Origin of the sequence: Rhizobium sp. BK251, from assembly GCF_004345245.1 — a bacterium.
Lineage (GTDB): Bacteria > Pseudomonadota > Alphaproteobacteria > Rhizobiales > Rhizobiaceae > Rhizobium.
This window is the reverse complement of record NZ_SLUQ01000005.1, coordinates 342,186-396,940: the sequence shown is the minus strand read 5'-3', so window position 1 is coordinate 396,940 and position 54,755 is coordinate 342,186. Positions and strand designations below refer to the sequence as shown.

The 54,755-nt window shown below is 62.2% G+C and carries 58 protein-coding genes and 1 pseudogene (2 of these 59 cut by a window edge); 35 read left to right on the top strand and 24 right to left on the bottom strand.

Annotated features, from left to right (window positions below):
* Positions 1–2,548, top strand: partial view of a type I restriction endonuclease subunit R gene (locus EV286_RS14750; protein WP_132957888.1) — the 3' portion only. 557 nt of this gene lie to the left of the window's left edge; only the last 2,548 of its 3,105 coding nucleotides appear in the window; the start codon falls outside the window, past its left edge; the stop codon is at positions 2,546–2,548.
* Between the two features lie 233 nt (positions 2,549–2,781).
* On the opposite strand, the pseudogene EV286_RS14740 reads toward EV286_RS14750, so the two are convergent.
* The 11 genes and pseudogenes from EV286_RS14740 to EV286_RS32760 all read right to left on the bottom strand — a co-directional run.
* Positions 2,782–3,423, bottom strand: a pseudogene (locus tag EV286_RS14740) (magnesium chelatase domain-containing protein); the annotation flags it as partial.
* Positions 3,424–3,606: 183 nt separating this feature from the next.
* Positions 3,607–4,554, bottom strand: coding sequence for a glutathione synthase (gene gshB / locus EV286_RS14735; RefSeq protein ID WP_132957886.1), 948 nt, complete (start codon positions 4,552–4,554; stop codon positions 3,607–3,609).
* A 95-nt stretch (positions 4,555–4,649) separates the two neighbouring features.
* Positions 4,650–5,153, bottom strand: coding sequence for a cupin domain-containing protein (locus tag EV286_RS14730; protein WP_132957885.1), 504 nt, complete (start codon positions 5,151–5,153; stop codon positions 4,650–4,652).
* Positions 5,154–5,262: 109 nt separating this feature from the next.
* Positions 5,263–6,255, bottom strand: coding sequence for an endonuclease (locus EV286_RS14725; RefSeq protein WP_132957884.1), 993 nt, complete (start codon positions 6,253–6,255; stop codon positions 5,263–5,265).
* Complete coding sequence (locus EV286_RS14720) at positions 6,252–7,358, bottom strand: sn-glycerol-3-phosphate import ATP-binding protein UgpC (protein WP_132957883.1); 1,107 nt, start codon at positions 7,356–7,358, stop codon at positions 6,252–6,254. Before EV286_RS14720 ends, EV286_RS14725 begins: the two co-directional genes overlap by 4 nt.
* 2 nt (positions 7,359–7,360) lie before the next feature.
* A complete protein-coding gene (gene ugpE / locus EV286_RS14715) occupies positions 7,361–8,209 on the bottom strand; it encodes a sn-glycerol-3-phosphate ABC transporter permease UgpE (protein ID WP_132957882.1) in 849 nt (282 codons plus the stop codon).
* Positions 8,210–8,219: 10 nt separating this feature from the next.
* Positions 8,220–9,104, bottom strand: coding sequence for a sn-glycerol-3-phosphate ABC transporter permease UgpA (gene ugpA, locus EV286_RS14710; RefSeq protein ID WP_132957881.1), 885 nt, complete (start codon positions 9,102–9,104; stop codon positions 8,220–8,222).
* 62 nt (positions 9,105–9,166) lie between these two features.
* On the bottom strand, positions 9,167–10,486 hold the full coding sequence (gene ugpB, locus EV286_RS14705) for a sn-glycerol-3-phosphate ABC transporter substrate-binding protein UgpB (RefSeq protein ID WP_132957880.1): 1,320 nt from the start codon (positions 10,484–10,486) through the stop codon (positions 9,167–9,169).
* A 139-nt stretch (positions 10,487–10,625) separates the two neighbouring features.
* Positions 10,626–10,994 carry a YraN family protein gene (locus EV286_RS14700; protein ID WP_132957879.1) on the bottom strand — a complete coding sequence of 123 codons (369 nt, stop codon included), beginning with the start codon at positions 10,992–10,994 and terminating at the stop codon, positions 10,626–10,628.
* Positions 10,984–11,904 carry a 16S rRNA (cytidine(1402)-2'-O)-methyltransferase gene (gene rsmI, locus EV286_RS14695; RefSeq protein WP_132957878.1) on the bottom strand — a complete coding sequence of 307 codons (921 nt, stop codon included), beginning with the start codon at positions 11,902–11,904 and terminating at the stop codon, positions 10,984–10,986. The genes EV286_RS14700 and rsmI overlap by 11 nt, the downstream gene beginning before the upstream one ends.
* A 21-nt stretch (positions 11,905–11,925) precedes the next feature.
* Positions 11,926–12,060 (bottom strand): hypothetical protein, encoded by a 135-nt coding sequence (locus EV286_RS32760; RefSeq protein WP_281041088.1) that lies wholly within the window; start codon positions 12,058–12,060, stop codon positions 11,926–11,928.
* 93 nt (positions 12,061–12,153) lie between these two features.
* Between EV286_RS32760 and dnaN the strand changes: the two genes are divergently transcribed.
* The 7 genes from dnaN (at position 12,154) to EV286_RS31965 (ending at position 17,091) form a co-directional block, all read left to right on the top strand.
* Positions 12,154–13,272: a DNA polymerase III subunit beta gene (gene dnaN, locus EV286_RS14690; protein ID WP_132957877.1), complete on the top strand. Its 1,119-nt coding sequence runs from the start codon at positions 12,154–12,156 to the stop codon at positions 13,270–13,272.
* A 129-nt stretch (positions 13,273–13,401) separates the two neighbouring features.
* Positions 13,402–13,995, top strand: a complete 594-nt coding sequence (gene pmtA, locus EV286_RS14685; RefSeq protein ID WP_132957876.1) for a phospholipid N-methyltransferase PmtA — start codon at positions 13,402–13,404, stop codon at positions 13,993–13,995.
* A gap of 1 nt (position 13,996) precedes the next feature.
* Positions 13,997–14,605, top strand: coding sequence for a histidine phosphatase family protein (locus EV286_RS14680; RefSeq protein ID WP_132957875.1), 609 nt, complete (start codon positions 13,997–13,999; stop codon positions 14,603–14,605).
* Positions 14,584–15,276 carry an orotidine-5'-phosphate decarboxylase gene (gene pyrF, locus EV286_RS14675; protein WP_132957874.1) on the top strand — a complete coding sequence of 231 codons (693 nt, stop codon included), beginning with the start codon at positions 14,584–14,586 and terminating at the stop codon, positions 15,274–15,276. The genes EV286_RS14680 and pyrF overlap by 22 nt, the downstream gene beginning before the upstream one ends.
* 27 nt (positions 15,277–15,303) lie before the next feature.
* Positions 15,304–15,591 carry a DUF1330 domain-containing protein gene (locus EV286_RS14670; RefSeq protein WP_132957873.1) on the top strand — a complete coding sequence of 96 codons (288 nt, stop codon included), beginning with the start codon at positions 15,304–15,306 and terminating at the stop codon, positions 15,589–15,591.
* Positions 15,592–15,699: 108 nt separating this feature from the next.
* Positions 15,700–16,671 carry a complex I NDUFA9 subunit family protein gene (locus tag EV286_RS14665; protein WP_132957872.1) on the top strand — a complete coding sequence of 324 codons (972 nt, stop codon included), beginning with the start codon at positions 15,700–15,702 and terminating at the stop codon, positions 16,669–16,671.
* Positions 16,672–16,938: 267 nt separating this feature from the next.
* The gene (locus EV286_RS31965; protein WP_165932848.1) at positions 16,939–17,091 is read left to right on the top strand and encodes a hypothetical protein; all 153 of its coding nucleotides are present in this window, start codon (positions 16,939–16,941) and stop codon (positions 17,089–17,091) included.
* A gap of 179 nt (positions 17,092–17,270) precedes the next feature.
* On the opposite strand, the gene EV286_RS14660 is transcribed toward EV286_RS31965, so the two are convergent.
* Positions 17,271–18,068, bottom strand: a complete 798-nt coding sequence (locus tag EV286_RS14660; RefSeq protein ID WP_132957871.1) for an undecaprenyl-diphosphate phosphatase — start codon at positions 18,066–18,068, stop codon at positions 17,271–17,273.
* 277 nt (positions 18,069–18,345) lie between these two features.
* Here EV286_RS14660 and EV286_RS14655 point away from each other — a divergent pair, with 277 nt between their 5' ends.
* The 5 genes from EV286_RS14655 to EV286_RS14635 all read left to right on the top strand — a co-directional run bounded on the left by EV286_RS14655 (position 18,346) and on the right by EV286_RS14635 (position 23,414).
* The gene (locus EV286_RS14655; protein WP_132957870.1) at positions 18,346–19,038 is read left to right on the top strand and encodes a glutathione S-transferase family protein; all 693 of its coding nucleotides are present in this window, start codon (positions 18,346–18,348) and stop codon (positions 19,036–19,038) included.
* Between the two features lie 12 nt (positions 19,039–19,050).
* The gene (gene queG / locus EV286_RS14650; RefSeq protein WP_132957869.1) at positions 19,051–20,208 is read left to right on the top strand and encodes a tRNA epoxyqueuosine(34) reductase QueG; all 1,158 of its coding nucleotides are present in this window, start codon (positions 19,051–19,053) and stop codon (positions 20,206–20,208) included.
* Positions 20,208–21,080, top strand: coding sequence for an SDR family oxidoreductase (locus EV286_RS14645; protein ID WP_132957868.1), 873 nt, complete (start codon positions 20,208–20,210; stop codon positions 21,078–21,080). The genes queG and EV286_RS14645 overlap by 1 nt, the downstream gene beginning before the upstream one ends.
* Before the next feature lie 549 nt (positions 21,081–21,629).
* Positions 21,630–21,992: a septal ring lytic transglycosylase RlpA family protein gene (locus EV286_RS14640; protein ID WP_132957867.1), complete on the top strand. Its 363-nt coding sequence runs from the start codon at positions 21,630–21,632 to the stop codon at positions 21,990–21,992.
* A 132-nt stretch (positions 21,993–22,124) separates the two neighbouring features.
* Positions 22,125–23,414, top strand: a complete 1,290-nt coding sequence (locus EV286_RS14635) for an RsmB/NOP family class I SAM-dependent RNA methyltransferase (RefSeq protein WP_132957866.1) — start codon at positions 22,125–22,127, stop codon at positions 23,412–23,414.
* Between the two features lie 126 nt (positions 23,415–23,540).
* Here EV286_RS14635 and EV286_RS14630 read toward each other — a convergent pair whose 3' ends face one another.
* Positions 23,541–24,734, bottom strand: a complete 1,194-nt coding sequence (locus EV286_RS14630) for a TCR/Tet family MFS transporter (protein WP_132957865.1) — start codon at positions 24,732–24,734, stop codon at positions 23,541–23,543.
* A gap of 332 nt (positions 24,735–25,066) precedes the next feature.
* The gene (locus tag EV286_RS14625; protein ID WP_132958068.1) at positions 25,067–25,570 is read right to left on the bottom strand and encodes an HPP family protein; all 504 of its coding nucleotides are present in this window, start codon (positions 25,568–25,570) and stop codon (positions 25,067–25,069) included.
* Between the two features lie 214 nt (positions 25,571–25,784).
* Here EV286_RS14625 and EV286_RS14620 point away from each other — a divergent pair, with 214 nt between their 5' ends.
* The 4 genes from EV286_RS14620 to EV286_RS14605 are packed head-to-tail and all read left to right on the top strand — an operon-like array spanning position 25,785 to position 30,844.
* The gene (locus tag EV286_RS14620; protein ID WP_132957864.1) at positions 25,785–27,065 is read left to right on the top strand and encodes an imelysin family protein; all 1,281 of its coding nucleotides are present in this window, start codon (positions 25,785–25,787) and stop codon (positions 27,063–27,065) included.
* 40 nt (positions 27,066–27,105) lie between these two features.
* Positions 27,106–28,647: a di-heme oxidoredictase family protein gene (locus EV286_RS14615; RefSeq protein WP_132957863.1), complete on the top strand. Its 1,542-nt coding sequence runs from the start codon at positions 27,106–27,108 to the stop codon at positions 28,645–28,647.
* Complete coding sequence (locus EV286_RS14610) at positions 28,647–29,753, top strand: imelysin family protein (RefSeq protein ID WP_132957862.1); 1,107 nt, start codon at positions 28,647–28,649, stop codon at positions 29,751–29,753. Before EV286_RS14615 ends, EV286_RS14610 begins: the two co-directional genes overlap by 1 nt.
* Positions 29,754–29,755: 2 nt before the next feature.
* Positions 29,756–30,844, top strand: coding sequence for a DUF1513 domain-containing protein (locus EV286_RS14605; RefSeq protein WP_132957861.1), 1,089 nt, complete (start codon positions 29,756–29,758; stop codon positions 30,842–30,844).
* Between the two features lie 15 nt (positions 30,845–30,859).
* Here EV286_RS14605 and EV286_RS14600 read toward each other — a convergent pair whose 3' ends face one another.
* Positions 30,860–31,933 carry a DUF2252 family protein gene (locus EV286_RS14600; protein WP_132957860.1) on the bottom strand — a complete coding sequence of 358 codons (1,074 nt, stop codon included), beginning with the start codon at positions 31,931–31,933 and terminating at the stop codon, positions 30,860–30,862.
* A 254-nt stretch (positions 31,934–32,187) separates the two neighbouring features.
* Between EV286_RS14600 and EV286_RS14595 the strand changes: the two genes are divergently transcribed.
* The 4 genes from EV286_RS14595 (at position 32,188) to guaA (ending at position 35,439) form a co-directional block, all read left to right on the top strand.
* Complete coding sequence (locus tag EV286_RS14595) at positions 32,188–32,640, top strand: TspO/MBR family protein (RefSeq protein WP_132957859.1); 453 nt, start codon at positions 32,188–32,190, stop codon at positions 32,638–32,640.
* Between the two features lie 68 nt (positions 32,641–32,708).
* Positions 32,709–33,155 (top strand): PaaI family thioesterase, encoded by a 447-nt coding sequence (locus EV286_RS14590; protein ID WP_132957858.1) that lies wholly within the window; start codon positions 32,709–32,711, stop codon positions 33,153–33,155.
* The gene (locus tag EV286_RS14585) at positions 33,152–33,790 is read left to right on the top strand and encodes a 5'-methylthioadenosine/S-adenosylhomocysteine nucleosidase (protein ID WP_132957857.1); all 639 of its coding nucleotides are present in this window, start codon (positions 33,152–33,154) and stop codon (positions 33,788–33,790) included. Before EV286_RS14590 ends, EV286_RS14585 begins: the two co-directional genes overlap by 4 nt.
* 86 nt (positions 33,791–33,876) lie before the next feature.
* Positions 33,877–35,439, top strand: a complete 1,563-nt coding sequence (gene guaA, locus EV286_RS14580) for a glutamine-hydrolyzing GMP synthase (RefSeq protein WP_132957856.1) — start codon at positions 33,877–33,879, stop codon at positions 35,437–35,439.
* Positions 35,440–35,484: 45 nt separating this feature from the next.
* Here the strand turns inward: guaA and EV286_RS14575 are convergent, their stop codons facing one another.
* Positions 35,485–36,396 carry a LysR family transcriptional regulator gene (locus tag EV286_RS14575; RefSeq protein WP_132957855.1) on the bottom strand — a complete coding sequence of 304 codons (912 nt, stop codon included), beginning with the start codon at positions 36,394–36,396 and terminating at the stop codon, positions 35,485–35,487.
* A gap of 112 nt (positions 36,397–36,508) precedes the next feature.
* Between EV286_RS14575 and EV286_RS14570 the strand changes: the two genes are divergently transcribed.
* The 4 genes from EV286_RS14570 to EV286_RS14555 all read left to right on the top strand — a co-directional run bounded on the left by EV286_RS14570 (position 36,509) and on the right by EV286_RS14555 (position 39,538).
* Positions 36,509–37,660: an alkene reductase gene (locus EV286_RS14570; protein WP_132957854.1), complete on the top strand. Its 1,152-nt coding sequence runs from the start codon at positions 36,509–36,511 to the stop codon at positions 37,658–37,660.
* Between the two features lie 2 nt (positions 37,661–37,662).
* The gene (locus tag EV286_RS14565; RefSeq protein ID WP_132957853.1) at positions 37,663–38,313 is read left to right on the top strand and encodes an HD domain-containing protein; all 651 of its coding nucleotides are present in this window, start codon (positions 37,663–37,665) and stop codon (positions 38,311–38,313) included.
* Between the two features lie 61 nt (positions 38,314–38,374).
* A complete protein-coding gene (locus EV286_RS14560) occupies positions 38,375–38,929 on the top strand; it encodes an OsmC family protein (protein WP_132957852.1) in 555 nt (184 codons plus the stop codon).
* Between the two features lie 87 nt (positions 38,930–39,016).
* The gene (locus EV286_RS14555) at positions 39,017–39,538 is read left to right on the top strand and encodes an OsmC family protein (RefSeq protein ID WP_132957851.1); all 522 of its coding nucleotides are present in this window, start codon (positions 39,017–39,019) and stop codon (positions 39,536–39,538) included.
* 94 nt (positions 39,539–39,632) lie between these two features.
* Here the strand turns inward: EV286_RS14555 and EV286_RS14550 are convergent, their stop codons facing one another.
* On the bottom strand, positions 39,633–40,304 hold the full coding sequence (locus EV286_RS14550; protein ID WP_132957850.1) for a TetR/AcrR family transcriptional regulator: 672 nt from the start codon (positions 40,302–40,304) through the stop codon (positions 39,633–39,635).
* A gap of 81 nt (positions 40,305–40,385) precedes the next feature.
* Between EV286_RS14550 and EV286_RS14545 the strand changes: the two genes are divergently transcribed.
* Entirely contained in the window at positions 40,386–41,126 is a 741-nt protein-coding gene (locus tag EV286_RS14545) for a 3-oxoacyl-ACP reductase family protein (RefSeq protein ID WP_132957849.1), read from the top strand.
* Between the two features lie 222 nt (positions 41,127–41,348).
* Here EV286_RS14545 and EV286_RS14540 read toward each other — a convergent pair whose 3' ends face one another.
* Complete coding sequence (locus tag EV286_RS14540) at positions 41,349–41,912, bottom strand: methylated-DNA--[protein]-cysteine S-methyltransferase (protein ID WP_132957848.1); 564 nt, start codon at positions 41,910–41,912, stop codon at positions 41,349–41,351.
* Between the two features lie 224 nt (positions 41,913–42,136).
* On the opposite strand from EV286_RS14540, the gene EV286_RS14535 reads away from it, so the two are divergent.
* Both EV286_RS14535 and EV286_RS14530 read left to right on the top strand, forming a co-directional pair.
* Positions 42,137–42,724, top strand: coding sequence for a 2'-5' RNA ligase family protein (locus EV286_RS14535; RefSeq protein ID WP_165932847.1), 588 nt, complete (start codon positions 42,137–42,139; stop codon positions 42,722–42,724).
* Between the two features lie 91 nt (positions 42,725–42,815).
* Positions 42,816–43,877, top strand: coding sequence for a succinylglutamate desuccinylase/aspartoacylase family protein (locus EV286_RS14530; protein ID WP_132957846.1), 1,062 nt, complete (start codon positions 42,816–42,818; stop codon positions 43,875–43,877).
* Between the two features lie 12 nt (positions 43,878–43,889).
* Here the strand turns inward: EV286_RS14530 and EV286_RS31960 are convergent, their stop codons facing one another.
* Both EV286_RS31960 and EV286_RS14525 read right to left on the bottom strand, forming a co-directional pair.
* Positions 43,890–44,060: a hypothetical protein gene (locus EV286_RS31960; protein WP_165932846.1), complete on the bottom strand. Its 171-nt coding sequence runs from the start codon at positions 44,058–44,060 to the stop codon at positions 43,890–43,892.
* Positions 44,061–44,170: 110 nt separating this feature from the next.
* The gene (locus EV286_RS14525) at positions 44,171–44,701 is read right to left on the bottom strand and encodes a MarR family transcriptional regulator (protein ID WP_245500709.1); all 531 of its coding nucleotides are present in this window, start codon (positions 44,699–44,701) and stop codon (positions 44,171–44,173) included.
* A gap of 143 nt (positions 44,702–44,844) precedes the next feature.
* Here EV286_RS14525 and EV286_RS14520 point away from each other — a divergent pair, with 143 nt between their 5' ends.
* The 3 genes from EV286_RS14520 to EV286_RS14510 all read left to right on the top strand — a co-directional run bounded on the left by EV286_RS14520 (position 44,845) and on the right by EV286_RS14510 (position 47,023).
* Complete coding sequence (locus EV286_RS14520; protein ID WP_132957845.1) at positions 44,845–45,201, top strand: ArsC family reductase; 357 nt, start codon at positions 44,845–44,847, stop codon at positions 45,199–45,201.
* A 10-nt stretch (positions 45,202–45,211) separates the two neighbouring features.
* Positions 45,212–45,685 carry a Cys-tRNA(Pro) deacylase gene (gene ybaK, locus EV286_RS14515; RefSeq protein WP_132957844.1) on the top strand — a complete coding sequence of 158 codons (474 nt, stop codon included), beginning with the start codon at positions 45,212–45,214 and terminating at the stop codon, positions 45,683–45,685.
* Positions 45,686–45,769: 84 nt separating this feature from the next.
* Positions 45,770–47,023: an aminopeptidase gene (locus EV286_RS14510; RefSeq protein WP_132957843.1), complete on the top strand. Its 1,254-nt coding sequence runs from the start codon at positions 45,770–45,772 to the stop codon at positions 47,021–47,023.
* Positions 47,024–47,113: 90 nt separating this feature from the next.
* Here EV286_RS14510 and EV286_RS14505 read toward each other — a convergent pair whose 3' ends face one another.
* Together EV286_RS14505 and xseA are read right to left on the bottom strand one after the other, a co-directional pair.
* Positions 47,114–47,707, bottom strand: coding sequence for an NAD(P)H-dependent oxidoreductase (locus tag EV286_RS14505; protein WP_132957842.1), 594 nt, complete (start codon positions 47,705–47,707; stop codon positions 47,114–47,116).
* Positions 47,708–47,721: 14 nt separating this feature from the next.
* Positions 47,722–49,308: an exodeoxyribonuclease VII large subunit gene (gene xseA, locus EV286_RS14500; protein WP_132957841.1), complete on the bottom strand. Its 1,587-nt coding sequence runs from the start codon at positions 49,306–49,308 to the stop codon at positions 47,722–47,724.
* 383 nt (positions 49,309–49,691) lie between these two features.
* Here xseA and EV286_RS14495 point away from each other — a divergent pair, with 383 nt between their 5' ends.
* Positions 49,692–49,922, top strand: coding sequence for a hypothetical protein (locus EV286_RS14495; RefSeq protein WP_132957840.1), 231 nt, complete (start codon positions 49,692–49,694; stop codon positions 49,920–49,922).
* Positions 49,923–49,975: 53 nt separating this feature from the next.
* Here EV286_RS14495 and EV286_RS14490 read toward each other — a convergent pair whose 3' ends face one another.
* The gene (locus EV286_RS14490) at positions 49,976–51,820 is read right to left on the bottom strand and encodes a hypothetical protein (protein ID WP_132957839.1); all 1,845 of its coding nucleotides are present in this window, start codon (positions 51,818–51,820) and stop codon (positions 49,976–49,978) included.
* A gap of 171 nt (positions 51,821–51,991) precedes the next feature.
* Between EV286_RS14490 and EV286_RS14485 the strand changes: the two genes are divergently transcribed.
* Entirely contained in the window at positions 51,992–53,032 is a 1,041-nt protein-coding gene (locus tag EV286_RS14485) for a glycosyltransferase (RefSeq protein WP_132957838.1), read from the top strand.
* 121 nt (positions 53,033–53,153) lie between these two features.
* Positions 53,154–53,525 (top strand): GtrA family protein, encoded by a 372-nt coding sequence (locus EV286_RS14480; RefSeq protein WP_132957837.1) that lies wholly within the window; start codon positions 53,154–53,156, stop codon positions 53,523–53,525.
* 9 nt (positions 53,526–53,534) lie between these two features.
* On the opposite strand, the gene EV286_RS14475 is transcribed toward EV286_RS14480, so the two are convergent.
* Entirely contained in the window at positions 53,535–54,521 is a 987-nt protein-coding gene (locus tag EV286_RS14475) for a Gfo/Idh/MocA family oxidoreductase (RefSeq protein WP_132957836.1), read from the bottom strand.
* Between the two features lie 177 nt (positions 54,522–54,698).
* On the opposite strand from EV286_RS14475, the gene EV286_RS14470 reads away from it, so the two are divergent.
* On the top strand, positions 54,699–54,755 hold the 5' portion of the coding sequence (locus EV286_RS14470; protein WP_132957835.1) for an aldo/keto reductase. The gene runs 894 nt beyond the window's last position; only the first 57 of its 951 coding nucleotides appear in the window; its start codon is at positions 54,699–54,701; its stop codon lies off the right edge, out of view.

Here is a 54,755-nt window from a genome sequence, read left to right as displayed (position 1 = left end):
CACCAACCAAGTGTTGGTGATTAGTGACGGTAGCAACGCACGCATCGGTTCAATAACGGCGCAGTTGGATCGCTTTGCTCCGTGGCGGACTGTCGACGGCGCAGACCTAGATGACACGGGACGCTCGGAGCTCGAGGTTCTCATTCGTGGCGTATTCGCGCCCGAACGGTTTCTCGACCTGATCACGGACTTCATTGCCTTCGAGATCAAGGACGGTACCGTCAAGTCCAAGAAACTTGCCGCCTACCATCAATTTCATGCTGTCAAGAAGGCATTGGCCTCGACCCTCGCCGCTGCACAGTCCGGAAGCCGAAAGGGTGGGGTAGTCTGGCATACACAAGGGTCCGGCAAGTCACTGACCATGCTGTTCTTCGTACGCCAACTCCAGCTTGCCAAAGGTCTGAGAAACCCGACCATCGTCTTGGTGACTGACCGTAACGACCTCGACGACCAGCTTTTCGGCACCTTCGCGAATCACGGCTCGGCACTACGTGGTACCCCTCGGCAGGCAGGGACGTCCGAAGAGATGCGCAGCCTCCTTTCGGTTGATATCGGCGGATTGGTTTTCACGACGATACAACGCTTCAGAGGGGAGGATGGCTCGCATCCGCTGCTAACGGACCGTACCAACGTTATCGTCATTGCCGACGAGGCCCACCGCACACAGTATGGCTTCAAGAAGCGTTACGTGGAGCGAGACGGAGGCGTAAAGGAGGCCGTAGGTTTCGCCGATTATCTTCGGCAAGCCCTCCCTGGCGCAACAGTCGTCGGCTTTACCGGAACACCCATCGAAGAGCGGGATCGCGACACCTACGGCACTTTCGGGGATGTCATTGACACCTACGATATGACGCAGGCGGTTTTAGACAAGGCCACCGTACCCATTCACTACTCGGCTCGTCTCGCCCGTCTGCACCTCGCCCTTGATACCGAAGAGCGGGCCCAGCTTGATGCGCTCGCCGAAGAACTCGCAGAAGGGGATGATGCCGCGGTTGAACGTATCAAAGGCAAGCTCGCTCGGTTTGAAGAGATTGTCGGTGCGCCTGATCGGGTCGCTCAGATTGCCGCCGACATCGTTGAGCACTTCGATGCACGACGCGAAGCTATGGCTGGCGGCAAAGGTATGATTGTCACGGTCAGCCGTCGGGTCGCCGTGATGCTCTACGATGAAGTTGCCAAACTACGACCGACATGGGTCACAGCGGACGTTGGTGATGACAAATCTGGTCTCTTGAAGGTTGTCATCACTGGGAACCGTGCGGACGACCCTCAGCCCCTGCAGCCGCACCTGCGCACCAAATCTCGCCTGGAGGCGCTGGCGAATCGGTTCAAGGACCCGTCGTCTGGTTTCGATCTCGTCATCGTACGCGACATGTGGCTCACTGGATTCGATGCTCCTTCTTTGCACACACTTTATATCGACAAGCCTATGCGCGGTCATGGCCTCATGCAGGCGATCGCGCGGGTAAATAGAGTGTGGGGCGACAAACCCGGCGGACTGGTCGTCGACTACCTTGGGATTGGTACCGAGCTGAGGGCCGCCTTGGAGAGATACACTCAAGGTGATCGCGACCAGGTGCGCATGGACCCTGACGAAGCTGCCCGTCAGACCCTAACGCTTCTTGAGAGCGCTCTAGCACTGCTCGACGGCACCGAATGGAAGAACTTCTTCACATCGCCTCCGACAGGTCGTCTTACGATCCTAAAACAATGCCTTGAACAGCTTTTGGAAACGGGCCGACGTGATGCTTTCATTGAGACTGGCTATAAGCTGGAAGTCGCCTATGCGATCAGCGCGGGCGATGATCGAGTCAAGCAGCATGCGCACGAGATAGCAATGGTAGCGGCGCTGCGGGCTAATCTCGCGAAATACACTACGGGCAAAGGCCGGAGCCGCTCGACAGTTGAACGGGATATCCGCCAGTTGCTTTCGAAAGCCGTCATGGCAGATGGCATCCTCGACGTATTTACATCTGCGGGCCTTGATCAGCCAGACCTTTCCATCTTCTCCGATGAATTCCTCGCCGAAGTGCGCAGCACGAGTCAGAAGAATTTGGCTGTCGAGACGTTACGCCGGTTGTTGGCCGACGAGATCAGTGTTCATACGCGAACCAACATCGTACAGGCTCAGAAATTGAGCGAGCGATTGGACGAGACGCTTCGCAAATATCATAACCGCGCCGTCGACAGTGTGCAGGTCATCGAGGAGTTGATTGCACTCGCCAAGGAGATAAGAGCCAGTGGTGCGCGGGCGGCGGAGCTAGGTCTGACGAAAGAGGAAGTCGCCTTCTACGAGGCGCTCGCCGAGAATGGGTCTGCCCGCGAAATCATGGCCCATGAGACATTACGCACCTTGGCGAGATTGCTCGTACAGACAATCCGAGACTCGGCAACCGTGGACTGGACACGCAAAGAGGGTGTGAGGGCCAAGATGCGTATTGAGGTGCGCAAAATGCTTGCCCGATATGGTTATCCGCCGGACCTGCAAAAGGCCGCTGTGGACTTGATTGTCCGGCAGGCAGAAGCTATCGCTGCCGATTGGGGTTGAATAATGCGTACAGCCAATCGGTCAGCGTAAGAGTCTTCCCAAGATTTTCCTGATCCGATCTCGGTGAAAGGCACAGTCGCTGCTCTGAACGACAGCGCCGACGCCGCGACAACCAAGGTCATCGCCTTGTTGAGAATGATGGCCTCCGAGGTATCTTCAAATGCCAATCATTGTGACGCGTAGTCGCGATCATCTCCCGCCAAATTTCTGCGTGAATTAATGTAGCACAACGTTAGAAGATTGTGGCCTCCGGCGGCAGCGACCTCGAGCGCGCGCTTTGCGCTTTCCTGCCCCTTGATGTCGGCGAGATCAGGCAGGTTTGCCGGGTTTGAACGGATTGCCGGTTCGGGCCGGGAGAGCACCTGCGTGCCGCGAAAGTGATTGGCGAGCGCGATCAGGCTGCGCGGCGCCAGGATATCGACATCAGCGCCCGCCCAGGCCGCCTCCGCCCCGCTTTCGGCCGGGCATATCAGGCCCTTTCCGAGCGCATTGGCGCCGATCGCCGCCGGAAGCGCTCCCGCGACCGCCGCAATCGTGCCGTCGAGGTTAAGTTCGCCGATCACCACATAACTGGCAAGCGCATCGGCCGGTACCGCCCCGAGTGCCGCCATCAGACCGAGAGCGATAGGAAGATCGAAATGCGAGCCTTCTTTCGGCAGATCAGCCGGCGCCAGATTGACCGTCACGCGTTTCGGCGGAAGAGCAAGCCCCGAGGCATGCAGGGCGGCCTGGACCCGCTCCCGGCTCTCGGCCACCGCCTTGTCCGGCAGTCCGACGATCTGCATTCCCACCTTGCCCGGGGCGACCATGACCTGGACATCCACCGGTACTCCCTCGATGCCCTGAAACGCCACCGTGCTGATGCGCGCGACCATTCCTGCCCCCAGCCTCTGCAACCCTTTACGCCCCACCTTGCCCCGGGAGCGGGTTATGAATTGCAATCTGGCATAGAAAAAAGAATAAAACAAGAACGCTTTGTGAACAAATTCGCGTCCTCGCTGCATCCAGGTTGCAGCGGGTTGTGGGCGCGGAACAAAACGTCCGGAGTCGAGCTGGCGCTACGCGCGCTTGCGCTCGATTGCGTCCCAGAGCAGGCTTGCAATATCGACGCCGCCGAACTTCCTGACCTCGCGGATGCCGGTCGGCGACGTGACGTTGATTTCGGTCATGTAGTCGCCGATGACGTCGATGCCGACGAGCAGGAAGCCGCGCTCCTTCAAGGCGGGGCCGATGCGCTCGCAGATTTCTTTCTCGCGCGCCGTGAGTTCCGTCGGTTCCGCGCGACCGCCGACATGCATGTTCGAGCGGCTGTCGTGCTCTGCCGGTACGCGATTGATCGCGCCCGCGAATTCGCCGTCGACGAGGATGATGCGCTTGTCGCCCTTGCGCACGTCGGGCAGATATTGCTGCGCGATGAAGGGCTCGCGGAAGAGCTGGCCGAACATTTCGAGCAGCGAGGAGAGGTTGCGGTCGTCGCGCGTCGAGTGGAAGACGCCGGCGCCGCCATTTCCGTAGAGCGGCTTCAGGATGATGTCGCCCATCTCGTCGCGGAAGCGGCGGATCTCGGCGGCATCCTTGGTGATCAGCGTCTTCGGCATCAGGTCGGAGAACTCGGTGACGAAAATCTTCTCGGGCGAGTTGCGCACCCAGGCCGGATCGTTGACGACCAGCGTCTTGGGGTGGATGCGCTCGAGAAGATGCGTCGAGGTGATATAGGCCATGTCGAAGGGCGGGTCCTGACGCAACAGGATCACGTCCATCGTCGAGAGATCCACGCGCTCGGGCGCGCCCAGCTCGAAATGGTCGCCCTTGACGTCGCGCAGCACCATCGGCTCGACGGCGGCGAAGAGGTTGCCATCGCGGAAGCTCAGACGCTCGGGCGTGTAGTGGAAAAGCTTGTAGCCGCGGGCCTGCGCCTCGAGGCTCATGGCGAAGGTGGAATCGCCCGCAATGTTGATGCCGGCTACATGGTCCATCTGGACCGCTACGTTTTTGATCTTCGCCATCTTCATGTCCTTGCCTGAGTGCCGCACAGATTTAGGCTGCGCGGCATTCAAACGCAACGGTCAACAGGGCGCATCAGCCATGCGGGACGTACGCTTCAGGCAGCGATGCCAGACGTCGCACCGCCCCTCAACAGGTTGCGCAGGCGATAGGCAAGTGCCAACGGCTTGGGGAAGGGCTTGCGGCAGAAGGCGACCTTCTTGACATAGTGGTCGACGCGCCATGTCGCCCAGGTACCGCCCGAGAAATAAGCGACGTCGCCCTTCGCGAGCGTACGCTCGGTGCCGTCCTCGGCGGTTACATGAACCTCGCCTTCGAGGATGATCACCGTTTCGTCCCAGCCGAAGTGCCAGCGGAACTCGCCCGCCGTGCAATCCCAGACGGCGGTGACTGCCGCATCGTCGTCGCCGCGGGAGTGCTCTGCCAGACGAGCCTGTGGCTGACCGCTCAATACCCATGACGGCTCGATAGGCGCCGGCTTCAGCATCATGCTGCCGCTCGCACCCGCCACGAAGGTTTTCCCCTGAGACGAGGCCGCCACGAGCGGAACGGTGCGCGCGGCCATAGCCACCGCGCTTGCAAGCATCAACTTCCAGGCCATGAAACCCCCTTCATGCCGTTTCGCGTCCGCTTCAGCTGACACGAAAGGGGTAACCGTCCGGTTCAATTGATCGCTTGCATTTTAGCGATCCCGAAATCAGCAGGGATTGTCAGCCAAAACCTTCGATCGTGCAGACGAGGAGATCGTGATCGGAGAGTGGTTTGCCCTCGGTCGTCAGTGACGGCACGAGATGGCTTTCGGTGACGATCAGGCCGCGCGACAGGAACCAATCCAGCTTCTGGGCACGTTCCGGGTTGCGGCTGATCAGGCTCGGGCGCGTACTCATCTCATCGAGCGGACCGCCATGGCGGGTAAAGCCACGGGCCGTCGCCATAGCAAACAGGCCTTCGGCCTCGAAATCGCCGCCCGTCTGGTTACCGGTGTTGAGATCCCCTGCAATGAGGACCGGCAGCCCCGGCGCGAAGGCATCGAGCGCATCGATGAGCGCCGACGTCTGCCGCTCGCGATAGGGGCCGTCCGCCGCGCTTTCGAGATGAACGGAAACCGCGAGGAAGGGCCCCGCTTCCGTCTCGATCCGGGCGCCGATGGCGCAACGCTCGCCTATGCGCGGCTGTGCCGGGTCGTTGAGGAACCAGTGCGCGGTTCCCGGAAGGCGCAGCATGAAGGGCTCGCCAAGCGGCACGGATGCGAGGAGCGCATTACCGTGGAAGCCCTTGGCGTTGAAATCGTCCTCGCAGAATGAATGCTCGATCTCGGAGCCAAGGCCGAGCTCCAGAAACTCGACCCCATAGGCGTAGCTCATGCCGAGCAAGGCAGCGAGCTCCGCTGTCGGGTCACCCTGCCTGGTGCGGGCCATGCCCTCGTCCATCTCGGACAGCAGCACGAGGGGCGCACCCGTCGCGCGCAGCTTCTCCGCCGATTCCTGCGGAAACAGGCAGCGCTCCAGATTCCAGGTCGCGGCGGTAAACGGAAAGGCGAGCGCGGAGTTGCCTGCCGGCTTGCCGCCGGCTCGAACCGCATTCATGCAGGCAAGCGAGGCGATTGTCTGTTCGTGCACGGCAACGGTCTTTTCGAGCGCGACAAAGCCTCGTCTCTCCTCCGCTGAGGGCACGACGAAGGCGTCGACAATTGTACGGATCACTGCACTGCCTCGTGGTTCAACGCCATGGATGCGGTAGTGGCCGACGCACCGCCGCCGATGCGCTTGCCGGTATCATGGGCGAAGAAATGCAGCTTCTCGGCCGGAACGACGAGACGAATCTCGTTACCGACCTGGGCTTCGACCGGGACGACCGCGGTCAAGGGCTGATCGCCCAGCGTGCCGTGAACGAGGCGCTGCGAACCGAGCTCTTCGATATATTCGACAGCAAGCGGCATTGCATATTCCTCGCGGCCGGCGAGCCGCAGGTCTTCGGCGCGGATGCCGACCGTGACTGGGCCGGAGGCCGGGGCGTTGCCGCGCAGATCGACAAGACTCGGGCCGAGCGCCAGCTTGTCGCCATGCAGTTCGCCCTTGAGGAGGTTCATTGCGGGCGAGCCGATGAAGCTCGCGACAAATGTAGAGGCCGGCGTGTGATAGACGTCGAGCGGGGCGCCGATCTGCTCGATCTTGCCGCCGTTCAGCACAACGAGGCGGTCGGCGAGCGTCATCGCTTCCAGCTGATCGTGCGTGACATAGATGGAAGTCGTTCCGAGGCGTCGCTGCAGGCGCTTGATCTCGCCGCGCATCGAGACGCGCAGCTTCGCGTCCAGATTGGACAGCGGCTCGTCGAAAAGGAAGACGGCCGGCTTGCGGACGATGGCGCGGCCCATGGCAACGCGCTGGCGCTGGCCGCCCGAAAGCGCCTTCGGCTTGCGCTGCAGGTAGGGCTCGAGCTGCAGCATGCGCGCTGCCTCTGCCACACGGGTCTCGATCTCCGCCTTCGGCGTCTTGCGGTTCCGGAGGCCGTAGGCGAGGTTGTCGTAGACCGACATATGCGGATAGAGCGCATAGTTCTGGAAGACCATTGCGATATCGCGGTCGGCCGGCTCCACGTTGTTGACGACGCGGCTGCCGATCTTCACCTCACCCTCCGAGATTGTCTCGAGGCCGGCGAGCATCCGCAGCAGCGTGGACTTGCCGCAACCGGAGGGACCGACGAGGACGATGAACTCGCCATCGGCAATGTTGATGTTCACGTCGGAAACGGCCCGCACGCCGCCGGAATAGATCTTGCCGACGCCTTCGACATCGATTGAAGCCATTGTCATTTCTCCGTTTCGACCAGGCCTTTGACGAAGAGGCGCTGCATTACGATGATGATGAGGACGGGCGGCAGGGCTGCAAGGATGACGCCTGCCATGACCAGGTTCCACTGCGTGTTGCCGTCGAGCACGGCGGCGAGCCGCTTGATGCCCATGACGACCGTGTAGTATCCCGGATCGGTGGTGATCAGCAGCGGCCAGAGATACTGGTTCCATCCATAGATGAAGAGGATGATGAAGAGGGCCGCGATATTGGTGCGCGAAAGCGGCAGCAGGATATCGCGGAAGAACTTCATCGCGCCGGCGCCATCGACGCGGGCGGCTTCCATCAGTTCCTCGGGGATCGTCAGGAAGAACTGGCGGAAAAGGAACGTCGCGGTCGCGGACGCAATCAGCGGAATGACGAGGCCCGGATAGGAATTCAGCATGCCGAGGTCGGCGACGACCTTGTAGGTCGGCAGGATGCGCACTTCGACCGGCAGCATCAATGTCAGGAAGATGACCCAGAACGCTGTCATGCGCAGCGGAAAGCGGAAATAGACGATCGCGAAGGCCGAGGTGATCGAGATCGCGATCTTGCCGACGGCGATCAGGACCGCCATCAGCAGGCTGTTTACCATCATCAACGCAAAGGGCGGCGCACCTGCAACGGAATTGCCGGCGCTGAGCAGCTGGCCGAAATTGCTCACCATCTGATCGCCGGGCAGGAGCGGCACGAGGCCGGTCATGAAATCGGTCGGGCCATGCGTCGCCGCGATGAAGGCGAGATAGACCGGGAAAACGACGGTGACAACCCCGAGAATGAGGATGACATGCGTCAGGATATTGAGAAGGGGGCGGTTTTCGACCATCGGGCGAGCCTCAATACTGCACTTTTTTCTCGATCCAGCGGAACTGGACGATGGTCAAGACGATGACGATCAGCATCAAGATCACCGATTGCGCCGCCGATGGGCCAAGGTTCAGACCGACGAAGCCGTCGGCATAGACCTTGTAGACGAGGGTGTTCGTCGACTGTGACGGACCACCCGACGTAGTCGCGTCGACGATCGGGAACGTGTCGAAAAGCGCGTAGGTGACGTTGATGACGGCAAGGAAGAAGGTCGTCGGCGAAAGCAGCGGGAAGACGACGGTCCAGAAGCGCTTGATCGGTCCCGCGCCATCGATTGCGGCCGCTTCGGTCACCGAATGCGGGATCGACTGGAGACCCGCCACGAAGAACAGGAAGTTATAGGAAATCTGCTTCCAGGCCGAGGCGACGACGATCAGGATCATTGCGTCGCTACCGTTCAGGCGGTGGTTCCAGTCGTAGCCGAAATGGCGCAGAACGTAGGGAAGGATGCCGATGCTGGGGTTGAACAGGAACCACCAGAGGAGGCCCGCTGCCGCCGGTGCTACGGCGTAGGGCCAGACCAAGAGCGTCGTGTAGATGCGCCCCGTGCGCAGCACGCGGTTGACGCAGACCGCAAAGAGCAGCGAAAGCCCCATGGAGAGCACGGTGACGCTGATCGAGAAGATGGCCGTCACGACAAGCGAATTGAGGTAGTCGGCGCTGCCGAGCAGCCTCGTATAGTTGGCGAACCAGACGAAGGTCGTCTTCATGCCGAACGGGTCTTCGCGCAGGAATGACTGCCAGACCGCCTGTGCGGCGGGCCAGATAAAGAAGATGAGGGTGATCGCGAGCTGCGGCGCAAGAAGGAAATAGGGCAGGACGCGGTTGGAAAAGATAGTGCGCTTTGTCTGCATGGCTCGCTCAAACGGAATTGCCCTCCCCTGTTCGGGGAGGGCGTGATGGAAAGACGCAAGCCTTAGTTGGCGGCTTCGAATTCGCGCAGGATCGAGTTGCCCTGCTTGACGGCCTCGTCGAGGGCCTGCTGGCCGGTCTGCTTGCCGGAAAGCACGGTCTCGAACTGCTGGTCGACGACGTCGCGGATCTGCGTCAGGTTGCCGAAGCGAACGCCCTTGGAGTTGTCAGAGGGCGTGCCGCGCAGGATCTGCTTCAGGCCGACGTCGGAGCCCGGGTTCTTTTCATAGTAACCCTGAGACTTGCCGAGATCGTAGGCAGCGTTGGTGATCGGCAGGTAGCCCGAGAACTGGTGCCAATCAGCCTGGACTTCCGGCTGGCTGAGATAGGTGAAGAACTTGGCGACACCCTTGTAGACTTCCGGCTTCTGGCCGTTCAGCGTCCAGAGCGTAGCACCACCGATGATCGAGTTCTTCGGATCCTTGGTGACGTCGTCATAGTAGGGAAGCGTCGAGAAGCCGACTTCGAAGCCCTTGGCGTTGCCGATCACGCCAGCGCGCGAACCGGACGAGCCCATGTAGATGGCGCATTCCTGCGAGTAGAACTTCGGAGCTGCATCCGGACCGCCGCCCGGGCCGCCATATTCGAAGAGACCGGCATCCTGCCACTTCTTCAGGTCGTCCCAGAGACGAGCCTGGTTCGGGCCGTTGAAGGTGAGTTCGGCCGAAGTGCCGCCGAAGCCGTTCTGAAGCGTGCCGTAAGGCAGGTCATGAATAGCCGAGAAGTTTTCGAGGCCGATCCATGTCGCAGCGTAAGTGATGGTGAAGCCGCACTTGGCAGCGCCGGAATCGACGATCTTCTTCGAGAAGTCGGCGAGTTCGGCATAGGTCTTCGGAGCGACTTCCGGATCAAGGCCAGCCTTCTTGAAGACGTCCTTGTTGTAATAGAGGATCGGCGTCGAGGAGTTGAACGGGAAGGAGAGGATGTTGCCTTCCGGATCGGAGTAGTAGCCGACGACCGGAGCGATGAACTTCGACGGATCCCAGGCTTCACCTTCATCGGCCATCAGCTTGTAGACCGGGTAGACGGCGCCCTTGGCGGCCATCATCGTGCCGGTGCCGACTTCGAAAACCTGGACGATCGCGGGCTGCTGGCCGGCGCGGAAGGCGGCGATAGCGGCGGTCAGGGTTTCCGGATAGGTGCCCTTGAAAACCGGGGTCACGTGATATTCGGTCTGGCTGTCGTTAAATTTCTGAACGATCTGCTCGAGTTTCTGGCCGAGTTCGCCGCCCATGGCATGCCACCAGGTGACTTCGGTCGCAGCGAAGGACGTAGATGCAGAAAGCGCCAGCGCGAAGCCGGCCAAAGCAATATTCTTAAACATTTAGGGGAACCTCTCCACCATCGATCAACGATGGGAGTGCACTAGCGACCTTAGATGTCAGTCACGTAACAGATTTATGTCAGCAATATTACATTTCGGTCAGTGGGTTGCACTTCGCAAAGCCCTCATCAAGGCGCTTCTAAAAGGCATCCCGGAAGTGCCTCGGCAGGCGGCCGGGCAGGACGGCAACGATGTCGTAACGCTGTGAAAGACGCGCGAAATCGGGCTGATGCGCAAGCCAGATATCGCTTGCAGCCCGAATGCGCTTCTGGGAGGCGTAGGACACGGCATCGACCGCGGCCTGCTCGCCTCTTCGCGCCTTGACTTCGACGAAGACCGCAAGGTCGCCCTTGCGCGCAATGATGTCGATCTCGCCAAGCTTGGTGCGATGACGGATGGCGACGATGCGATAGCCTTTCAGGAAAAGGAAAAGGGCGGCGGCATATTCCGAGAAGTGCCCTCGGCGCTCCGCCCGCTTGCGCGCCCGGGCCAGCCCTCTATCCGGCATCGCGCGCCTTCATGTCGAGCAGGCGCTGATAAAGTTCCTTGCGCGGCAGCCCGGTAATGCGTGCCGCTTCCGTCGCCACCTTCGCCGCGGCCATGGTTGCCGACAGTTCGCCAAGCAGCGCCTCGACATCCACCGCCTCGGCTGCGGTGCCAGCCTCCGGCGGCCCGACGACCAGAACGATCTCACCCTTCACATTGGATACGTCATTATAATACGCAGCGAGCTCGCTCAGCGTGCCCCTGCGAAACTCCTCGAAGGTCTTTGTCAGCTCGCGGCAGACCGCCGCACGGCGGCCACCGCCGAGAACATCGGTTGCGGCAGCCAGCGTCGCCGCGATCCTGTGGGGAGATTCAAAGAAGATGAGCGTTGCCGGAACGGCGAGGAGTTCCCCCAGCCGGTCGCGGCGCGCCTTGTCCTTGGCCGGCAGGAACCCGGCGAAGAGAAAGGCATCGTTCGGCAGGCCGGACCCGACGAGCGCGGCAAGCGGCGCGGACGCGCCCGGCACCGGGATGACGCGTTGCCCAGCCTCGATTGCCTGTTGGGCCAGCCTGTAGCCCGGATCGGAGACCAGCGGCGTCCCGGCATCGGAAACCAGTGCCACGGATTTGCCATCGGCCAGCGCCTGCAGCAGGCGCGGGCCGGCCTCAGCTGCATTGTGTTCGTGATAGGCGAAGGGCTTGTTGCGAATGCCATAGCGGTCGAGCAGGACGCGCGTCACGCGGGTATCCTCGCAGGCGAGCACATCCGCTCCCGCAAGGGTTTCGAGCGCGCGCAGCGTGACGTCACCGAGGTTGCCGATCGGCGTCGCAACCAGGTAGAGCGCGGGCTCGATAGGGCGAGCGGGCACGGCGACATTGTGCAGGCGGAATGTCCGTGCCTGGCTCTTGTCGCTCGAAATATCATCGCTCATGCCGCTATTTTTCCCACCGCCTCAACTGCAGCCTTTATGGGTGAACACCCCCTGCTCCACAAGTGCAATGAATCCTGTGCGCTTAATCGGAGAAATCCCCAATTGATCGCGGGCCAGCGGCCATACCTCTTGCAATGGACCGGCAAACTCTGCCATTTTGCCCCTCCACTCTTCCGGACCTATGCCGGAGAAGACTTGACGCGCCCTGAGGCGCACCCGGGCAATAAGGGTCGAAAGCGGTAGCATCCCATGCGCATTACTATTGAGCGGTCAAACCTTCTGAAGTCGCTGAACCACGTCCATCGCGTGGTCGAACGTCGCAATACGATCCCGATCCTTTCCAACGTGCTGCTGCGTGCCGAAGGTGCCAATCTCGACATGAAGGCCACCGACCTCGACCTCGAGATCACCGAAGCGACGCCGACCAACGTGGAGCAGGCAGGGGCAACGACCGTTCCGGCCCACCTTCTCTACGACATCGTGCGCAAGCTGCCCGACGGCTCGGAAGTGCTGCTCGCGACCACGCCGGACGGAAACGCCATGACCGTCGCCTCCGGCCGTTCGAAGTTTTCGCTACAGTGCCTGCCGGAATCGGATTTCCCGGACCTTACCGCCGGCACCTTCACCCATTCCTTCAAGCTGAAGGCGAGCGACCTCAAGATGCTGGTCGATCGCACGCAGTTTGCGATCTCGACCGAAGAGACACGCTACTATCTGAACGGCATCTTCCTCCACACGATCGAAAGCAAGGGCGACCTGAAGCTGCGGGCCGTGGCAACGGACGGCCACCGTCTGGCCCGCGCCGACGTCGACGCCCCCTCGGGCTCCGAGGGCATGCCCGGCATCATCATTCCGCGCAAGACGGTCGGCGAACTGCAGAAGCTGGTGGACACGCCGGATGCGATCGTCACCGTCGAGGTTTCCGACGCCAAGATCCGCCTCACCATCGGCTCGATCGTGATGACCTCGAAGCTTATCGACGGCACCTTCCCGGACTACCAGCGCGTCATCCCGACCAGCAACGACAAGGAAATGCGGGTCGATTGCCAGACATTCGCACAGGCCGTCGACCGCGTTTCGACGATTTCGTCGGAGCGTGGCCGCGCCGTGAAGCTCGCGCTTTCGGAAGGCCAGCTGCTGCTCACCGTCAACAACCCGGACTCCGGCAGCGCGACGGAAGAAGTGGCCGTCGGCTACGAGAACGACGCGATGGAGATCGGCTTCAACGCCAAATATCTGCTCGATATCACTGCGCAGCTTTCCGGCGACTCGGCGATCTTCCTGCTTGCCGATGCGGGTTCGCCGACGCTCATCCGCGACACGGCCGGCGACGACGCGCTCTACGTGCTGATGCCGATGCGCGTCTAGGACAAGGTCGAACGTCGCGGCATTTACAAAATTGCGACGTTTTCTCTTGTCTTTGCGCCACTGCCTTGCAAGATATGCCGCTGCCGACGCAGCTAGCGTCACACTGTTACGTCTTGGGAGAACGCGTCCATGGCATTGCGCCTGAAGGAACGGCTGGGCAGAAAGTTCGACGAGGAAATCCGCTTCTTCAAGGGCATGATCCAAGGGCCGAAGACTGTCGGTTCCATCGTGCCGACCTCCTCAATCACCGCACGCAAGATGGCAAGCGTCATCAATCCGCGCGCTGACTTGCCGGTATTGGAGCTCGGCCCCGGCACGGGCGCCATCACCAAGGCGATCCTTGCCCGCGGCCTTCCTGCGGAACGGCTCGTCGCGATCGAATATTCGACGGACTTCTACCAGCATCTGAGGCGCACCTATCCGGGCGTCCACTTCATCAATGGCGATGCCTTCAACCTGAACGACACGCTCGGCGCGCTGAAGGGACAGAAGTTCGATTCGGTCGTTTCCGGCATCCCGCTGCTCAATTTCCCGATGCAGGCGCGCGTCGCCCTGCTCGAAAGCCTGCTCGACCGCCTGCCCCCCGGCCGGCCGGTTGTGCAGCTCTCCTATGGGCCGGTCTCGCCGATCGAGGCACGGCCGGATCGCTACCATATCCGGCATTTCGACTTCATAGTCCGCAACATCCCCCCGACCCAGCTCTGGATCTACAGCCGCGGCTGAGATGTTCGCCCTCTATATCACGCATCCGCAGGTCAGGATCGATCCGCTGGTACCGGTTCCGAAATGGGGACTGTCGACGCTTGGCGCCGAGCGTGCCCGCAAGGCAGCGCAGTCAGAATGGGCAAGGCGGCTGCGACGGATCGTTTCCAGCGACGAGACGAAGGCGATCGAGACGGCCGAGATACTTGCCGAGGCATCCGGGGCCCGGGTCGAGATCGTGCATGGCATGCACGAGAACGACCGCTCCGCGACCGGCTTCCTGCCGCCACCGCAATTCGAGGAAGCCGCCGACTGGTTCTTCGCACATCCCGACGAAAGTTTCAGGGGTTGGGAAAGGGCGATCGACGCCCAGGCGCGGATCGTTGTTGCCGTCGAGGCGATCCTTGGGCGTCACGATCCCAGGGCCCCGATTGCCTTCGTAGGGCACGGCGGCGTCGGTACTTTGCTCAAATGCCACCTTGCGGGAGGCCCCATCAGCCGGAGCAAGGACCAGCCGGGCGGAGGCGGAAATCTCTATGCTTTCGACCTTGCAGATCGCCGCTTATCATGCGACTGGACACCCATCGAGGACTGGCGGGGTGATTTGACATGGACGCACGCGAGCGGTTGATCGTCGGGCTGGATGTTCCGACGGTTGGAGAAGCGGAGAGGCTCGTTTCCGCTCTCGGCGAGGACATCCTCTTCTACAAGATCGGCTACCAGCTGGTCTTTGCCGGCGGGCTGGAGTTCGCCCGCGATCTTGTCCGGAGCGGCAAGAAGGTCTTCCTCGACATGAAGCTCCTCGATATCGACAATACCGTCGCATCCGGCGTCGAGAACATCGTCAAGATGGGCGTCTCGATGCTGACGCTGCACGCCTATCCGAAGGCGATGAAGGCGGCAGTCGATGCCGCCAAGGGCTCCGACCTCTGCCTGCTCGGCGTCACGGTGCTCACCTCGATGGACGAGACGGACCTGATCGCCGCCGGCTACGAATACGACCCGCATACGCTTGTGCTGCGCCGCGCGGAGCAGGCGCTTGCCGCAGGCATGGGCGGTATCGTCTGCTCGGCCGAGGAGGCCGCTGCCGTGCGCAAGATCGTTGGCGCCGACATGGCGATCGTGACGCCCGGCATCCGGCCGGCCGGCAGCGACAAGGGCGACCAGAAGCGCGTAATGACACCTGCCGATGCACTCAAGGCCGGCTCCACGCATCTCGTCGTCGGCCGCCCGATCGTCAAGGCGGCCGATCCGAGTAATGCGGCCCGCGGCATCCTCGCCGAAATGAAAACGGTCCTCTGAAGAGGAACGCAACAAGGGAGAAAGGAAATGCCGAAGGGCTATTGGATTGCACGCGTCGATGTCCGTGACCTGGAACGCTACAAGGATTATGTCGCGGCCGGAAAGCCGGCCTTCGAGAAATACGGCGCAAAATTCCTCGCGCGCGGCGGCCAGTTCGTGGAGCTCGAAGGCAAGGCGCGCACCCGCAATGTCGTCATCGAATTTCCCTCCCTGCAGCACGCCGTCGACTGCTATAATTCCCCCGAATACCAGGTGGCTGCCAAAATCCGGCACGAGGTGGCGGACGCGGAGATGGTCGTCGTCGAAGGGATCTGAGAACGTCAGGACGGGCAGTTGCAGGGTTCGATAGCCCTTCACCTCGCCTGGGCTTTCGGCTAAGACGACACCAGATCAATTCACACCAAAGCTTTTCAGGAGCTCGCCATGACCCTCGCCAACCTTCCCCCGCTCGTGACCGTGTTCGGAGGGTCTGGCTTCATCGGGCGGCATGTCGTGCGCGCGCTTGCGCAGCGCGGCTACCGTATCCGCGTCGCGGTGCGCCGGCCGGACCTTGCGGGCTTCCTGCAGCCTCTCGGCAATGTTGGGCAGATCTCCATCGTGCAGGCGAACCTGCGCTACCGCAACTCGATCGAGCATGCTGTTCAGGGCGCAAACCACGTCATCAACTGCGTCGGCATCCTTTTCGAGAGCGGTCGCAATACCTTTGATGCCGTGCAGGAATTCGGCGCGCGCGCTGTGGCGGAGGCGGCCCGCAATGCCGGCGCCACGTTGACCCATGTTTCTGCAATCGGCGCCGATGCAAAGTCGACATCCGCCTACGGCCGCACCAAGGGCCGCGCCGAAGCTGCGATCCACTCCATCAAGCCCGACGCGATCATCTTCCGCCCGTCGATCGTCTTCGGTCCTGAGGACGACTTCTTCAACAAGTTCGCCGACATGGCGCGCATGGCCCCGGCGCTGCCGCTGATCGGCGGCGGCAAGACGAAGTTCCAGCCGGTCTATGTCGGCGATGTTGCCGAGGCCGTTGCCCATGCTGTCGACGGTAAGCTGACCGGCGGCCAGATCTATGAACTCGGCGGCCCCGAAGTCCTTACCTTCCGCGAATGTCTCGAGGCCGTGCTGCGCGTTACCAGCCGCAAGCGGCCCCTCGTCTCCCTCCCCTTCGGCATCGCCTCGCTGATCGGCAGCATCGCCTCGATGGTTCCGTTCGTCGCCCCGCCGATCACGCCGGACCAGGTCCGCATGCTGCGGTACGACAATGTCGTCTCCAAGCACGCCGAGAAGGAAGGACGCACGTTTGCGGCGATCGGCATCGTGCCGACCATGGTCGATTCCGTACTGCCATCCTACCTCGTGCAATATCGTCCGCAGGGCCAGTTCACCAAGACTGCCTGAGCCGAATTCGCCTTCGTCAAAACGCCGCCGGCGAACGCTTCGCCGGCGGCGTTTTTGCGTTTATGGCTGGGCGATTTGGCGGCCGTTCGGCGGCAATTCACAGCGCCGCGTTGCATAAAAGTCGCATAATGAAAATAGCGGCATTAACGTCAAATTTAGCAGGAACATTTATTGCTATTTTTCATTCAAATGACTAATCACAGCGCGCGCTCGGACATGGGATCAGGGTCGTCGTGCGCATCAATCTGCTTCGAAAGGCATTCCTCGATGGGTAAGTCAATCGCGCTTCTCTTTGCGTGCGCGGCACTGGTGATCCTCGCCGGCTCCTTCATCGCTCCGGGTCATGTCGGCGCGACGCGAAGCGGCTGTGTGTCGGCCTACGGCGTCGATCCCTGCAGCACGGCCTCCATCGGCCACTGACGAAAAACCGGCGCCTCAGCGCCGGCCTTGTTCTTCCCGTTAAAGACAAGCCGCTCCATCAGAACGCCCTATGCATGGCGTCTCGAGACAGGCGCGCCATCACCTGGTCGCAAACCTGCCGACAGCAGCTTTCCGCATCCGCGCCGTCGATTGCGCGAATGCGGTGAGCAAGTTGTGCGTCAGGCGATGAAGCCGGTCGCTGCCATGCCAAGCAGAATGACGCCAAGAATGATGCGGTAGACCGCAAACACCGTAAAGCGGTTGCTCCGGATGTAGGCCAACAGCCATTTGACAGCGATAAACGCGACGATCGTGGAAACGACGAAAGCGATCCCGAGACCGGTCCAGTCCTCGTTTGCTGCCCCGCCATCCTTGAAGGTCTTCAGCAACTCGTAGCCGCTCGCCGCATACATGGTCGGGATACCGACGAGAAAGGCGAATTCGGTCGCAGCGGCGCGGTTGCCAGTGCCTGCGAGCATCGCGACGAAAATCGTCGCACCGGAGCGCGACGTTCCCGGAAAGACGCCCGCGACCACCTGGGCGATACCGACCAGGATCGCAACGAGCCAGGTAATTTCCTTGTGGGGCGGCCGGCGCGCAGCGGCCCATTCGGCAAATATCATCCAGAAGCCGCCAATGATGAGCGCCCATGCGATCGGCGTGGCAGTCTCGGGCAGCTGAAAGCCGAGTTTCTTGACGACCAGCCCGAGGATGGCGGTGATGAGAAATGCGAGGATCAGCTTGCCGGCATAGGAACGGTTCTGCGGATCCCGCCAGCCGAGCACCAGATCCACCAGGCGACGCCAGTAAATGATGGTGACGGCAAGGATCGCGCCCGCCTGAATGACGATGTTGAACATGTCCGACCGGTGGCCGAGCCACTGCTCCGCAATGATGAGGTGGCCGGTGCTCGAGATCGGCAGAAACTCGGTAATTCCTTCTACGATGCCTAGAATTATAGAGCTTATGTAGTCCATTAATTGTCTCCGGTTTAAAGTTCGCGCGGTCTTGGGGTACGCGCATGCCGAGGGGAAACGGCAACCATCGTCATTCGACAAAGGCGTGCGAAAACGAGATATCGGCTGTTGATGATTTTTTCAGCTACGTCCATTTCCTTTGTCAGAGAGCGGGAGGCCCGATTCGCTTGTGTTGGAAGGGCCAAGCTCCTATAGCTTCAGTAGATGAGTCATTGCCAGAACTGTCGTTGGGGGCGTTCCGGCCCAGGCAACAAACAATCAAAAAGTCAGTCCATCGATGCCCACCCTTTACCATCACCCTATGTCCTCTGCATCACGCTTCGTCCGGCTCATATTGTCGGAATATGGCTATCAAGCGGAACTGATAGAGGAACAGACCTGGGAAAAGCGGCGCGATTTTCTGGCTCTCAATCCGGCGGGGACATTGCCGGTCTACGTTGACGACAGTATGCGGGCACTTTGTGGCGCGACCGTCATTTCCGAGTATCTGGATGAAACCCATGGCGTCTTGAAGCGCGACCGGCGGCTTTTGGCCGAGGATCCCTTCCAACGGGCCGAGATTCGCCGGCTTGCAGAATGGTTCATGCAGAAGATGGAGCAGGATGTCACCCGGCCGCTCGCCCGCGAGCGCGTCTACAAGCTGCAGATGACGGCCGACCAGGGCGGCGGCGCACCGGATTCCAAGGTGTTGCGCACCGCCCGCGCCAATATCCGCCAGCATATGAAGTATCTCTCATGGCTGGCCGGATCGCGGCAATGGCTTGCGGGAGAGCGCCTGAGCTATGCCGATCTTGCGGCGGCGGCGTCCATCTCCGTGCTCGACTATCTCGGCGAGATCGACTGGTCGGATGCGCCGGTCGCAAAGGAGTGGTACCAGCGGCTGAAGTCGCGCCCCTCCTTCCGGCCGCTGCTCGGCGAACGCGTGCGTGGCCTGACGCCCGTCTCCCACTACGCCGACCTGGATTTCTGACAGGGGCGCGCCATGCCCGACGACCGTCAAAGCGAGAAGGAACGGAAGCGGCGGGAGAGCCTGACCCTTTTCATAAGGAGCGAGGCGAAAGCCGCCGGCTTTGACCTCTGCCGCATCACCCAGCCCGATGGCATCCCCGAAGCGCGCGATCGCCTCGATGCCTATCTCGATGCCGGCTACCACGGCACCATGGATTGGATGGCCGATACGCGCGAAAGGCGCGGCGATCCCCATGCGTTATGGGGCGAGGTGCGCTCGATCGTCGTCTTCGGAATGAACTATGGCCCTGATGAAGACCCGCGAGACGTCCTCGAAAAGTCGGACAAGGCGGCGATCTCGGTCTATGCGCGCCATCGCGACTACCACGATGTGATCAAGGGTCGCCTGAAGGACATCGCCACGCGTTTTGCCGCGCGGTCAGGCGAAGACGTAAAGGTCTTCGTCGATACCGCGCCCGTGATGGAAAAGCCGCTGGCGGCGGCAGCCGGTCTCGGCTGGCAGGGCAAGCATACCAATCTCGTCAGCCGCACCTACGGTTCCTGGCTCTTCCTCGGCTCGATGTTCACCACAGCAGAGCTCGAGCCGGATGCGCCCGAGATCGACCATTGCGGCTCCTGCCGCGCCTGCCTCGATAGCTGTCCCACCGCGGCCTTTCCGGCGCCCTATCAGTTGGATGCGCGCCGCTGCATCTCCTATCTCACCATTGAGCACAAGGGATCGATCGATCCGGAGCTTCGTCCCCTGATCGGCAACCGCATCTATGGATGCGACGACTGTCTCGCGGCCTGTCCGTGGAACAAGTTCGCCAGGGAGGCGTCCGAGGCAAAGCTCAAGGCGCGCGAGGACCTGAGGGAACCATCGATTGCCTTCCTGCTCTCTCTCGACGACGCCGCATTCCGAAGCTTCTTCAGCGGCTCGCCGATCAAGCGGATCGGGCGCGACCGGTTCATCCGCAATGTCCTGATCGCCGCCGGCAATTCCGGCGATGCCGGGCTTGGCGCGGAATGCCGCGAGCTTGCGAAAGACAGCTCGCCCATCGTGCGCGCAATGGCGGTCTGGGCGCTTTCGCGACTGATGGAGACTGGCGAATTTGCCACCTTTGCCGCACAAAGGAAAAACGAGTCGGACGAAAGCGTACTCGACGAATGGCGACTGGCGGGGGTTTCGTGATGCATCTTTTCGTTTTCGGCTGCGGCTATTCCGGGACGGCGATCGCCAAGGCCTTCGCGCAGGATGGCGCGCGAATTTCGGGCACGACGCGTTCGGCCGAGAAGCTCGAGTCCCTAGAGAAGGAGGGCATCGATGGCTTCCTTTTCGACGGCGAAGTGATCGGCGACGAACTGCGGCAGGCGATGGCAAGCGCAACCCATCTGGTGCAGTCGATCGCGCCCGGTTCTAAGGGCGATCCGCTTATACGGCTCGCAGGCAAGGATCTGGCGACATTCATGCCCCGGCTGCAATGGATCGGTTATCTGTCGACGGTCGGCGTCTATGGCGATCACAAGGGCGGCTGGGTCGATGAGAACACACCGTACAAGCCCGTTTCAGCACGCTCCGTCGAGCGAGTCGAGGCTGAGGATGCCTGGTTGGCCCAGGGAGCGGTTTTGAACGTGCCGGCCGCCGTCCTTCGGCTCTCCGGCATCTACGGCCCTGGCCGCAACGCCTTGCGCAACCTGGAGAACGGAACCGCGCGACGCCTTATCAAGAAGGACCAGGTATTCAACCGCATCCGGGTCGAGGACATAGCCGGCGCGACCCGCTTCCTCTCCGAACGCAAACTCGGCGGCATATATAATGTCACCGATGACGAGCCCGGCCCGCCCCAGGACGTGGTGCTGGAGGCCGCGCGCATCATGGGTGTCGAGCCTCCGCCGGAGCAGGCCTTCGAGACCGCCGAGCTCACGCCGATGGCTCGTTCCTTCTACGGCGAGAACAAGCGCGTCTCCAATCGCAAACTCCGCGATCTCGGCTTCTCCTTCGACTTTCCCGAATACCGCATGTCGCTGGCCGAGCTCTGGGCATCGGGCAACTGGCGCGGCTGAGAGACGACTTCATAGTTCCTTGCTCTACGGCGTCCTCTGCGCATCCTATTGGACGTGCGGCGCCGAGAACTGCCTGCCGCGCGGTGTCGGTCTCCGCACCGACCGGCAATCCCCGATTGCCGCTTTTGCCGAAATCGCAGCCCCAGGGCGCAGCTTTGGCTAACATTTGCGGCCCATTAAAAAAGCAGAAAAATCCTTCCGATGCCCCTCGTCCGGGTATGAATACCTACGCCCGATCCTTAACGATCTCTAAATTTGCACAATTTGGGCATCAATTAAGGCAAGTAAGCAAAAAAATTTTCAAAAAAATCGTGATATCCCGGCTTACGTCCGAAGGCTTAGAAAATCCTTTCCAACATTGACTGATTTTATTCGGTTTTTTCTAGATTTCGGTAATTTTGGATTATTCCGCCGGACGTAGTCGAATCTTACAAATATTACAGACAGCAACGTTCCGTGATCGCTGGGGGCACTTTTTTGCCATTTTTGACCCGGCTCAAGCCTTCTCGTCAATGCGGGCAAGCTCATCCATGTCGAGGGGAATCTGTCGTGAAGAAAATCACCCGTTCTATTACGGCTGCTGCAGCTATAGCGGCCTGTTCCACTATTTTGCCTTCCGAAGGTACTGCTGCTAATGGATGCGGAGGCGCATCCTGGTACGCGCTTAACTCCAAGACCGCTTCCGGCGAGCGCATGAATCCTTCCCGTATGACCGCAGCCCATCGCTCGCTGAAATTCGGGACGCAGCTCAAGGTCACCAACAGCCGGAACGGCAAGAGCGTGGTCGTCCGCGTCAATGATCGCGGACCCTTCATTCGCGGCCGGGTTCTCGACCTGTCGAAAGCCGCAGCACAGAACATCGGAATGATCTCAAGCGGGACGGCCAAGATCTGCTACGAAGTCATCGGCTGACTTGAGTGCATATCATGCCAACGCTTGCTCTTGCTGCCAATCGCGGCTACCACGCGGTTGAGATCCATGAACGATCCGTCACGCGTCGCATCCTGCGACCTTTCGGAAGGGATCGAGCAGGAGATTGAGTGAATGCGTTTGGGTGGACGGCTCCAGGGAGCCATCGAGGTGCTTGCGGATATCGATACTCGTAAGCGACCGGTGGCAGATGCTCTGAAGGACTGGGGCCTGGCACATCGCTTTGCCGGTTCCGGCGATCGCGCCGCCGTCGGCAATATCGTTTACGATGCGCTTCGCATGCGCCTTTCCCATGCCTGGTTGATGGATGACGACAGCGCTTCGGCTCTCGGCCACGCGGTCATGTTCCGGCAATGGGGCTTCACCCCTGAAACACTGCAGGCCGAGTTAGAGGGCGATCGCTTCGCCCCGCAGCCGCTGGCGCCCGAGACCCTTGCTGCCTTCGCCAGCCGATCGCTCGACGACGCGCCACCGCATGTGCAGGGCGACATACCCGACTGGGTCGAACCCTCCTTTGAAAATGCATTCGGCGACGACTGGCTTGCCGAGGCTGCCGCGCTTGCCGCACGGCCGACGCTGGATCTTCGCGCCAACGCGCTGAAGGCTCCGCGCGACAAAGTGTTGAAGGCGCTCGAGCGCTCGGGTGCGCAGGCCGCCAGGATCGCGCGCTTCGGGCTGCGCATCCCTGCCGGTGAAGGCGCCTCGCGCCTGCCTAATGTCACGGCCGAGCTCTCCTTCCAGAAAGGCTGGTTCGAGGTGCAGGACGAAGGCTCGCAGATCGTTGCCGACCTCGTCATGGCCGGCGAAGGCGACCAGGTGCTCGATTATTGCGCCGGCGGTGGCGGCAAGACGCTCGCCATGGCGGCCGCGATGCACAACAAGGGTCAGGTGCACGCCTATGATTCCGACCGCAAGCGGCTCGCGCCGATCATCGAGCGCCTAAGGCGGGCGGGCACCCGCAATGTGCAGGCGCATGACGATCGGGCCGGGCTGAAGCCGCTTGTGGGCCGCTGCGACAAGGTGCTGGTCGACGCGCCCTGCACGGGGACGGGTACCTGGCGCCGACGCCCGGACACCAAATGGCGGCTCACGCACAAGAACCTCGATGAGCGCACCGCCCAGCAGCAGGACGCTCTAGCGCAGGCCAGCGAATATGTGCGCCCGGGCGGAGACCTGATCTACGTGACCTGTTCCGTGCTGCCCGAGGAGAACGAGGCGCAGGTCAACCGCTTCACCACTGACAACCCGCAGTTCGAGATTGCAGGCGCGCTGGCCTCCTGGGACGAGCTGTTCGGCACCGGGGCGCCGCGACCACGCTCCTCCGACGGCAAGACGCTCACGCTGACGCCAGCGTCGACCGATACCGACGGCTTCTTCTTCTGCCGGATGCGCCGCAAGCCCTGAGCGGCCTCGTTGACACCACGGCGTCACGCCCAAAGGCGGGACGCCGGCAACAAATCCCGGCCTTGGAAGCTGTCGGCTCAAAGCCTTGGCAGGGATGTGTTTGCGGTCCATTTCCAGAGAGCGACGCTACATCGCCGGGGCCGGTGCAGGCTCCTTGAGGCGCAAGCCGAGAACCAGCGGTATGCCGATCGCGTAAACGACGACGACGAACAGCCAGATCGCCCCGGGCCATTGCTCTCTGGCGACGAAATAGAAGCTCGAGAAAATGAGGGGACCCGCGATCGAGGCCAAGCTCACGGCCGACGCCAGCACCCCCTGGAATTGGCCTTGTTGGCTCTCATCGACCTGCCGGGTCGCCAGAGACTGCAATGCCGGAACGCCGATGCCGCCGAGGGCGAAGATCGGCATGATCGCGAAGATCATCCAGCTCTGGGTAGCAAAGGCCATGACGATCAGCGCAATGCAGGTGCCGGTAACGCCGGTCAGGATGGCCGCGCGCTCGCCGAGGAGCTTCACGGCCGGGCCAGGAAGGAACGCCTGGGCGAGGGTCTGGCAGACGCCGAAGGTGCCGAGCGAAAGGCCGATCCAAAGCCCGCTCCACTGGAAGGTGTCGCTCCCCCAGAGGGCCCAGCAGGTGCCATAGGCTTCGCCGGTGGCGCTGAAGACGAAAAAGATGAAGATGATCGGCAGCAGGCTCTTCACCGAGAACACCCAACGCAGCGGCCGAAGCGGGTTGAGTGCAGCCAGATCGATTTTCTCCCGGGTCGGTGTGCGCGACTCCGGCAGGACAAAGAACGCCAGCAGCAGATTGCAGGCGTTCAACACGGCTGCCGCGATGAAGGGTAGCCGCAGCCAATCGTCTCCAAGGGCGCCACCAAGGACGGGACCTATGATGAAGCCTATGCCGAACATGGCGTTGAACAGGCCAAAGCGGCGCGCGCGCTTATCCTCTGGGGAAATGTCGGTGATGTAGGCCATCGCCACGGAAATGTTGGCACTCGTCAGGCCGGCGATGGCGCGGCCGAGCAGCAACTTCCAGACATTGGGCGCAAAGGCCAGGAACAGGTAGTTGATGGCCGCGCCAGCGAGCGAGATCAGGAGTACCGGGCGTCGCCCGAGCCGATCGCTCAGCGAACCGAGCACCGGTGCGAAAATGAACTGCATGACCGCGTAGAGGGCAGTCATTATGCCGATGTAGGGCGCCACGTTTTCAGCGTGGGTCACGTCCTGCAGCAGCGAAGGCAGAATTGGAAAGATGAGCCCGATGCCCACGGCATCGAGGACAATGGCGGTGAAAATAACGACGAGCGGTCTGATCATGACGTGTTCCTGTCGACGCGAGCACGCGGCGCCGCAAGGCGCGAACGGCTCTCGATTGGGCCCGACTGGATGTCAGGCGGTTTCTTCTCTTGGGAACGCTGGCCGAACCATGCTCAAAAGCGCATGGATGGCGTGTGCTTGACCGCCTGGACGACAATTCGTCCACCTGTTTACTCCGCCACTGAGCGGATCAAGGGAAGCGGTCGCTTTTCGCGACGGCGAAAACTTACGTCAGCCGAATGCGCGCGACAAGTCCTTTTTCGCCAATGACGACGTGGTTGAAAACAGGGAAGCAGAGCGCGGCAGGCGAACCGGAAGGAGCGCGGCCGGCTCTATTCCGCGCGCAACGGATATTGATGCCGTGGCGGAACGAGATGGTGAACGACGGCGATCGCCACGAGCAATATGCCGCCGAGAAGCACGACTGCGAAGAGCGTCAGCCCTCCGAGATGCGAGCCGAAGGCAACGAGCGGCACGGCGCCGGCCGGCGGATGGGTGATCCTCAGCGCCAGCATGCCGGCGATTGCAAGTCCAACGGCAATCGCCGCCACCCACCAGAGACCAGGAAAGAAGAAGACCGCCAGGGCGCCGATCATGGCCGCCAGAAGATAACCGCCGATCACATTGGCGGGCTGCGCGAGCGGGCTCTTCGGCTGTCCGAAGATCAGGACGGCCGTCGCGCCGAAAGGGGCGATCAGCAGCGGAATGCCGGTCGCGACCGCGAGCGCACCCACTGAAACCATGCCGATAACAGCGCCGATGCCCGACTTCAGATGCGCGTGCAGCGCGCCCTTCGGTTCATGGCGATGAATGAAATGCCTGAGATGATGACGCATGATGGGCGGGAACGGCCGGGGATTGAGCAATGTGCGTGGTTGATAGCCTGCTTCGCGCCGCTTTTTCAAGCAAATGCATTTCAAATAGTCAGTTCCCCGTCGCAAAACCATCCTTAAAACCATTCCAAACTAGAGTATTTGACACAAGTTTGGTTTTGCGCGAAGACAGCCTTGCCCGTGTTTTGGACGGCCCCCGCCGCCACTGGAGAGGATCATGAAACTCAATAGGAATCTGCGCGCCGCACTGGCGCTTTTGGCTGCGTCCGCCGCCCTGTCCGCCCTTCCCGCTCATGCAGAAACCGACGCCGCGGCAGTGGTCAAGCACTATGCCGAGGTGGCGCATGCGAAGTACGAGGACTCGCTGACGACGGCCAAGGCGCTCGACGCCGCCATCGACGCTTTCCTTGCGGCACCGGGCGATGCAACGCTACAGGCCGCCAAGGACGCCTGGATCAAGGCACGCGTACCCTACCAGCAGACCGAGGTCTACCGTTTCGGCAATCCGATCGTCGACGACTGGGAAGGCAAGGTCAACGCCTGGCCGCTGGATGAAGGCCTGATCGACTATGTCGATACCTCCTACGGCACGGAAAGCGACGAGAACTCGCTTTATGTCGCGAACGTCATTGCCAACAAGACGATCAAGATCGACGGCAAGGATGTCGACGCTTCGAAGCTTACTCCGGAATTCCTCTCCGGAACGCTGCAGGAAGCAGGCGGCGTCGAGGCCAATGTCGCGACCGGCTACCACGCCATCGAATTCCTGCTCTGGGGCCAGGACCTCAACGGCACAGGTCCGGGCGCCGGCAAGCGACCCTACACGGATTACGACCTGAAGAACTGCACGCACGACAATTGCGATCGCCGCGCCGAATATCTGAAGTCGGCCTCCACCCTGCTGGTCTCCGACCTGCAGGAAATGACCGACGATTGGGCGCCCGGGGGCGAGGCTACCAAGCATGTCGAGGCCGATCCGAAGGCCGGCCTTGCCGCGATCCTGACCGGCATGGGCTCCCTCTCCTACGGCGAACTCGCCGGCGAGCGCATGAAGCTCGGCCTGCTGCTGCACGATCCGGAAGAAGAGCATGATTGCTTCTCCGACAACACCTACAACTCGCATCTCAACGACGCGATCGGCATCGCAGCCGCCTATAGCGGTGAATACACCCGCGTCGACGGCACCAAGCTGACCGGCCCGTCGCTGCATGATCTCGTCGCCGCCAAGGACAAGGCGCTCGACGAGGAAATGACGGCCAAGCTCAACAAGACGCTCGACGCCATGAACGCCATGGCAAAGCGCGGCGAGACGATCGAGAAGTACGACCAGATGATCGGCGAGGGCAACACGGAAGGAAACGCCGTGGTGCAGGCCGCCATCGACGGCCTGATCGACCAGACGAAGACGGTCGAGCGCGTCATCTCCGCACTCGATCTCGGCAAGATCCAGCTTGAAGGTTCCGACAGCCTGGATAATCCTAACGCCGTCTTCCAATGATAAAAGGCGGGCCGCTCGCTGGCGGGCGGCCCGAACTCGTATGATCCGCATTCCGGCTCGCCGCCTCCTCGTCTCGACCGCGGTCGCCGCGTTGATCGGGGGCCTTAGTTATTTCGGCGGCGTTGCTGCCTTCGAACTCGGCGCCTCCCGCACCGACCTGTCGAAGAAGGACATGGCGCGGGTCGCCGCGGTCGTTCGACCGACGACGGACTTTACCAAGGCGGAGCCCTACGAAGCGATGCAGGCGGGCGCCACCACATCGATCGATCCCGTCAATGGCGATGCCTTCTCGCATCTTTCCGCCAATCTCGCCTTCTCCGAAGAGCAGGACTTCAAGCTCGGCAACGCGCTGTTCCGCAAGCTCTGGGTCTCCTCGCCCTCCTCTACCCAGGCCTCCGACGGGCTCGGCCCGCTCTACAATGCACGCTCCTGCCAGAGCTGCCACATCAAGGACGGCCGCGGCCATCCGCCGCTTCCCGATGGCGACGCCACCTCCATGTTCCTGAGGCTCGCGCGCCGGGCAAGGACTCCGGAAGAGCAACAGGCCGTCGCGAAGGGGCAGATCGTCAACTTTCCCGACCCGGTCTACGGCGCGCAGCTGCAGGACCATGCGGTGCCGGGCCTGGCGGCCGAGGGCCAGATGAGCGTGTCCTATGAGGAAAAGGTGGTCACGCTCGGCGATGGCGAGACCGTGTCGCTGCGCCGGCCACTTTATGGCGTGAAGGACCTCGGCTACGGTCCGCTCGATCCGACCACCACGCTCTCGCCGCGCGTCGCCCCGCAAATGCTCGGCCTCGGGCTGATCGAGGCGATTCCCGACGCGGAGATCCTCGCCCACGCGGATCCGGACGACCGCGACGGCGACGGGATTTCGGGCAAGGCCCAGATCGTTCTCGACCATCGCACCGGCAAGCCTGAGCTCGGCCGTTTCGGCTGGAAGGCACAGAATGCCACCGTCCGCGACCAGAGCGCCGACGCCTTTTCCAACGATATCGGCATTTCCACGCCCGACCGACCCGATCCGTACGGAGAATGCACCAAGGCCGAGCAGGCCTGCCTTGCAGCGCCAATCGGCGTCCAGAAGAGGCTGGGCGATACCGAAGCGCCAGATCCGGTCTTGGGCCTCGTCACCTTCTATTCCGAAAATCTTGCCGTGCCGGCACGCCGCAAGGCGAGCTTCCCCGAGACGCTGAAGGGCAAGCAGCTCTTCTACGAGAGCGGCTGCATCTCCTGCCACACGCCGAAATTCGTCACCAGCCGCAACGCCGCAAACAAGGCGCGGGCCTTCCAGCTGATCTGGCCCTATTCGGACTTCCTGCTTCACGACATGGGCGAAGGACTGGCCGACGGACAGCAGGTCGGACTTGCCGACGGACGTGAATGGCGCACGCCGCCGCTCTGGGGTATAGGACTGACGGAGACCGTCAGCGGACATACCTATTTTCTTCACGACGGCCGCGCCAGGAACCTCACCGAGGCGATCCTCTGGCACGGCGGAGAGGCAGAAAAGGCGCGCAATGCGTTTTCCTCCCTGGCCAAGGCCGATAGAGATACTTTGATCAAATTCCTGGAGTCACTTTAATGCGCCACTGGCAGATCCTGCTCTTCAGCCTCACGATGGCCGGCCTGCCAATTCCCGCCGTGGCACAGAATGCCGCGCCGCCAGCGCCCTTGAATGACGCAGCTGTTGCCAGCGTGATGGAGAAGGCCGTCGACAACGTGATCCGGCCCGGCTACCGCGATTTCCGCGACTCGGCAAAGCAGCTGACCGCCGCTGTCACGAACCTCTGTGCCGCACCCTCGCAGCAGACCTTGGACGCCGCGAAAGGTGCCTATGCCGAGGCCGTCGACAACTGGTCGCGCATCGAGATCGTGCAGATCGGTCCCGTGATCGAGGACAACCGCTTCGAGCACATCCTGTTCTATCCGGACCGCAAGGGCGTCGGCCTCCGGCAGATCCAGGCGCTGATCGCCAAGGCCGACGAAAAGGACACGACCATGGTCGCGGTCGCCGGCAAGAGCGTCGCCGTGCAGGGGCTCGGCGCACTCGAATACGTCCTTTTCGGCACCGGCTCGGAGGCCCTGACGGCGGAGCGCAACGGCTTCCGCTGCCGCTACGGCGCTGCCGTCGCCGGAAATATCGAGAAGACGGCGGGCGATCTGGTCTCGCGATGGGAAAAGCCGGACGGAGTGCAGGCGGCCTGGAAGCGGCCCGGCCCGGACAGCGAAGAGTTCATGGACAGCAAGGAAGCGATGACGGCACTTCTCGGTATCCTCGTCCATGGAACCGAAATGGTGCGCGACCAGCGCCTCGAAGCCTTCTACAAGGGCGACCTTGCCAAGGCGCGGCCGAAGGCTGCGATCTATTGGCGCTCGGGCAACACCTGGAATTCGGTGGCGGCGAACATCGAGGGGCTGCAGACGCTGTGGGAGCAGTCCGGCATGCGCGATCTCCTGCCCCATGAGAAGAGCGAGATCGCGGTATCGATCGATTCCTCCTTCCGCACGCTTCGCGATGCCGCTAGCGGGCTCAACCCGGATATCGAGGCGGCTCTTGCCAACGAGCGCGAACGCAGGAAGATCGATACGCTGCTTTCCGGGACCAAGGACCTAATCTTTCGCCTCAACGACCAGTATGGCGGCGCGATAGGCCTTGCCGCCGGCTTCTCCTTCTCCGACGGCGATTGACGATGTGGAAGAGTGCCGAGATCGACCGACGCGGCTTCGTCCGCGCAGCCGGGCTTAGCTTCCTCGCCGCGCTGCAGCCGAAGGCGCTGATGGCGCTCGAGCGCGCCGACGCGGTCTATGCCTCCGGCCTGCGCGCGAAGGATGGTTCCTACGCCATCGCCACTGTCACCGAACGCGGCGATATCGTCGACCAGCTTGCCCTGCCGGACAGGGCTCATGGCATGGCGTTCAGCACGGCGACGGGCCGCACCGTTGCCTTCGCCCGCCGCCCCGGCACGTTCGCGATGATCTTCGACCCCTGGGGCAAGGCCGAGCCGGTCGTCATCACCTCGCCGGAGGGACGGCATTTCTACGGCCACGGAACGTTTTCCCCGGACGGAAAGCTGCTCTACGCCAGCGAGAACGACTTCGACGGCAATCGTGGCATCATCGGCATCTATGAGGCCGCGAGCAACTTCGGCCGCATCGGCGAATTCGAGACCTTCGGCGTCGGCCCGCACGACATGACCGTTTCGGACGACGGTCGCCTGCTTATCGTTGCGAATGGCGGCATCGAGACTCATCCGGATTTCGGCCGCACGAAGCTCAACCTCGGCCATATGGAGCCTTCGCTGGTGCTGGTCGATGCGGCCACCGGTGCGCTTGTCGAGCGGCATGTGCTGCCGCCCAAACTCAGCCGGCTCTCCACGCGCCATGTCGATGTCGACGCCGATGGCCGCATCTGGTTTGCCTGCCAGTACGAGGGACACCGCAACGACCTGCCGCCGCTCGTGGGCCATTTCGCGAAGGGCGAGGACATCGCCTTTGTCGACCTGCCCGATGACACGACGCGTAAGCTCGCGAATTATGTCGGCGCAATCGCGATCAACCGCCGCGACGGCCTTGTCGGCGTAACGTCGCCCAAGGGCGGCGCCGCGGTGACGCTGGATGCGAGGACCGGTGCAGTGGTGAAGGTGGACATCGTCGCCGATGCGGCCGGCATCGCGCCGGCCGAACACGGCTTTGCAGTCTCGTCTTATGACGGCGGCTTCCTGAGTGAGCGCAGCGACGTCGCCTGGGACCAGCATATCGTCAGGATCGGCAAGGCCTGAGGCGCAAGATGCGTGTCAGGCGGCGGCGTATTCCCGCTGTTCCTTGGCGATGAAGGCCGCGGCAACTTTCGCCGCATCGCGAAGCCAGTCTCCGCTCCTTTCATCCATGTCCTTCACGATCGCGTCGACTCGCCCCGGATCGCTCGCGTGGCAATTGGCGATCTCGAAGCCCATCAGCCACAGCATGTGGCCCGACAGGAGCAAGCTCGCCTCGTCTTCGACCTCGATCTTGCGGCTGTTCGGGGAAAGCCGGCGCACCAGGATGCCGTCATCTACGTTGTAGTGCGGATCAGGGGACCGGTTCCGGCCACTGGCAACCATGCCGACATAGATCGTCACGTCGCCGGGGTCGTGTTTCAGCAGCCAGGCTGATTGCGCCAGAGCCTTCGCCTCACGCAGGAGCGGCCCCCCACGCCACTCCGCGACAGCGACAAAACGCGGCCTGCCGAGGCTGCCGGTTCCCGCGGTCCTGGGTTTCGTCTCGAACGGCATGTTCCTGTCCGGCAGGTCGTTTCGCAAAGCCTCGATGTAGCGCGGAGGTATCAATTTCTCGGCCGGTGGCATCTCCCAGTATTTCTTCCAGAACTTGTTGCGCTCCTTGTCCGGAAGGACAAGCTGGTTGCGCAGCTCCTCGTGGTCGCGGTCCAGGACAACAGGCGACGGCGCTTCGAGGCCCTTTCGGTAGCCGGCGAGGATCCACCTTGCAATGTCCCGCGAGGAGGGCTCGCCGTTTCGGCGCGAAAGCAAGGCGCTCGCCGCCAGGCGCACGAGGTCGAGCGCATAGGGCATTGCGGCCGCATCGTCAAAATCGTTCACGCCCCAGACGAGCCGCCCCTCGGCATCGCGCCAGGTGCCGAAGTTTTCGAGATGCGTGTCGCCGATCGCAAGCACCTCGGGCGCATTCTCGAGACCCTTGCAGATGTCGAGGATAGTCTCTGCCCAGCGCCAATAAGTAGCGCGAAGGAAGACGAACGGGCTCTCCCTCATCTTCTTGTGCTTCCCTTCCAGATCCTTTTCGACGATGTCCGGCCCCAGTTGCGCTCGGAGCCATGTCTCATACCTTGCGACGGATTGCAGAATCGTCATCATCGCTCAGCCCTCCTTGCCAAGGATCTGCGTGCGGCACGGGCAGCACGCATAGCAACTTTAACTTGTTTTCACGAATCGGTAAATCTTTTTGCGCGAAATGTCATGCCGAACGGCACGATCGCATTGTAGGCGCCGACTCCAGCGCGCAGTTTCCGGCCCAAGAAACGGCGATCTTGCGCGTGTCTTCGCCCAATGCAGGATTCCTTGCGCGATATGCCTCGCCTAGACCATAGCATCGCCCTATCTCCGGCGCGATGAGAAGACCTGTAACATATCTTGTTTTCATCGCGATCGCGCTCGGCGGCGGCCTGCTGATCGGTGCGAACAACCTGCCTGGCGAATGGTACCAGTCGCTTCAGAAACCGCCGTTCAATCCGCCGAACTGGGTCTTCGGCCCTGCCTGGTCGATCCTCTATGTGCTGATTGGCCTTGCCGGCGCCCGCACCTGGCTGCGCGAGAAGGGTTCGGTGGCCATGCTCATCTGGGCATGGCAGATGGTTCTCAACTTCCTGTGGGCTCCACTCTTCTTCGGATTGCAGTGGCCGGAACTCGCGCTTGTCGACATCGTCGCGCTGCTTGCCGTCGTCCTCCTGTTCATCGGCAACCGCCGGCGGGTGGACAGGAAGGCTGCCCTTTTTTTCCTCCCCTACGCCGCATGGCTCGCTTTCGCGACACTGCTCAATGCCTCCATCGTTTACCTGAACTGATTTCCCCTTCTGCGCGCTTGTTCTTGCCGCACCGCCATGCCAATTTCGCAGCCGCGAGAGGAATTCAAATGACTGGACACAACGGCGACTTTCGGGAACGCATCCGCCGGAACTTTGCGCGCCAGGCGGCCATGGCCACGATCGGCGCAGAGCTTACCCGCATCGAACACGGCGTTACCGAAATCGAGCTTCCGTTCGCGGTGAAGCTGACCCAGCAACACGGGATTTTGCACGCAGGCATCATCGCGGCGGCGCTGGATTCTGCCTGTGGCTTCGCCGCCTACAGCGTCATCGACGCCGATGCCTCGATCCTGACGATCGAATTCAAGGTGAACCTCATGTCGCCCGGTCGCGGCGATCGGTTCCTCTTTCGCGGCGAGATCACAAAACCAGGCTCGACCATCATCGTTGCCGACGGCCGCGCCTACGCGATCGGTGATGGACCGGCAAAACTGATTGCCTCGATGACTGGCACGATGATGGTCATACGCGGCAGAGAAGGAATAACAGGATGAAATTCGAACTGAAGCCGGTCGCCGGAAAGTCCATTCTTTTCATCATGGCGGCCGAGGCCGAATACGGGACGTTCCTGCGCTCGCGCTTCGAACCGCTCATGACCGGCGTCGGGCCGGTGGAAGCGGCGATCGTGACGGCCCGCGCGCTGATGAAGCTCGAGGCCGAAGGCGACCTGCCCGATCTTGTCGTTTCGCTGGGCTCGGCGGGATCCGCCAAACTGGAGCAGACCGAAGTCTATCAGGTCAGCTCCGTCTCCTACCGCGACATGGATGCCTCGCCGCTCGGTTTCGAGAAGGGCGCGACGCCCTTTCTCGACCTGCCGGCAGTCCTCGAGCTGCCCTTGCGTATCCCCGGCATTCCGGAGGCAAGCCTTTCGACCGGCGCCAACATCGTTTCCGGCGCAGCCTACGAAGGGATCGAGTCGGATATGGTCGACATGGAGACCTTCGCGGTGCTGCGCGCCTGTCAGGCCTACAAGCTGCCGCTTATCGGCCTACGCGGCATTTCCGACGGCGCCCACGAACTGCAGCACATTTCCGACTGGACCGAGTACCTGCACATCGTTGACCGCAAGCTTTCCTTTGCCGTCGACAACCTGTTCACTGCGCTCGAGGATGGCGTCTTCTGGTTCTGAGGACGGTAACAATGGGGACAATAAAAACCCGCCGGCACAGGCCTTGAGGCGTTGCAAGACGGGGCGCTTTTCTTTAAAGGCTCGCCATGACCCAGATAGCACATCCAGACTCCGTTCTCATCGTCGATTTCGGCAGCCAGGTGACGCAGCTCATCGCCCGGCGCGTGCGCGAGGCAGGCGTCTATTGCGAAATCGTCCCGTTCCAATCCGCCGAAGAAGGCTTCAAGAGGCTCCAGCCCAAGGCCGTGATCCTCTCCGGAAGCCCGGCCTCAACGGTCGATGAAGGCTCGCCCCGCGCCCCGCAGATCATCTTCGACAGCGGTCTGCCAGTCTTCGGCATCTGCTACGGCCAGCAGACGATGTGCATGCAGCTCGGCGGCATGGTCGAAAGCGGCCATCACCGTGAATTCGGCCGTGCCTTCCTGGACGTGGACAAGGATTGCCAGCTCTTCGAAGGCCTCTGGCCGTCGGGTTCGCGCCATCAGGTCTGGATGAGCCATGGCGACCGCGTGACGGCACTGCCCAAGGGCTTCGAGGTGGTTGCGACCTCCTCCAACGCGCCCTTCGCCTTCATCGCCGACGAAAAGCGCAAATATTACGGCGTGCAGTTCCATCCGGAGGTCGTGCACACGCCTGATGGCGCCAAGCTGATCAGCAACTTCATTCACAAGATCGCCGGCATCAAGGGCGACTGGTCGATGTCGGCCTACCGCCAGAAGGCGGTCGAGGACATCCGCAAGCAGGTGGGCGACAAGCGCGTCATCTGCGCGCTTTCCGGCGGCGTTGACAGTTCCGTTGCGGCGCTGCTCATCCACGAGGCGGTCGGCGACCAGCTGACCTGTATCCTCGTCGACCACGGCCTGATGCGCAAGGATGAGGCGGCGAACGTCGTCGCGATGTTCCGCGAGCATTACAACCTGCACCTCATCCATGTCGACGCCTCCGACCGCTTCATCGGCGAACTTGAAGGCGTTTCGGACCCGGAGACCAAGCGCAAGATCATCGGCCGGCTGTTCATCGAGACCTTCGAGGACGAAGCGAAGAAGCTCGGCGGCGCCGATTTCCTCGGCCAGGGTACACTCTATCCTGATGTCATCGAGTCCGTCTCGTTCACCGGTGGTCCGTCGGTCACCATCAAGTCGCACCATAATGTCGGGGGCCTGCCCGAGCGCATGAAGATGCAGCTCGTGGAGCCCTTGCGCGAACTCTTCAAGGACGAGGTCCGCGCGCTCGGCCGCGAACTTGGCCTGCCCGACAGCTTCATCGGCCGCCATCCCTTCCCCGGTCCGGGCCTCGCGATCCGCTGCCCCGGCGGCATCACCCGCGAGAAGCTCGAAATCCTGCGCGAGGCCGATGCGATCTACCTCGACGAAATCCGCAAGGCCGGGCTCTACGACGCCATCTGGCAGGCGTTTGCCGTACTGCTGCCCGTCCAGACCGTGGGCGTCATGGGCGATGGCCGGACCTACGAATTCGTCTGCGCGCTGCGCGCCGTCACTTCGGTCGACGGCATGACCGCGGATTTCTACCACTACGACATGGAATTCCTCGGCCGCGCCGCCACCCGCATCATCAACGAGGTTCGCGGCATCAACCGCGTCGTCTATGACGTCACGAGCAAGCCGCCCGGCACGATCGAGTGGGAGTGACGGGCAGTAAAGTGGTACGAAATGGAGCGTGACATGCGATATCGCCTAGGCGATCGCAGTCGATAGTTCGCGCACTCCTCGAACCAACCCGTCTACGACGACTCTTATCTTGGCTGGCAGAGCCTTTGTACGCGGCCAAAGGATGTTGATCGGCGACTCGCCGCCGGACATCCCATCCAGGACGGTCAGCAGCCTTCCATCCCTGATATCGTCTTGAACCAGCCATAATGGAAGCTGCGCAAGGCCGTGTCCTGCTCTTACTGCCCGGTGCAGCGACTCGAAATCCTGGATTTCATGTTTGACGGAAACAGCATGCGTTGCGATCGAGCCATCCGGTTCCTTCAGCAGCCAGGCAATGCGATTTCCTTGCCGACGTCCCACGAGGCAATCGTGAGTTTTGAGATCATCCTGGGACCGGGGGACGCCTCGCTTTGCGATATAGGCCGGCGCTCCGACTATCACCACGTGCTGGACTCCAATCTGACGGGCGGCCAAGTCAGCCGAGTCGTCAAGATTGCCAATTCGTACCACCAGGTCGATGTTTTCGCTGACAAGGTCGACCCGTCGGTCCGTGAAACTCACGTTGAGATGCAGTGCCGGATAGCGCTCAGCCACTTCGAGCAACACTGGCATCACATACAGCCTGCCGAACGCCGTCGGCAGATCGATCCGCACTTCGCCGCCCGGCGTATCCCGAGCAAGTATGAGCGCGCTCTCGCCGCGATCGAGTTCGGCGAGTGCTGCGACGCAATGCTCGAGCCAAGCCTCGCCAGCAGGCGTCAAGACCAGACGACGTGTCGTTCGATGTAGCAACTTCGAACCCAATCGGGCCTCAAGCCGCGACACCGCCCGTCCGACCGCAGACTTGGTCAAGCCAAGCTCCACAGCCGCCGCCGTGAAACTACCGAGTCGGGTCACCGCGACGAATTCCGCGATGCCATCGAAACGTGTGTCCATCTGCTCTTTGTGGCTCCAGGCGCAACAGTGAGTCGATTCGAGACCATCTAATCGGCAGCAGCAATATGCATTAGTTCAATTGGAGCATCAATTCTCCGATGGAGCTGTTTCCATGCCCTCCCTATTCGACCCCTATGATCTAGGCCCTCTCCACCTCAAGAACCGCGTTGTCATGGCACCGATGGAGCGATCGCGTGCGAGAAACCGCGACTGGGCACCGGACGCAGACACGGCGCGCTATTTCTCGCAGCGCGCGGGCGCCGGGCTGATTGTTACAGGCAGCATCGCCATAAGCCCGTGGGCTCGCACCTGGGCGTTCGAGCCTGGCCTCTACACGCCGACCCAGATCGAAGCGTGGCGCCACGTGGTCAGCGAGGTTCATGACCATGGCGGGGTGATCTTCGGGCAACTCCGGCACGGCGGTCGCGCCAGCCATGTCTCCCATCAGCCGGACGGTCAGGCGACCGTGAGTTCCACCGACAAGGGCGCGACGAAAGCAATCGTGATGGCCTTCGATGAGCATGGACTACCGGCGGTCCTCGTACAGGGCAGGCCGCGCGCCTTGCGGACTGAGGAGGTGCCGAAAATCGTTGGCGAATTCGCGCAGGCGGCGCGCAATGCGCGTGAAGCTGGACTGGACGGCGTCGAGATCCACGGTGCCAACGGCTATCTGCATGACCAGTTCATCAACGGGGCGCTGAACACACGCGGCGACCGCTACGGCGGCTCGCTTGAAAACCGTATTCGCTTCACGCTGGAGACGGTCGATGCGGTGGCCGAGGCGATTGGTGCCGCGCGCATGGGCATCCGGCTGTCACCCTTCGGCCGGTACAACGAGATGCCGCCCTTCGCGGACGAGGCCGAAACCTATCTCACGCTCGCGGCCGAACTCGGCAAGCGCAACATCGCCTATGTGCATTTCAGCGACCAGACCCGATGGGAAGACGCCGACGGCGTGTCGATTCCGGAGAATTTTCTCCGCACGTTTCGCAGCGCCTTTCGCGGGCCTGTGATCCTCGCCGGCGGCTATCTCAAGGAAACCGGGCAGGCCGCGATCGATAGGGGTGAGGCCGATCTGATCGGGATTGGGAAGCCCTTCCTGGCAAATCCCGACCTGGTCGAACGGCTACGCAATGACTGGCCGCTCAACGCATGGGATTCCAAGACTTTCTATACCGGAGGCCCTGCTGGGTACATCGACTATCCCGCATGTGCGGATGAATCTGTTCGGCCTCAGGCCGTCCTCGAAAATGATGGAGTGTAACCATGGTCGTCGATCGGATTTCCGGGATAAGAATTCCCGACAGCAAATTGGCCCGCGAGGCCGCGCAGTTCATTCGGGACACCGAGAGCGAGTTTCTGTTTGAACACTCCACACGCGTCTTTCTCTGGGGTGCATTGGCAGGAACGCGCAGGGGTCTGAGTTTCGACCCGGAACTTTTCTATACGGCGGCCATGTTCCACGACGCGGGCCTGACGTCGGGCTTTCGAGAAAGCCACCTCCGCTTTGAGGTGGATGGCGCCAACGCCGCGCGTGACTTCCTGAAGAGCCACGGCATTTCTGATTGCGATATCGAGCAGGTCTGGCTCGCGATCGCACTGCATACGACGCCGGGGATTTCCGCGCATCTGCATCCGATCGTCGCGCTTACCGCCGAAGGGGTCATGATGGACCTGGTGGGCTTCGGCTATGACGAATTCACCGACGCGCAACGAGACGCCGTCAGGGCGGCTTATCCGCATACGCCGCAGTTCGCGGAAGACCTGCTGCAGGCCCTCTATGACGGCCTCAAGCATCGGCCTGAGACCACCCACGGCACTGGCCTTGCCGACGTCATGGCCGACAAGGATCCCCATTTCCACCGCGGGAATTTTTGCAGCCTGATGCGAAACTCGCGATGGACCATGCCCAGCTAGAGCTGCTTCCGTTTCCTCCGAACCTGTCACACCGCGTTACCACGCGCGAAAGGACGTCCAAATGACCACAGAGATTTTGAATGGCATCGATGTGCCGGCGCTCGAGGCTATTGCGGACAGCATAAAGAATAACCCCGACCGGGGGGCGGTTGCCTTCAGGGTCAAGACCGAATGGAAGGGGCAGACGAAGAGTGTCACGACAGTGTCGGACTACATGCTTGGTGGCGAGACGTTCAGCCGCCATTTCCAGATTCACGCCGACGAACCTCGTGAGCTTCTCGGCGAGAATACGGCCCCGAACCCGCAGGAACTTTTGATGGCCGCCCTGAACGCCTGCATGTCGGTCGGATATGCGGCAAGCGCGGCGGCGATGGGGATCGAGCTGGAGAAACTGGAAATTGAAACCGAGGGCCGACTGGACCTGCGGGGATTCCTGGGGCTCGATCCCGCAATCAAGCCCGGCTACGAGGCGGTGCGTTATACGGTCCGCATCAGATCTTCGGCTCCGCGAGAAAAGCTCGAGGAGTTGCATCAGTGGATCATGAAGACGTCTCCGAATTTCTCCAATTTCGCCACGGCGATCCGGATGATTCCCAATCTGATCATCGACAACTGATAGCGAAAACAAATCTCCGGTCTCAGCAGCCGATCAATCCCGCCACCAGGGGCCGGGCCGCCGGCCCCATTGCCGACGAGGAGTAACATGTCCACACTCAATAGCTACCTCGGCGAGAAGCGCCAGGCGATCGCCTCCCGCAAGTCCCGTATCGCCGCCGGCGACGGCGTCCCCATGACACTGACTGCGCGTGTGCGGGCCGAGGGGCGTAGCGGCATCCGCCGTATCCGCATCCGAGACTTCCAGCTGATCAGCGACAGCCAGGCGGATTTCGCCGGCTACGATCTTGGTCCGAGTTCGCCCGAGCTGCAGCTCGGCGTGCTCGGCAGCTGCCTGACCCACACTTTCCTGATCCAGGCGGCCATACTCGGCCTGTCGCTCGACTCACTGGAGGTGGAGATCACCGGCATCATGGATCCGCGCGCCGGTTCTCCCGGATTCGAGGGTGTTCCGATCTATCCGCACGAGATTCGCTATGCCGCTTTCATCGACTCCTCCGCTGCGCCAGACGAGATTCGTGCGCTGCGGGAGGCGGTTGAGCGCAACTGCCCGATCCTGAATTTGCTGCGCCAGCCGCAAGCGATCACGGGCGAGGTCCGGCTGACCTAACCCGCAACCGCGGCCGCCTCGCCATCGTTGCGTTAGCTTGATCCGGCCACGCTTCCCGGTGGCCATTGGGTTGCCATCGGCAACCTGACGATCATCAGGTGCCCGTGCCATCCCGATTGCCGGTCCGGGCGTCCCAGCCCAGCATCGCGACATCGGCCACGGCCTCCAACTCGGCGCGGCTCGCCCCATCTCGGGCCAGTATCGACATGCCGCTCTGAACGGTCTGCACGAAACGGCCGAGCGCGTGGATATCGATAGAGGCTGGAAGCTCGCCTTCCGCTACTGCTCTGCCGAGGCGCGCCTCGAGGCGGTCCAACGCAGCGGCGCGTCCTATTCGAACAAGTTCGCCGAGCTCCGAATGACCCTCGCTGCCGACTGAGGAGAGCGTCACCATGCACCCGCGGGGAATGTCGACGACGCACCCGGTCAGGGTTGCCGCCGAGTCCAGAAGAAAGGACTCGACAGCTTCGCGGGCCGTACCGGCCGAGAAGAACCTGCCCCAGACCATCGCCTGGTAGTTGTCGCCGTAGTAGTGCAGCGCCTCGACATACAGCTTCTCTTTCGAGCCAAACGCCGCGTACAGGCTGGGCGCTCCTATCCCCATCACCTCCGTGAGGTCGGCGATGGAGGTCGCCTCATAGCCCTTGGTCCAGAACAGCCGGGTCGCCTGCTCCAGCGCCGCCTCGCGGTCGAACGCGCGGGGCCGCCCGCGACCGGCAGGCGTCGTCATCTTTTGGGTCTGTGGCGTCCTTGGTGATTTCTGCATCGATCGATATATAATTCGATTGACTCCCTTCGGCAACCCGCCTAGCTGTTTCTGTATTGATCATTACAGAAAGGACAAACCATGGATGAATTGCGTGGCAGACGCGCCCTTGTGACGGGCGGCTCGCGGGGCATCGGCGCCGGCATTGCCCTGGCGCTCGCCGACAAGGGAGCAGACGTGGCCATTTCCTATGAGCGCGCGGCTGACCGCGCTGCCGAAGTCGTCCGGGCCATCGAGGCCAAGGGCCGACGCGGGCTCGCCATTCAGGCCGACAGTGCCGATCCCGCTGCCATAAAGCGGTTGGTCGACAGGGCGGTAGAAGGGCTTGGCGGTCTCGACATCCTCGTCAACAACGCCGGCATCGCCCGCATGGGCATGGTCGCCGACATGAGCCTCGCCGATATCGACGCACTCCTGAACGTCAACGTGCGTGCCGCCGTGCTCGCCTCGCAGGCGGCTATCCCGCATCTCAAGGAAGCGGGCCGTATCGTCACCATTGGTTCGTCCGTTGCCGAACGCGTCCAAGCCCCGGGCGTGGCTGTTTATTCGATGACGAAGTCCGCGCTTGTCGCCTTCACGAAGGGTCTCGCTCGCGAACTCGCGCCTCGTGATATCACCGTAAACCTTGTTCAGCCGGGATTTACCGACACCGACATGAATCCCGCTGATGGCGTCCATGGCGACATGCTGCGGGCGCTGACACCGCTCGGCCGCTACGGCAAGCCAGAAGACGTAGCGGCCGCCGTGGCTTTCCTCGCGAGCCCGGCTGCTCGGCAGATCACCGGGACAACTGTCACGGTGGACGGCGGCTTGAATACCTGAGCTGGAGTTCGCGGTTCCGGAGTCGCTCCGCATTCAGCGCTCGCGTTCGGCGGCTCGCAAGCGGAACGACCGAATTCGCAACGATGAACTCCCGCGCCTTCCTTCAGCACGGGCCGCGGCGTCGATGCTCCCACCTTGCTGTTTTCAAAGTCCCAGGTGTTCCGGAAACACCGGATAAGCATGATTTCCCGCCGCATCACGTGATGCGGCCGGAAAACTTCATCAGAAATCAAGCGACTGTTGGACAGGTTTCGGCGGCGCCAGGGCGACGCCTTCCAGTTCAAGCATTCTCTGCTTGGACGATGCGCCACCCGGGGCCGAGAAGCCGCCGATCTTGCCGCCTGCGGCCAACACGCGATGGCAGGGTATGATCAGGCCGACTGGGTTCTTTGCCATGGCCTGGCCGACATCCCTCGCCGCCTCCGGCCCGCGGCCCAACTCCTTCGCCAGGCTTCCGTAGGTCGTCGTCTTGCCCCAGCCGACCCGGCGCGCGGCGGCGTAGATCTCCCGGAAGAATTCATCCTGGCCATCCAGGTCAACCTTGACGTCAACGAAGTCGACCTCTTCGCCGCGGAAATACCGTTTGACCTTGTCGACGACCACAGCGACCTCCGCCGTCGGAGCGGCTCGTTCAGCGCCCGGAATTCGACGGAGCAATAGCCGCTCAGTCGACTCCGCGCTCTTGGTCGGCAGCTGGAAACGGCTAATCCCTTCCCCACTCCACGCGATCCCACAATGGCCGCCCGTCGCTTCAAAAATGCAGTAGTGCTGTGTTGCCTCGCTCATGATGCAACCTCCATTTTGGCCTGCCTTGAGAATCGTATATCGGCACTCGCGGTTCAACCCGATTCTTGCGTGCAGCTTGGTAAGCGTTGCCACTCCCGACAACTTTCCGCATTACTTGTTCTCTTTTTGTTCTTGTCAATCTGTGGCCGGCTTGCTAGGGTTCCTGCCTTCATATGAGGGGCAGATGCCGGTTTCCAATGGAAGTACCAAGCCAGGCCGAATTCGTGTTTAAGACACCACCGGGAGGAACGCCCGGTCGCTCCATGCCGCCACGAAAGCCGTTTAACGTCTATTTTGCCCTGCGCCCGGATGAGCGCGCAGGCGAGAAAGCGAGCAGGACGGCCATGCAATTGCGCCAGCGCTTCGGGCTGCGCGAAGAGCCGCAACCGAGGCGATCGCTTCATATCTCGCTCTGCCATCTGGGCCAGTGGGACGAGATCCCTCAAAGCATGCTGTTCGACGGGCTTGCCGCAGCAGCCTGCGTCCAGATGGCCCCGTTCAAACTGACTTTTCGCCGCGCCTTGAGTTTCCGACAAGGCAAACCCGCGCTCGTGCTCTGCGCCGATGAAGGGCGGAAAGAAGTGCTCTCGCTCTGTGCGCAACTAGCGCTTTCGCTGCTCAACCGCGGAGTCGATGTCCATGTCAGGCCCAAACTCGAGCCGCACATGACGCTGCTTTACGACTATCGCCGCGTGCCGGAGACAATCCTGCCCGAACCGATCACCTGGACTGTGAAATCATTCGTCCTGATCAACAGCCTGGTCGGCAAGGGCGTGCACGAGGACATCGAAGAATGGCCATTGCTCGGCTAGGCCGGGCGCTTCACGTCGATCCAAAAATCTTGCACCAATACGGCGGACTCGCATAAAGCTCGCCGGGACGAGTTTTGCGGAGTGCTGACAAATGGACATTTCAGAGATCCTCATTCCCGGGGACACGCCGGGTGTCGAGTGGCGGTTGCCGGTTTTTCGTTTCACGGGCAGCGACGCTGCGGCTCCGAAGGTCTATATCCAGGCGGCGCTGCATGCGAGCGAACTGCCGGGCACGGCATTGCTGCACTTTCTGCTGCAACGGCTCGAGCAGGCCGAGCGCGATGGCGCGGTTGCCGGCGACATCGTGGTGGTACCGCACGCCAACCCGATCGGCGCGGCGCAATGGCAGTATGGCGATCTCGAGGGTCGCTTCGACTTCGCCTCGCGCACCAACTTCAACCGCGACTTCCCGCTGATTTCGGCGCGCGACCGCGAGACGCTGCTCGACGACATCGATAGCTACCGGGCGACCGACCGGCTGAAGCGCCATCTCCTCCATATGGCGCTCGGAGCCGATCTGGTCCTCGACCTCCATTGCGATGACGAATCCCTGCAATACGCCTATATCGACGAAGCGTTCTGGCCGGAGGCGGAGGATCTTGCTGCCGCGCTCGAAATGGAGGCCGTTCTTCTTTCGGATGGCGAGAGCTCCGCCTTCGAGGAGGCTGTCGGCTTTGCATGGAAATATGCGGTGCCGGGCGAGAAGAAGACACCGCTGCCGGGCAAGCTCGCAGTTACGGTCGAGCTGCGCGGCACGCGCGACGTCTATCCGGAAATGGCCAGAAAGGATGCCGAAGGGCTCTGGCATTTCCTCGCCGTGCGCGGCGTCGTCAGCGACAGCAGCGTCAAGCTGCCTGCCTTTTCGGGCCCGGCCACGCCGCTCGACAATATCGAAATCGTCCGCACGCCCGCCGCAGGGACGATCCTGTTCCATCGCAATATCGGCGAGGTGGTGAACAAGGGCGATCTCCTCGCGACCATCATTTCGAAGCCAGGCTCGGCCGACGGTGCTACGGATGTTTTCGCGCCTCAGCTGGGACTGATCCTCACCCGCTTTTCCGGCCGCTTTGCGCGCGCTCGCGGCGATCTCATGAAAATCGTCTGCGACAGCCCAAGCGCCGCGGTTCGCAAGCCGGGCACGTTGGAGGACTGACGACAGCGATCGTCAGAAGCGGCCCGGCATGCGGCAGCGGGTCGCGATTGCGATCTGCATGGCGCTTGCCAGGAGTTCGCCGGTCTCGCGCGTGATCCTGACAAATGCGGAAAGCGTGACGGCAATCGCTCCAGACCTGTTGTTGGAAGGGGCGGCGGTCACCAATGATATGCCCTGTCGCATGATCGGCACTCCTTGCTCATGATCTTCAACGGACAACTCGTTCAGTATTATATATGTATCATACATACATATATATGTCAATTGCGATGGAGTTGAGAGCGATTTTCCGGTTAAGGTCCCATGAAGCCGATCGGGCAGCGGTCTTGCACGCAAGCCTGCTGATCACAGACGCGACAGACGACGTCCTGGTCGTCGCCAAGATCGACAAGCGCCGGCAGAAGCTTTTCGGCGAGCCTGCCAAGGAGTGCCGTTTCGGCCTCGTCAAGCTTGCCGACGGCACGCTCGATCACGGCGCGGCGCGCGGCAATGGATCTGCGAAAGAGCGCCTCGCCCGCCTCCGTAAGGTGCAGGGCCTTGGCGCGGCGGTCTCCTCCAAGCGCCTCCCCGCGCAGCACCAGGCCTTCCGCAACAAGGTGATCCACCAGACGCACCGTGGCGGAATGCGAAAGGGCGATAATGCGCCGCAGCGTTTCGATGGCCATGCCGGGTTCCGTGCCGATCTGGATGATCGCCGCGACGGCACTCGGCCCGAGACCTGTCTCCGCGCTGAAGGCCTTCTCCATCTTGTCGACGAGCGCCAGGCTCATCGCTCCGAAGATGTTTTCCAGCCTCAGCCTTTCGCTGTCTTCGCTCACGCCCATGATGCCTCCTATATGCATGGTGCATATATATGCCGACAACAGCCACGGGGAAAGCCGGCGCGCACGAAAGAAGCGTGCCGATCTGGCCTTCGAGCGCGAATTGACGCTAAGAAGGAGCAAATCTCGCAAGAAAAGGAATCGCCTTGTCCGTCACAATCTATGGCATCAAGAACTGCGACACGATGAAGAAGGCCCGGACATGGCTGGAAGACCATGGCATCGCCTACGCATTCCACGACTACAAGGCCGAGGGCATCGACCGGGCGCATCTTCAGCGCTGGATAGCCGAGGCAGGCTGGGAGACGGTGCTGAACCGCGCCGGCACGACATTCCGCAAGCTGCCGGATCCCGCCCGGGCGGACCTGAACGAAGACAAGGCGATCGCGCTGATGCTAGACCAGCCATCGATGATCAAGCGACCGGTCGTGGAAGCAGACGGCAAGCTCCTGATCGGCTTCAAGCCGGAAATCTACGCGGCATTTTTCACGACAGCCGCCTAGGGGAAGACCCATGTCCAAGACCACCCGCGCCACGCAGACGCTCACGGCTGCAAAGGTCGCCTTTACGGTGCACAGCTACGACTACGATCCGAATGCGGAACGGGTGGGGCTGCAGGCTGCCGAAGCCCTTGGTGAGGAGCCGCACCGCGTGCTGAAGACGCTGATGGCCGAGGTGGACGGCAAGCCAGTCTGTGTCGTCGTGCCGTCGGACCGCGAAGTCAGCATGAAGAAGCTTGCGAGCGCCTTCCGCGGCAAATCGGCCAACATGATGAAGCCGGCGGATGCGGAGCGGCTGACGGGCTACCATGTCGGCGGTATCAGCCCCTTCGGCCAGAAGAAGGCCGTTCCGACCGCCATGGAGGAGGCCGCGCTTGCCGAGGACTATGTTTTTATCAATGGCGGACAGCGCGGGCTGCAGGTGCGTCTCGCTCCGGGCGATGCACTTGCCGTCCTGAAGGCAGCGGCCGCTCCATTGATCGCCTGAGCCGACAAGCGGCTTCATTTTCGCCCCAAAGGCGCCTAGTCTCGACAGGCTCCTCTTTTCACCCCTCCAGAACGCAGGTTCATCATGACATTCATGCCTCCGAGCCAGAACCCCGTCGATCCCGTCCATCTGGAAAAACTTGCCGAAGTCGCCGTCAAGGTCGGGCTTCAGCTCCAGAAGGGCCAGGATCTGGTGATCACCGCGCCGGTCGTGGCACTTCCGCTCGTCCGGCTCATCACGAAGCATGCCTACATGGCGGGCGCCGGGCTCGTCTCGACCTTCTATGCCGACGAGGAAACGACGCTCGCGCGCTATGAATATGGTCCGGACGAAAGCTTCGACCGCGCTGCCGGCTGGCTCTATGACGGCATGGCCAAGGCCTATGCCAACGGCTCGGCCCGGCTTGCCGTTGCCGGCGACAATCCCATGCTGCTTTCGGCGCAGGACCCCGCCAAGGTCGCACGCGCCAACCGTGCCAACTCGGCCGCCTACAAGCCGGCCCTGGAGAAGATCTCCAATTTCGAGATCAACTGGAACATCATCGCCTATCCCAACCCGTCCTGGGCGAAGCTGGTCTTCCCGGACGATCCGGAGCCGATCGCAATCGCCAAGCTCGCCAAGGCGATTTTCGCGGCCTCTCGTGTCGACGTGCCCGATCCGGTCGCCGCCTGGGCGGAGCACAACGCCAACCTGCACAAGCGTTCCGCCTGGCTGAACGGCCAGCGCTTCGCCTCGCTGCATTTCCGCGGGCCGGGCACGGACCTGACGGTCGGCCTGGCGGATGGCCACGAGTGGATGGGCGGCGCCTCGACGTCCAAGCTCGGGATCGTCTGCAACCCGAACATTCCGACCGAGGAGGTCTTCACCACGCCGCACGCGCTGCGGGTCGAAGGCCATGTGTCGAGCACCAAGCCGCTGTCGCACCAGGGCACGCTGATCGACAATATCCAAGTCCGCTTCGAGGGCGGCCGGATCGTCGAGGCGAAGGCCTCGCGGGGCGAGGAGGTGCTGAACAAGGTACTGGATACGGACGAGGGCGCCCGCCGTCTCGGCGAAGTCGCGCTTGTTCCGCATTCCTCTCCAATCTCGGCGAGCGGCGTGCTGTTTTACAACACGCTCTTCGACGAGAACGCCTCCTGCCACATCGCGCTCGGCCAGTGCTATTCCAAGTGCTTCCTCGACGGCGCCAAGCTCTCGCAGGAGCAGATCAAGGCACAGGGCGGCAATTCCAGCCTCATCCACATCGACTGGATGATCGGTTCGGACAAGGTCGACATCGACGGCATCAAGCCGGACGGCTCGCGCGTGCCGGTCATGCGTCAGGGCGAATGGGCCTGAGGCAGACAGGCGGCGGCCACGGCCGCCGCTCTCTAGACACCCAACCGAGTTGACGGCTTTGTCAGCTAGGCGGCGGCATCATCGCCGCTGCTACCGGATCGAGCGCAGGGCGCGGCTGACCCGCTCGAGATGCGCCTTGCGCTTCGTCTCGGTGGCGCGATCCATGTCGTGCAGGCTGATCATTCGGAAGTTGAGGCCCTTGCCGCAGAAACTGGCGATGCCGCGTTTCAGAAGCCGGCGTACCGGATTTCCCATGTAGAGGTGCACGAGCCACCAGGGCGAGCCCGTGGTGGTAAGCGCCCAGAGCAACCGGATATTGGTGAGCCTCGGCACGATCCTGCCGCCGGAAAGATCGTGCGCGAAGGCGACATCAGGCGCAAAGACGCGGTCGAAGAAACCCTTGAGGATCGCCGGAAAATTGAACCACCACTGCGGAAAGACCAGGATCAGCCCGTCGGCGGCCCGAAGGCGCGAGACCATGCCTGCGACAGCCGAACTGTCATAGGGCACGTCGAAATAGCCGCGTCGCTCGGACGGCGAAAGGCGGGGATCGAAGTCCTCCCGGTAAAGATCGAGAAGATCGACCTTGTGGCCCTCGGCTTCCAGCGCTTCCCGCGCGGTACGCGCTACTGAGGCGGCGAAGCTGTCTTCGAGCGGGTGGGCAAGAACAAGCAGGATGCGCATGCCGGCGACCTTCCCTAGAACAGGCTTCCCTGCTTCGGTGGAGCAACAGGCGTTGCTGCCTTGCCAGGCTTCTTCCTCGCCGGGGGCGGGCCGCCGCCGGCTCCCGCAACGGCCGAGACGCGACCATCGGCGAATTCCAGTGACAGTGCCATACCCGGCGAAATCGCCTCAGCCTGGGAAAGGGGATTGTCATCTCCGTCGCGCACGACGGCATAGCCGCGCTTCAGGACGTTCTTGTAAGACAGCGACTGCAACACGCGATCCTGGGCGACGATCTCCGCCTTTGCACGAGCCAGTTGATGGCGGATCGCCGTATCCGCATGTCGTGCAAGACTGGCGAGCCGGTCTCGCGCCCGGGTCGTCTGCGCGGTCAGGCGGGCCGGGATATTGCGCAGCGATGCATCGGCGGCCGAAACGCGGCCGCGGTAACCCGAAACGGAGCGCTCGACCGTCCTCTCCGCCCGTGCTGCAAGGTCGGCAAGCCGCTGGCGCTTTTCGAGGATCGGCTTCGCAAGGACCTCCGGGCGAAGATGTGCGGCGGCGCGCTCGTAGGCCCGGCGCTTGTTGAGCGTATTGAGCTCCAGCCCGCGTCCGAGACCCGTTGCGGCCTCGTCGAAACGGCGGCGCGGAAGCGCCAGAAGCTGATCGAGCGAAGGAAGAGCGCGCAACAGGGCGCGGACCGACTGGCGCCGCTGATCCATGTGGCGATTGACGCTGCCCTGCAGGCGCGCAGACAGGTTTGCCACCTGCGCCTCGAGCTCCGCCTTTACCGGCACCGCCATTTCTGCGGCACCGGTTGGCGTCGGTGCACGCATATCGGCCGCGTAGTCGATCAACGTCCAGTCCGTCTCGTGGCCGACGGCGGAAATCAGCGGGATTTCGCTCGCGGCTGCCGCGCGCACGACGATCTCGTCGTTGAAGCTCCAGAGGTCCTCGAGGCTGCCGCCGCCACGCGCGACGATCAGCACGTCCGGCCGCGGGATTTGACCATTCCGCTCGAAGCCGTTGAAGCCCCGGATGGCGTTCGCCACCTCCTCGCCCGACCCCTCCCCCTGCACCTTCACCGGCCAGACGATGACGTGGACGGGGAAGCGGTCGGAAATGCGATGCAGGATATCGCGGATGACCGCGCCCGTCGGCGAGGTGACGACACCGATCACCTTCGGCATGAAAGGCAGGCGGCGCTTGCGGTCGGCATCGAACAGGCCCTCGGCCGAAAGCTTGCGCTTGCGCTCCTCGAGCAGCGCCATCAGCGCGCCGGCGCCGGCCGGCTCCAAGGTCTCGATGACGATCTGGTATTTCGACGAGCCCGGGAAGGTCGTCACCTTGCCGGTGGCGATGACTTCCATGCCCTCTTCCGGGCGGAACCTCAGCTTCGAGAAGGTGCCCTTCCAGATGACGGCATCGATCCGGGACCGGTCGTCCTTCAGCGAGAAATAGGCGTGGCCCGACGAATGCGGCCCGCGATAGCCTGAAATCTCGCCACGCACGCGCACCTGGTCGAAGGCGGTTTCCACCGTTCGCTTGATCGAGCCCGAGAGCTCGGAGACCGTGTATTCCGCCAGGTTGGACGGCGAATCATTCTCAAAGAAGCTGCTCATGCCTCCCTTTTAGCCGAAGCGTTCAGCAAGAGCAGCATGGTGAATTTCGGATAGCCGCGCGGGGATGATTTTTTCGTGTTGATGGCGCCAAGTGTGACGTTCGCGCCAAGATGCTGAACCGGGAAACGCGGCTTCTCAAGGGATGCCCGCTGGCGATATCGCCGCGCTCGTCTGGCCCCCGGCGGGATTTCTTTCGAACATGATAAATAGGCGGTGAACCGAGAGCGCCATTTGGGGCCCCGGATGGCCTCTAGTGGGGGCCGAGGCCCTATTTCAGACCATCCACACACCGGGACGTCAGCGCCGCAATTTCCTCCGATAAACCTTTCTTAGCAGGCTTGTGCCATAGTGATTGCAAAGAATTCCAACAGGGAGACTGCGGCGTGATCCTCATCACTGCCATGACGACAGGCATCTTTACCGGGGCGATGCGCTCGGCCTTTTCGGTCGCGCTCGTTGCCGCCCTGATCTGCCTCAGCTTTGCCGCCGCGGCGGCGGTTTCCCCGGGCCCAGTCTCCATCCTATCGCTTGCCGTCGCGATTGCAGGGTACAATGCCGGCCTCATCGCGTTCTTCGGCGCGCTGATCGCCTTCGATCGCCGGCGCACTGCCTGATCTCGGAAAACTAGAGGCTTCCCGGACGATCCTTCGCCGAGTTATCAGTCTTTCTATCTGACTGGCGGGTTGAACAGAAACAGCTGCAGGTCACCCGATGCCGGCGTGCCGCGCACCTGCTGAAGGTAGCCGGGTATCCTGCCCCGCAGCAGGTCCGCGTAGAGGCCATGCGGCTCCAGCCTGGATAGCCTGACTGTCTGCGCGTCGCTCGGGCAGAAGGCGATGATGGTGACTCCCGCACCACGCAGGAACGCCTCCGCCTCGCGGGGCTCGGCCAGGCCGATGTGCAGCTCCGTCAGCATGCCGCCCTGATTGCGGTGATAGGGTGCAGAAAGCGTCCGGTGGCCGGTGAAGCGCAGGATCGGCACGCCAAGTTCCGAGGAAGCCGCAACGACACCCGTCGGCAGGCTTGCAAGCTGCGCCAAGGCCTCGCGCGAGGTGCACGATTCCTGTTTCTTCGAGGTCGGCGGGTTGGTGGCTGCGAGAAGGTTTTCCAGATTCGAGTTCGCGAGTGCGCCGCCGACGGCCCATACGGCCGGCACCGAGATCAGCGTCGCGAGCACGTAAAGGAAGGCCGCTCCCATATCCTCCGGGTCACTGTTGGAGATGCGCCTGAGATCGGCGAGCAGCAGGGCGAGCGGAATGACCGCCAGAAGGTTTGAGATGGCGGAGCCGCGCACCTGGACCACAGCGATGCCGTAGCTGACGAGCAGCAGCGCAAGCATGATGCCATGTACCCGCACCTTCTCCCCGCGCCGGATGCGGAACAGGCAGACGGCAATCGCAAAGAGCCCCGGCATATAGAATGTGCCAAGGGAGGTAGCATCATGACGGCTGAGCGCGAGGAAGGACTGGGCCTCTACGATGCCGTTCAGCCAGAGCTCGACAAGCATCGGGTCAAGATTGGCGAGCGGTCCGCGCAGGCACTGCGGCGCGAGCACGACCGCGGCTGCAAAGGTAGCGGCGCCGATCCCTCCCAGCATGCCGAAACGGTAAATGCGCGGCAGGCGGCTTGCGGCCGCGGCGGCAGCCAGGAGCCCGCCGCCGAGAGCCGTCAGGCTGTAGTAGCCGAGCGAGAGATTGTCGCAGGTGACGGCAGAATAGAGGCGCGGCGGAACGGTCAGGAAGAAGAAGGCCGAGATTGCGATCGTGATCGAAAGGCCGAATGCGCGGGTCGCGGCCTTCATGGTCGCCCCCTCCCATGCCCAGAGCACGGCGACGATCAGGCAGAGTGCGGCCACGAAGGGCGTGGTCTCAGCGCCGACCGCGATCGCCAGCGCTGCCGCCAGGCCCGCAATCGCAAAACTGGTGGCGCGCCGGCGTTCATCCAGCACCATGGCCGTCATCACAGCGACAAGGCCGAGCTGGACGTTGTGGTGATCGATGCCGCCGGGCGCGAAACGGCTGCTGGTGGCAATCATGAGAGCCGTCAGGCCGAGGCTGATATGCATACCGGCAAGGCCACCGGCACGGCGACCGGCAAGCGCCATGCCAGCGAGCAGCGGAATGACCAGAGAAAGCGGCCAGACGGCGAGAGCGACGGCTTCCGCCTTCTCCGGCGCGAGGAAGAGCCCGAAGAAGGAAATGAGGTTGGCGATCGGCAGATCGACCAGCCGCGACCAGTGCATCAGCGTACCGCCTTCGAGGCCGAGGCGGTATTGCGTCAGGTCGAACCATCCCTGGCCGGCGAGCAGGTCGCGCACCTCCATGAGCCGCATGCCGTCGTCATTGTCGCTGCCGACATAATCAGTGGCATTCGGGAGGGACAGGGCGAGTATGACGCCGATCACGACGAAGCTATAGACCGCGACGGATGGCAGAAGGCGCTGCCAGAAAGCGAATTTCTCGCTCCTCACCAATCTCGCGGGTCTGCCCGCGATCTCTGCCATGTCGGTCATGTCGTCGGCCCATCATCCGATTGAACAGGCCGCATGTTAGCGACAGGCGATCAAGAAAAGGTAAAACCGACGGCGGTGAGCAAGCGACGGGCCAAGTCTCGATGTTCCTAGGGCATTGTTAACGGCCGCGGGCGTAAGCTTGTTCTAATTTTCCTGTTCCGAGTGTAAATCATGCCTGAGACCTGGTCCGACAATCTCGACATCGCGGTACTCCTGCCGTGCTACAACGAAGCGGCAACGATCGACGCAGTCGTGCGCGGCTTCCGCGCCGCTCTGCCGCAGGCACGCATCTTCGTCTACGACAACAACTCGACGGACGGGACGGCGTTGCGAGCGATGCTTGCCGGCGCGACCGTCATGCGCGAGCGGCGGCAGGGCAAGGGCCATGTGGTGCGGCGCATGTTTGCCGATATCGACGCCGACATCTACGTCATGGCCGACGGCGACGGCACCTATGGGCCCGAAGACGCCGAGGAACTGGTCAGGACCCTGCTGACGGAACGGGCGGACATGGTCGTCGGCAACCGGCGCGGCGTCCATGACGATGCCGGCCGGCAAGGACATGCCTTCGGCAACCGCATCTTCAACACACTTTACAGAGCGATCTTCGGCGCCGACTTCAGCGACATCTTCTCCGGCTACCGCGCCTTCTCGCGCCGTTTCGTCAAGAGCTTCCCGGCGGTCTCCGCCGGCTTCGAGATCGAGACCGAGATGTCGGTGCACGCCTCGCGGCTGAAACTGCCGGTCAACGAGCTTGAACTCGACTACGGCCGCCGGCCGCAGGGGTCCCATTCGAAGCTTTCGACATTCAAGGACGGCGCAAAAATCCTTTGGATGTTCGCCATGCTGGCCAAGGAGACAAGGCCCTTTGCCTTCTTCAGCGTGTTGAGCGCGCTCTTCATGACGACAAGCCTCAGCTTCATGACGCCGGTGCTCGTTGAATATTTCGAGACGGGACTTGTCGCCAGGATGCCGACCTGGGTGCTTTCCATGGCACTGATGATGATTTCGATTATGATGTTCACGGCCGCAGTCATTCTCGACTCCGTGGCGCGGTCGAGGGCGGAACATCTGCGTATCCAGTATCTGAACGCCGGCGCCGACCGCCGCAGCCACGGGGCTGACGGGAAGGCACCGCGCAAACAGAGCGATCAGATCGGCCAACGGTCGGCGCCCGATGGGACAACGGGCGCAGGCGGCAGTAACGGATAACCGCCTCGGCAATCGCACCTGCGACTGCCGATGTAAGCCGGGCGATGGTCAAAGGGTGCGGAACCGCAGACAGAGGCATCGGGTTGCCGCCTTGGGCGGCCGATCCAGAGGGGGATTTGCGATGATGAGATTTCTTCGCTTTGTCGGGGTTTCCGCACTGGGCTTCGCGGTCGACGCGGTCGTGCTTTATGTCATCGTCAGCGTCACGGCCTTCGACGCCTTTTCCGCCCGCGCGGCAAGTCTTACGATCGCGGTCATCGTCATGCTGGGGCTTATCCGGCTGCCGAGCTTCGCCAAGCGCTATGTCTACGAAATCGGGCGCGTCGGGCTGGCGGTCATCGTGGTGATCACCGCGATTCTCAACTATGCGCTCTATGCGGCGCTGCTCTTCGCAGCGCCATCCCTGCAGCCGCTGACGGCGCTGGTCATTGCCACCGCCGCCGCCTTCATCTTCAGCCTCGCCTGCTATTTCCGCCTGAATTCCAAGCGGTGAGGCCGGCCGTCAGACCGTCTCCCAGCCGTCCTTTTCGCTGGCGCGATAGATCGCATCGATGACGCGCTGGTTCAGCTTCGAGCTTTCCAGGCTTACGACTTCCTCCTGCTCGCCGCTTGCAGCGCGGGCAAAGGCCTCAGCTTCACACTTGTACTGGCGGCTGTCCGGGAAGCGGAAGAACTGCGATTCCGAATGGTTTCGATTTGTGAGCTCGAGTTCCTCGGCGCCGTAGCGATCGGCGTTGAAGGGCGACTTGACCTCGATGAAGCCGTCCGTTCCGTGGAACACCATCACCTGGCGGTTTGCCATCTGCGTCGAGATGTAGAAGGTCATCTCGAAGCCGCCGAAATCTGCCTTCACGCTCGAATAGATGTCCGTGCCGAATTCCGGATCGCGCTCGGTGACAGCCTGGATGCGCAGCGGCTCGTGGCCGGTGACAAAGCGCGTGCTGATCGTCGGATAGACACCGATATCCGGCAGGCCACCGCCACCGAGGCTCGGAATGTTGCGCATGTTGCCGGGGTCGCGGTTGAAATAGGTGAAGGCGCCCTGCACGTGGCGGAGGCGGCCGATCGCGCCATCGGCGATCAGCGAGCGCACCTTCTTCCAGACCGGCGTGTAGGTGACCATGTAGGCTTCCGTCACCAGGACATTGTTGCGGTCACGCGCAGCAATCAGGCTGTCGATCTCCGCGGCCTTCAGTGCGATCGGCTTCTCGCAGAGCACATGCTTGCCGGCATCCGCCGCCTTGATCGTCCATTCGACATGCTGGGACGTCGGCAGCGGGATATAGACGGCATCGATCAGGTCGGACGCCAGCATTTCCTCATAGGAACCAAAGGCATGCGGAACGGAGAAGCGGTCCGCCATTTCGCGGGCGCGGGCAAGCTCGCGGCTCGCGACGGCGGTGACGACGCAGTTTTCCGCATCCTGGATGGCCGGCACGACCAGCTCACGGCCGATTTTCGCCGTCGACAAAATTCCGAAGCGCAACATGATAAATCTCCTCAACCAAAATTCGGCGCAACCATATTCAGCCGCCAGGGGCTGCGCAATGGCGACACACTATTTCACCGAAGTTTGGTTTCCATGTGCCCGCGAAAGTCGTAAATGAAAATAGCGGCACTCGCTGCTTCGCCTGCTTCATTTATTCAATTCATTCGGGAGAGAGCGATGACCCTGCGCAAGCTCGGCAAGACCGGCATTTCCATTGCCCCGATCGTCTTCGGC

What these genes read in the sequence shown, in the direction of transcription:
- gshB (WP_132957886.1), bottom strand. Translation starts at nt 4,554, where the DNA reads ATGGCGAAGATCAAAAACGTAGCGGTCCAGATGGACCATGTAGCCGGC.
- EV286_RS14730 (WP_132957885.1), bottom strand. Translation starts at nt 5,153, where the DNA reads ATGGCCTGGAAGTTGATGCTTGCAAGCGCGGTGGCTATGGCCGCGCGC.
- EV286_RS14720 (WP_132957883.1), bottom strand. Translation starts at nt 7,358, where the DNA reads ATGGCTTCAATCGATGTCGAAGGCGTCGGCAAGATCTATTCCGGCGGC.
- ugpE (WP_132957882.1), bottom strand. Translation starts at nt 8,209, where the DNA reads ATGGTCGAAAACCGCCCCCTTCTCAATATCCTGACGCATGTCATCCTC.
- ugpA (WP_132957881.1), bottom strand. Translation starts at nt 9,104, where the DNA reads ATGCAGACAAAGCGCACTATCTTTTCCAACCGCGTCCTGCCCTATTTC.
- ugpB (WP_132957880.1), bottom strand. Translation starts at nt 10,486, where the DNA reads ATGTTTAAGAATATTGCTTTGGCCGGCTTCGCGCTGGCGCTTTCTGCA.
- EV286_RS14700 (WP_132957879.1), bottom strand. Translation starts at nt 10,994, where the DNA reads ATGCCGGATAGAGGGCTGGCCCGGGCGCGCAAGCGGGCGGAGCGCCGA.
- rsmI (WP_132957878.1), bottom strand. Translation starts at nt 11,904, where the DNA reads ATGAGCGATGATATTTCGAGCGACAAGAGCCAGGCACGGACATTCCGC.
- EV286_RS32760 (WP_281041088.1), bottom strand. Translation starts at nt 12,060, where the DNA reads ATGGCAGAGTTTGCCGGTCCATTGCAAGAGGTATGGCCGCTGGCCCGC.
- dnaN (WP_132957877.1), top strand. Translation starts at nt 12,154, where the DNA reads ATGCGCATTACTATTGAGCGGTCAAACCTTCTGAAGTCGCTGAACCAC.
- pmtA (WP_132957876.1), top strand. Translation starts at nt 13,402, where the DNA reads ATGGCATTGCGCCTGAAGGAACGGCTGGGCAGAAAGTTCGACGAGGAA.
- EV286_RS14680 (WP_132957875.1), top strand. Translation starts at nt 13,997, where the DNA reads ATGTTCGCCCTCTATATCACGCATCCGCAGGTCAGGATCGATCCGCTG.
- pyrF (WP_132957874.1), top strand. Translation starts at nt 14,584, where the DNA reads ATGGACGCACGCGAGCGGTTGATCGTCGGGCTGGATGTTCCGACGGTT.
- EV286_RS14670 (WP_132957873.1), top strand. Translation starts at nt 15,304, where the DNA reads ATGCCGAAGGGCTATTGGATTGCACGCGTCGATGTCCGTGACCTGGAA.
- EV286_RS14665 (WP_132957872.1), top strand. Translation starts at nt 15,700, where the DNA reads ATGACCCTCGCCAACCTTCCCCCGCTCGTGACCGTGTTCGGAGGGTCT.
- EV286_RS31965 (WP_165932848.1), top strand. Translation starts at nt 16,939, where the DNA reads ATGGGTAAGTCAATCGCGCTTCTCTTTGCGTGCGCGGCACTGGTGATC.
- EV286_RS14660 (WP_132957871.1), bottom strand. Translation starts at nt 18,068, where the DNA reads ATGGACTACATAAGCTCTATAATTCTAGGCATCGTAGAAGGAATTACC.
- EV286_RS14655 (WP_132957870.1), top strand. Translation starts at nt 18,346, where the DNA reads ATGCCCACCCTTTACCATCACCCTATGTCCTCTGCATCACGCTTCGTC.
- queG (WP_132957869.1), top strand. Translation starts at nt 19,051, where the DNA reads ATGCCCGACGACCGTCAAAGCGAGAAGGAACGGAAGCGGCGGGAGAGC.
- EV286_RS14645 (WP_132957868.1), top strand. Translation starts at nt 20,208, where the DNA reads ATGCATCTTTTCGTTTTCGGCTGCGGCTATTCCGGGACGGCGATCGCC.
- EV286_RS14635 (WP_132957866.1), top strand. Translation starts at nt 22,125, where the DNA reads ATGCGTTTGGGTGGACGGCTCCAGGGAGCCATCGAGGTGCTTGCGGAT.
- EV286_RS14630 (WP_132957865.1), bottom strand. Translation starts at nt 24,734, where the DNA reads ATGATCAGACCGCTCGTCGTTATTTTCACCGCCATTGTCCTCGATGCC.
- EV286_RS14625 (WP_132958068.1), bottom strand. Translation starts at nt 25,570, where the DNA reads ATGCGTCATCATCTCAGGCATTTCATTCATCGCCATGAACCGAAGGGC.
- EV286_RS14620 (WP_132957864.1), top strand. Translation starts at nt 25,785, where the DNA reads ATGAAACTCAATAGGAATCTGCGCGCCGCACTGGCGCTTTTGGCTGCG.
- EV286_RS14615 (WP_132957863.1), top strand. Translation starts at nt 27,106, where the DNA reads ATGATCCGCATTCCGGCTCGCCGCCTCCTCGTCTCGACCGCGGTCGCC.
- EV286_RS14610 (WP_132957862.1), top strand. Translation starts at nt 28,647, where the DNA reads ATGCGCCACTGGCAGATCCTGCTCTTCAGCCTCACGATGGCCGGCCTG.
- EV286_RS14605 (WP_132957861.1), top strand. Translation starts at nt 29,756, where the DNA reads ATGTGGAAGAGTGCCGAGATCGACCGACGCGGCTTCGTCCGCGCAGCC.
- EV286_RS14600 (WP_132957860.1), bottom strand. Translation starts at nt 31,933, where the DNA reads ATGATGACGATTCTGCAATCCGTCGCAAGGTATGAGACATGGCTCCGA.
- EV286_RS14595 (WP_132957859.1), top strand. Translation starts at nt 32,188, where the DNA reads ATGAGAAGACCTGTAACATATCTTGTTTTCATCGCGATCGCGCTCGGC.
- EV286_RS14590 (WP_132957858.1), top strand. Translation starts at nt 32,709, where the DNA reads ATGACTGGACACAACGGCGACTTTCGGGAACGCATCCGCCGGAACTTT.
- EV286_RS14585 (WP_132957857.1), top strand. Translation starts at nt 33,152, where the DNA reads ATGAAATTCGAACTGAAGCCGGTCGCCGGAAAGTCCATTCTTTTCATC.
- guaA (WP_132957856.1), top strand. Translation starts at nt 33,877, where the DNA reads ATGACCCAGATAGCACATCCAGACTCCGTTCTCATCGTCGATTTCGGC.
- EV286_RS14575 (WP_132957855.1), bottom strand. Translation starts at nt 36,396, where the DNA reads ATGGACACACGTTTCGATGGCATCGCGGAATTCGTCGCGGTGACCCGA.
- EV286_RS14570 (WP_132957854.1), top strand. Translation starts at nt 36,509, where the DNA reads ATGCCCTCCCTATTCGACCCCTATGATCTAGGCCCTCTCCACCTCAAG.
- EV286_RS14565 (WP_132957853.1), top strand. Translation starts at nt 37,663, where the DNA reads ATGGTCGTCGATCGGATTTCCGGGATAAGAATTCCCGACAGCAAATTG.
- EV286_RS14560 (WP_132957852.1), top strand. Translation starts at nt 38,375, where the DNA reads ATGACCACAGAGATTTTGAATGGCATCGATGTGCCGGCGCTCGAGGCT.
- EV286_RS14555 (WP_132957851.1), top strand. Translation starts at nt 39,017, where the DNA reads ATGTCCACACTCAATAGCTACCTCGGCGAGAAGCGCCAGGCGATCGCC.
- EV286_RS14550 (WP_132957850.1), bottom strand. Translation starts at nt 40,304, where the DNA reads ATGCAGAAATCACCAAGGACGCCACAGACCCAAAAGATGACGACGCCT.
- EV286_RS14545 (WP_132957849.1), top strand. Translation starts at nt 40,386, where the DNA reads ATGGATGAATTGCGTGGCAGACGCGCCCTTGTGACGGGCGGCTCGCGG.
- EV286_RS14540 (WP_132957848.1), bottom strand. Translation starts at nt 41,912, where the DNA reads ATGAGCGAGGCAACACAGCACTACTGCATTTTTGAAGCGACGGGCGGC.
- EV286_RS14530 (WP_132957846.1), top strand. Translation starts at nt 42,816, where the DNA reads ATGGACATTTCAGAGATCCTCATTCCCGGGGACACGCCGGGTGTCGAG.
- EV286_RS31960 (WP_165932846.1), bottom strand. Translation starts at nt 44,060, where the DNA reads ATGCGACAGGGCATATCATTGGTGACCGCCGCCCCTTCCAACAACAGG.
- EV286_RS14525 (WP_245500709.1), bottom strand. Translation starts at nt 44,701, where the DNA reads ATGGGCGTGAGCGAAGACAGCGAAAGGCTGAGGCTGGAAAACATCTTC.
- ybaK (WP_132957844.1), top strand. Translation starts at nt 45,212, where the DNA reads ATGTCCAAGACCACCCGCGCCACGCAGACGCTCACGGCTGCAAAGGTC.
- EV286_RS14510 (WP_132957843.1), top strand. Translation starts at nt 45,770, where the DNA reads ATGACATTCATGCCTCCGAGCCAGAACCCCGTCGATCCCGTCCATCTG.
- EV286_RS14505 (WP_132957842.1), bottom strand. Translation starts at nt 47,707, where the DNA reads ATGCGCATCCTGCTTGTTCTTGCCCACCCGCTCGAAGACAGCTTCGCC.
- xseA (WP_132957841.1), bottom strand. Translation starts at nt 49,308, where the DNA reads ATGAGCAGCTTCTTTGAGAATGATTCGCCGTCCAACCTGGCGGAATAC.
- EV286_RS14490 (WP_132957839.1), bottom strand. Translation starts at nt 51,820, where the DNA reads ATGACCGACATGGCAGAGATCGCGGGCAGACCCGCGAGATTGGTGAGG.
- EV286_RS14485 (WP_132957838.1), top strand. Translation starts at nt 51,992, where the DNA reads ATGCCTGAGACCTGGTCCGACAATCTCGACATCGCGGTACTCCTGCCG.
- EV286_RS14480 (WP_132957837.1), top strand. Translation starts at nt 53,154, where the DNA reads ATGATGAGATTTCTTCGCTTTGTCGGGGTTTCCGCACTGGGCTTCGCG.
- EV286_RS14475 (WP_132957836.1), bottom strand. Translation starts at nt 54,521, where the DNA reads ATGTTGCGCTTCGGAATTTTGTCGACGGCGAAAATCGGCCGTGAGCTG.